This window comes from Tellurirhabdus rosea (assembly GCF_026278345.1).
Lineage (GTDB): Bacteria > Bacteroidota > Bacteroidia > Cytophagales > Spirosomataceae > Tellurirhabdus > Tellurirhabdus rosea.
Genome location: NZ_CP111085.1, coordinates 606028 through 663698, shown reverse-complemented (window position 1 = coordinate 663698; position 57671 = coordinate 606028). Strand labels below are relative to the sequence as shown.

The window sequence follows — 57671 nt, the reverse complement described above, 5'->3', positions numbered from 1 at the left end:
CGGCGTAGTTGGTCAGCCGGAGGTCGGCGCCCAGCAGGTTGGAGCGGTAGATAAACAGATCGACTTCGTTCTCGGGCAGCCCAGCCCCGGCGATTTCGAGGGCTTTGGCCTCGTCCCAGAGATAACTGACGTGGCGGAAGGTGAGGGTTTTATCCATAAGAGTGCAGTGAATTTCGGATTGACGGCCAGCGTTTCTGCCGGTTTATACACAAAGTAAAAAAAGGCAAAATATACCGTTATCCTGTACACTCCTGTGCAGAGCAGAAATTGGAAAAATTTAGGGAATCGGAACCCATATGCAATTAAAACTTGCTTTTGTCTTACTTTCAGGAGAGAACAGGAGAGTTATGCGACCGGTTCGTTGACATTTGTACCAAAAAAGTATCCATCATGGCAGTATTTTGGGGCGTCGTCCTGCACGCGCTGGGAGGGTTTGCCTCCGGCAGTTTTTATCTACCGTATAAGCAAGTAAAAGGCTGGGCCTGGGAAAGTTACTGGCTGGCCGGCGGGCTTTTTTCCTGGCTGGTGGCTCCGCTGGTACTGGGCGCTTTGACGGTCCCGGACCTGCTGGGCGTGCTGGCGTCCACGCCTTTTGAAACGGCGGCCTGGGTTTACTTCTGGGGCGTGCTGTGGGGCTTCGGCGGATTGACCTTCGGCCTGACGATGCGTTACCTGGGTCTTTCGCTGGGAATGGCCGTGGTCCTCGGCCTCTGCGCCGTTTTCGGAACGCTGGTGCCGCCCATCTGGGAAGGAAAGCTGGGGACGCTGGCGAGCACGACCTCCGGGCAGGTCATTCTGCTGGGTCTTGGGGTCTGCGTTTTGGGGATCGTTATCTGCGGTGTGGCCGGGATGATGAAGGAAAAAACGCTTTCGGAAGAAGCCAAAAAGGCGGTTATCACGGAGTTTGACCTTAAAAAGGGCGTTCTGGTCGCCATTTTCTCGGGTGTGATGAGCGCTTGTATGTCTTTTGGGCTGACGGCCGGACAGTCCATTGCGGAGGAGGCCGTGCGCCACGGAGCCGATCCGCTGTACATGAACAACGCCCCGCTGGTGTTTATCCTGCTCGGCGGCCTGACGACTAACGCCGTCTGGTCGATCTACCTGAACCTGAAAAACCGGACGTATACCGACTACACCAATTACTCGACGCCGATTCTGCGCAACATCATTTTCTGCGCCCTGGCCGGTGTGACCTGGTACCTGCAATTCTTCTTCTACGGCATGGGCGACAGCAAAATGGGCGAATACCGCTTCTCCGGCTGGACGCTGCACATGGCCTTTATCATTGCCTTCAGCTCGTTCTGGGGCTTGTATTTCCGCGAGTGGCAAGGAGCAGACCGTCCCACCATGCGCACCATCACCCTCGGCATCGCCACCGTGATCTTCTCCACCGTGATTGTCGGCGTTGGGAATTACCTGGCGGAATAAGTTTTATTGAGTGGTTGAGTGAATGAGTGAATAGCTCCGCAAATGTCATGTTTCTGCGGAGCTATTCACTCAATCACTCAATCACTCATTCACTCAACCACTCAATCATTTAAGAAGCTTCCGCAACCCAACCTTCCGCAAATCCCGGATGCCTTCCGTTACGGTTTCCGCGTTCAGGCGGGCGCCGGGGCCGTTGGTGTGGGTGTGGTCTTCAACGAAATAGGCTTTCTTGAGGGCGTCAAAATTGCCCACGGTATCATACTTGACGGCGACGCGCTCGTTGAGGTCGATGAACGGGGCGGCTTCCTGCCGTGCCACTTCTTCGGCCCATCCGGCGTAGGACTCTTTTCCGCGAACGATTTTCCCGTCTTTCCACTGGTTGCGCGGCACCAGCGACAGCACAATGGGCGTGGCTCCTTTGGCTTTGGCGTCGCGGATGTACTTGCGCATGTACCAGCCGTAGCTGTGCACGATTTCGTGCTTTTTGGTCAGCATATTGTCAATTTCTTCCGTCTCCTCGCCGATGCCCCGAATCGAGCCGCGGGCGCGGGTGGTGTCGTTGATGGCCCCGCCGTCGTTGTGCCCGAACTGCATCAGGACGTAATCGCCGGGCTTGAGCGTCGCCAGAATCCGGTCCCAGCGGCCTTCGGTCAGGAAAGTGCGGCTGCTGCGGCCGCCGATGGCGTGGTTTTCAATCCGGACGCGGGTCGTATCGAAATGGTCGGCCAGGAAACTGCCCCAGCCCCACATGCCGCCATCGCCCTTGCCGGAGCTGTTTTTGACGGTGGAATCGCCGATGAGGTACACCGTCGGACGGGGTTTCAGAGCGGCGGCAATCAGCACAAGGCAAAAGACCGGAAGCAGTAGTTTGGAGGAAAAGCGCATAAAATTAATAAATAATGAAGAATGAAAAATGAACTGCGGCGGACCGCCATGAACGGGTTGGGACGGGTTTACCTTCCGGTATTTACCGGTTGCAGCGGCCAGAAAGGCGAATCGGTTCGGGAGGTATTCAGCAGCTGCGTCAGCTTTTGGGTCACATCCGGAAACTGGGCCGCCACGTTTTTCTTCTCCGACAGATCGGCTTGAAGATCATACAGTTCAGTCGGTTGAAGCAGACCGTGCCGAATGGCTTTCCACCGGCCCAGGCGCAGGCTCTGCCGGACATCGCGCGGTTCGTTGTCGCCCTCCAGATGAAACTCCCAGTACAGTGGCCGCTCGCTTTGAGGCGCGGGCTTTCCCAGCAGCAGGGGCAGGAGCGAGATGCCGTCGGTCGCCAGTTTTGGCCGGTAACCCGTCAGGTCGGCAAAGGTGGGCATGAAGTCCCAGAAAGCGCAGGGCGTTTCCTGCTGGCTGCCTTTGGGGATTTTGTTCTTCCAGTAAACCAGCATCGGCACCCGGATGCCGCCCTCGTACGGGTCGCGTTTGATGCCCCGCAGCGGACCTGCCGAATGGAAATAGGCGGCATTCACGGCCGGACTTTCCGGGCCGTGCGCCGGAAGCGTCGCCGGGCCATTGTCGCTGGTAAAGATCAGCAGCGTGTTGTCTTCCAGTCCCAGCCGGGCCAGCAGCTGCCGGAGCTGCCCCACCTGCTCGTCCAGGTGCGTGATCATGGACGCGTAGATTTTCTGACCTTCCGGCCAGGGCTTGTCGCGGTACTCCGGGCGGACGGGCATCTGGTATTTGTCATGCGGCAGCGTCGTGGCGAAATAGACGAAGAACGGCTTCCGGGCGTTGGCCTCTACAAACGATTTCAGGCGGTTGAAGGTCCAGTCGGCCGAGAAAGTGGCTTTCTGGCCGTTGGCGTTTTCGGGCAGCCGGACTTCCGTTTCGTTCAGGTTCAGAAAGTCGGGGTAATAATCGTGGGCGTGGGCCTGGTCGAGGTAGCCCGCAAAGTCGTCGAAGCCCTGTTTGTTCGGCGTTCCGGCGGAGCCTTTGGCACCCAGTCCCCATTTCCCGAAAAGGCCGGTAGCGTAGCCCTGCGCCCTGAACAGCTCGGCCATCGTAAAGACGCTGTCCGGGAAGGAAACCCGCTTTTTATCCGGCCCGAAATTGCCCCGGATGTAGGTGTGGCCCGTATGCTTGCCGGTCATCAGGGCCGAACGGGAGGGCGCGCAGACGGGAGCCCCGGCATACGCCTGCGTGAAGCGCATGCCGTCGCGGGCCAGCCCGTCGAGATGGGGCGTTTTGGCAAACTGCTGCTGGTAACAGCCCAGATCTCCGTAACCGAGGTCGTCGGCGAGGATGAAAATGACGTTGGGCTTCTGCTGGGCCTGGACGGTAAGCGTCAGCAGGAGCAGGCAATTCATAAAAAAGATTCTCATGGTTGATGCGGTCTGGTTCTCGCAGAAAAATCTGCGAACTTCTGCGTAAAAAATCTGCGAAAATCTGCGAGAAAGAGAAAAAACTTAATTCTCATCCGGTTTCAACGCCGACATCATCGGACTCAGCGGCCAGTCCCAGCGGTCGATGGGGTCGGGGCTCGCCGGGTTGAAGGGCGGCAGGTCGTCGGTCAGGTGACGCGCCAGATCGGGCACGGCCGTCCGGATGCCTTCCACCACGCAGCGGGCCAGTTCAAAGGCTCCATACGTGCTGAAATGAGTGTTGTCTTTCAGCTCGGTCGTCTGGCCGGGAAAGGTATTGGCCGGGTGGTGCACAAACGCCTTCAGCGAAGCTTCCGGCCCCCAGGCTTCATACAGCACTTTGCTCATCGCGTTCAGATCAATCAGCGCAACGCCTTCGGCTTTGGCCGTTTGCCGCAGGGCTTCGGGATAATCCCCCAGCGTATTGACGATATGCCCCGTCGAGTCGAAATTCCGGCGGTGCATGGACGTCACCAGCACCGGAATGCCTCCCTTTTTGCGGGCTTCGGCGATGTAGAGGCGCACCATTTCCTGATACGTCGTGAACGGGTCCACGTGCGCCGTGCCGGGTTTCTGGTCGTTATGGGCAAATTCGATGAAGAGGTAATCGCCCGGCTTCATCAGGCTCAGAATTTTGTCGAGCCGCTTTTCACTGTAAAAACTTTTCAGCGCTTCCCCGGATTCGGCATGGTTGGCAACGACCACTTTTTCCGGCACAAAAAAGCGCGGAATCATCTGTCCCCAAGCCGCCCAGGGCTCCCGGTCCTGGTCGACGACGGTGGAATTGCCCGCCAGAAAAACGGTCGTGGCGCGGTCGTTCCGGCGGATTTCCATACTCGCGACCTTCGGAGCCGGGCCGTTGAACTCAAGCGTCAGCTGGTGGTCCCAGTTCAGGTAGTCCAGTTCGCGGGGTTTGAGCCGGACGCGTTCGGTAGCGCTGATTTCGGGATAACGCACGCTGACGGTGAACGTCCGGCTGACGACCTCGCCGGGTTTGGTCGCAATCGTGGGCAGCATCATCCGCCGGGATTCGGCCCGGACGTTCGTGGTCGAAGGGCCGTCCGCGTCGCCGAGCGTGACGGTCACGTCGTAATTGCCTTCCGGCACGTCCACGGTGAAGTAGAAAGGCCCGTCGGCGGTGCAGAAGTCCGTCTTCACGGCATCCCGCCCGCCGCGCTGCACGGCCGACCGATTGGCTTTCCCGACGAAGCCGTAGCCTTTTTTCGGACTGTACACGTCGCCGGGCTGAACGGCCGTCCAGCCGCGTTTGGTGTGCCCGGTGCCGAAATCGAACCGAAGCGGGGCGGTCTGGGCAGCTGCGGGACCGATCAGCGCCGGGAGGAGTAGGAGCGAGCAGAGATAGCGTTGCATAGAGTAGGTTCCCGGACCGGAAGGTTTCCCAGCCCGGGCAGGAATTATCGTTTCAGGGTCAACTGCAGCGAACTGTCGTTGATCTCGAACGATTTGTTTTTCAAAAGATTCAGCACTTCGGCCCCCGCCAGCAGCACCGGGCCGTAGCCGTGGGCGGCGAACGGATTGATGGGCCGGTGGTAGTAAAAAGCCGGGTCGAAGCCCATGCCCGTGCCGACGCAGGTGCCTTCGACCTGTCCGTTGGCGGCTACTTTCGTCGAAACGGCATTCCAGGCCAGCAGCGTCGCCGGGGCATAGGCCAGTCCGTCGATCCAGCCGCGGTTGATGGCGCGGGCCATCGAATAGGCATAAATGGCCGTAGCTGAGGTTTCCAGGTACGAGTCCGGGCGGTCGAGCAGCTGGTGCCAGAAACCGCTTCCCGACTGCACTGCCGCCAGACCCCGCACGTGGTCGCGCAGGAGCTGAATGAGGGCCGGGCGACCGGGATGGTTGTCCGGCAATACGTCCAGCAGTTCGACCTTGGTCATCAGCGCCCAGCCGTTGGCCCGCGCCCAGCGGAATTCCGGATGGACGCTCATGCCTTCGACCCAGCCGTGCATGTACAGCCCTTTTTCCTTGTTAAACATCCGTTTGGCGAACAGTTCGACCTGCCGGACAGCTTCGTCGAAGTACTTAGCCTCGCCGGTCAGCCTGCCCATCTGGGCCAGGGCCGGGACGCTCATGAACAGGTCGTCGAGCCAGAGCGTATTAGCCTGTGGTCGGTTGCGGGCCAGCGTGCCGTCCGATAACCGAAACTCTTTGGTCTGGATGTAATCGATGTAGCGGTTGATCAGCGGCCGTACTTCCGGCCCGACGCCGCCCGCCCGCTGGGCTTTGATCAGCGCCGCGCACATAGCCCCGGCATCGTCGAGGGCGTGCGGTGCCAGTACGGCCCGCAACGGGGTGTTGGCCGTGGGAGCGGCTTCGACCTGTTTCTGGAAATAAGGCACCAGCCCGGCGATGAACTTGAGCCGCTGGTTGGTGTAGGCCGCGTAGCGCGGGTCGCCGGTCGCTTCCGCCGCCAGGAGCATCCCGGCGTAGGTGACGCCCCATTCGTAGCTGATGAGACGAAAATCGCCCGGTTTCAGAATCGCCTCAGGGTCGAAGCGGGTGAAGTCGGTGATGGGCTGGCCGGTTTTCCGGTTCACGACCTGCATGGGCGTCACGGCATCCAGATAACGGTACACGCGGTCGAGTACGGCTTTGACGGCCTCCGGTTTGGGCTGGCCGTAAGGCACCGGGTAATCCGGCTGCAGCAGGTGCAGCGGGGTGGTCGAGTCGTTGGCTTTGGCAGGCGTCTGCGCCCGCAGCGGCTGGACCAGCACCGTGCCGACGGCCGCAGCCAGCAGAGCCTGTTGGAAAAGAGAAGGCATAGGAAGGGTTTACAGGTTTCCGGTAAAAATGGGCAGCCCCCCGGAGTTTTCCCTCATGCACTCTCCTGAAATTGATGAATGATTGAATGTTGAATGACTGAATGAGTGAGTGACTGAATGACTGATAGATTGAGCGGTTGAGTGAGTGGTTGAGTGAGTGAGCGATTGAGTGATTGGGACTGGCGTCTAATAGTTTGTCGTCAACTGGCTTAATCAGGAGCGAGTCCAACCAATCTTGGTTGTTTCCATTGTCCCGCCTAATCCCACCTGAACCAGTCATTTAATCACTCAACCGCTCAATTATTCAACCACTCAATCTATCAGTCATTCAACGATTAACCATTCAACCATTCAGTCATTTCTGTAACCTACTGTTACGCTTTGTTAAGTAGTGTTAACACCCGTTGCAAGCCCGGCGGTCGGCGGCTACCTTTGTTGAATATGAAAAACCGCATCCGCTCCATCTTTCTGCTGATGACCGTTTGTATCCTCGGAATCAATGTGTTCCAGGGCTACTGGCTGTACACGACCTACCAGATGCAGCTTCGGCAGTTTAGCCGGGCGGTGCGGGAGGCGCTGTACCAGACGGTCCAGAAACAGCAGCTTTCGGAGGCGCAGGTTCTCTTCGACCACCGGGGGCCGGGCGAACGGCCCAAACGGATCGTGATGCGCGGCTTCGAACGGTCGGAGGACGGGGAGGAGCCGCTGGAAACGATCTTGGACCATCCAGTCCGGGACCGCATTTTTGTTCGGCGGACGGATGACTCCATGACCACGCAGGTCCGCTACCCCGACGGGAAAACGGAGCGGTTCGTTATTTCGCGGAAAATGAGCCACCAGTTTCGGCGCGATACCGTCGTGTCGGACACGCTGGCGCGGCGGATTTCCCGGATGCTGCTCCTCAACTGGGCCGGGGACGGTAAGCTGAACCTGGCGCGGCTGGATTCGCTCTACCGGCTGGAATTGCAGGCGCGGGACATTGCGGTGGATTACGCGCTCGATACGCTCCGGTTCAAACCCCGCGCCGGTCGGGTGGTGATCGCCCATTTTCACGACGAGCCCAAAGAAGGCTACGCCGTCCTGACGCCGCCGGTGCCGGTCAACCCGGTGCAGGGGCAGTTTGTGCAGGCTTCGTTCAAACGGCCGACCTATTACCTGATGCGGAAAATGGGCTGGCTTTCGGCCGGTTCGGTGCTGCTGCTGATTCTGACCACGGGCTGCTTTCTGTACATGCTTTCGACCATTCTGAAACAGAAAAAGCTTTCCGAAATCAAGAACGATTTCATCAACAACATGACCCACGAGCTTAAAACGCCGATTGCGACGGTGTCGGCGGCCGTGGAAGCCATGCAGCATTTTGGAGCCCTCAACGACCCCAAACGCACCGAAGCGTACCTGAACATTTCCCGGGCCGAACTCCAGCGGCTGTCTGATCTGGTCGAGAAAGTGCTGAACATGGCCGTCGAGGAACGGCAGGAAATGACGCTGAACCCCGAATGGGTCCGGCCTTCGGAACTCATCAGCCAGCTTGTCGATAACCACCGGCTCAAGGCGGAGAAGGCCGTGCAGTTTGAGGTGGACCGGCCCGCGGACGACGAGCCGGTCTGGGTGGATCGTTTTCACCTCGTCAACGCGCTGAACAACCTCATCGACAATGCCATCAAGTATTCGAAGGAAGCGGTGACGATCCGGATTGCCAGCCGGAGCGAGGAAAACATCTGGCGGCTTTCGGTGCAGGACAACGGCATCGGCATTCCCAAAGCGTACCAGGAGGCCATTTTCGACCGCTTTTTCCGCGTCCCGACCGGCAATCTGCACCCGGTGAAAGGCTTTGGACTCGGCCTGTCGTACGTGCGGCAGGTCGTCGAGCGGCATGGCGGGCAGATCGAGGTCAGCAGCGAACCGGGCGTAGGCAGCGAGTTTGTCCTGCTGATTCCCGAAAAGGGCGACTCGGGGATGGTAGGCGTCCGGAAGTTTCGACTTTACAAATGATTGAGTGATTGAGCGAAGACGTTCCGCCGTACACCGTATAATACAGTCATTCAGTCATTCAACATTCAATCATTCAACATTCAATCGCCCCCATGGCTAACGTTCTGCTGATCGAAGACGAACCCGCGCTGGGAATGATCATGCGCGACAGCCTCGAAGTACGCGGCTTTTCGGTGCAATATGCCCTGGACGGGGAGGAAGGATTGCGCCTGTTCTACGAAAGCCCGCCGGATATTGTCGTGGCCGACATCATGATGCCCAAACTCGACGGGTTCACCCTCGCCGAGCGTATCCGGCAGGAAAACGCCCAGGTGCCGATCATCTTTCTGACGGCCCGTTCCCAGACCGCCGACGTGGTGCGCGGCTTCGAACTGGGCGGCAACGATTACCTGAAAAAGCCTTTCAGCATGGACGAACTCATCGTCCGGATGAAAGCCCTGCTGAACCGGAATACCGGGCCCATAGCCCCGTCCGCCGGGAAGCTGGCGATTGGCCGCTACCAGTTCGATTATCCAAAACAGAAGCTGGTCCTCAACGGGCAGGAAGTACTGCTCTCGTACCGCGAAGCCGAACTGCTGAACCGGCTGTACGAACAGCGCAACCGGGTGCTCGAACGTTCGGCCGTGCTGCTGGACCTCTGGGGCGACGACAGCTTCTTCAACGGCCGGAGCCTGGATGTGTTCATCACCAAACTCCGGCGGTATCTGAAAGACGACCCGCAGGTCCAGATCGTGAACGTGCGGGGCATCGGGTACAAGCTGATTGTGTGATTACTGCGCTTTCGGTGTATTCTGCGGCGGGTTGATCATGATGTGGGCGCGGTGCGTGCCGGGGTCCATGATCCAGGGCATGCCGGGGGCTTCGGGCTTCAGCGGGAGGCCGGTGCTTTCGGCGGTGGCGTAGGGGATGTACACCACGTAACGCAGGTAGCCGTCCTTCACCTCGCCCGTCGCGGCGTTGTAATTCTCGTCTTTGGCCGAATAGGCAAACAGCGTCGTCGGGGCTTTCGGCATTTTCAGCTTGCCGGCTTTAACCTCCTTTTCGCGCATTTCGGCGATTTCGTCGGCTTTCTTACCGGCTTTCTGCAATTCCCGGCCGCGCTTCATGAACGGTTCGAGGTCGCGGTGGTAGCAGGACACCGACAGGCCTTTTTTGTCGGGATCGTCGGCGAGGCAGACCATTTCGTTACTGCCTTTGCGCAGCACGACAAACTCTTTCTGGGCGTTGTAGCCGTAGACCATAGCGCCCTCGCGTTTATCGGCCGGGGCGGCCAGCACGGCGGTTTTGATCTGGGTTTCGGCCGAGGCGGCCGTTTGGGCGTGGACCGACAGGCAGCAGGCAGACAGGGCAAGGACGGAGGCGAACCGTTTCATAAGCGACTGGATTTAGGCGGATGGATGGTTTCTCCGCAACATTACTTAAAACTTCGCGAACTTTACGCCGCCGCCGGCTTCTTTGCGGTTAAAATAAGGCGAGTCTGTTTCCCATGCATCCCCAGCGCATCATTTCCCTCGTTCCGTCGCAGACCGAGCTCCTTTTCGATCTGGGCGTCGAAGACCGGCTGGTCGGCCTGACCAAATTCTGCATTCATCCCGCCGACAAAGTGAAGCTCAAAACGGTGGTCGGCGGCACCAAAACGCTCCATATGGACCGGATTCACGCCCTCAGGCCGGACCTGATTCTTGCCAATAAAGAAGAAAATACGCGTGAAGAAATTGAAGAACTACAGCGGCTTTACCCCGTTCACGTGACGGACATTACGACGCTGGAAGACGCGCTGGCGATGATTCGCACCGTCGGGGGGCTGGTCGGGGCGTCCGAAAAAGCGAACGGGCTGGCGGAGGTTCTGGCCGCCGATTTCCGGAAATTGTCGGTCGCCGCGGCCGAAACCGCCCCACGGGTCGCCTATTTCATCTGGCGAAAGCCGTGGATGGCGGCCGCCGCCGACACGTTTATCGACCACCTGCTGCGGGCGGCGGGCTTCCGGAATGCCTTCGCCGGGCAGAGCCGGTATCCCGAACTGACGGAGGCGGACATCCGGGCCGCCCGCCCGGACGCTGTTTTTCTGTCCTCCGAACCGTATCCGTTTGGCGAAAAACACCGGGCCGAGCTGCGCGCCCTTTGCCCGGAAGCGGAAATTCTGCTCGTGGACGGCGAACTCTTCAGCTGGTACGGGAGCCGACTGCGGCACTCGGTGGCCTATTTTCAGGAATTAAGGCACCGGCTGGGATTGCCTTAGCATCTGTCTGAAAAAGGGGCAGTTGCAGGATCCGGTCCGTGAATTTCTGAAAAACAATCGCGACCCCAACCGCTAGCAGGGCGATAATCAGCACGTCCAGCACCAGCAGCGCGCGGCCGTGCAGAAAATACCGGTACAGGTCGAACACCAGAATGTGCGTCAGGTAGAGGGAGTACGAAAACGACTCCACCCATCGGATAAACCGCTGAAACGGCGTCCAGACGCAACTCAGGCGGTAGAGCAGCACCAGCGCCGAGGCGTAGACCAGAAACATGAAATAGTCGTTGAAAAGCCCGCTCAGGGAACCGAAGTACCGCGCCAACAGAATCACGACCACCCCGGCCAGCGCGGCAAGGCCGACGTAGATGAACCACGGGCGGGCAATCCAGGCGGCCAGCCAGCTTTCGCGCGAAACCGCCATGCCCAGACCGTAGACCCACACGTACTGCAGAAAAAAGCTGAACCAGATTCGCTGCCAGTCAACACCCAGCCAGACAATCAGCGAACTGTAGGCGAGCGAGGTCAGGAACACGCCCAGGATGAACCGCCCCGGCCGCACCCGGGACTGCCACCGGAGCAGCAGCGGCAGGGCCAGATAAAACTGCACAATCGTCGAGACAAACCACAGGTGTTCGCCCAGATTGCGGGTGTACCAGAGGAAAAACATCTTGTACAGCAGAAAATGACTGAGGTATTCCGTCAGGCCATCGACCGAATAAATGGGAACGAACCGGATAACCGCAAAAATCAGGACCAGCGCCACGTAGTAGGGCACCAGCACTTTGATGAATCGTTTGCGCCAGAAAGTGAGCCAGTTGGAAGCCGAAGAACGCGCCAGCCCGTAGCCCGAAAAGAAAAAATATACGAAAATTCCGGAGCCGCCCAGTGAGACGGCCAGTCCCAGCACCGGCGGCAGCGACACTTTTTGCAGAAAGTGGAAGGCGACAATGGTTAAAATGGCAAACCCGCGGGCAAAGCTGACAAACGGTTGTCGTGGCGTTCCCGATTGAGCCGGGCGCGGTACGGCGGCAGTATTCATGCTTCAGCAGGCTGCAATTTTCAGGCCAGTCGGCCCGCCTGACCGGCCCTACTTTCCCCGGAATTGCGTACGTTTACGTGTCAATCCCGTCTAATTCTGTGAGCCAGCATACTCTTTCTGTATCGTCTTTCAACCTGATTCTGTACGGTGCCCGGCAGCGGGGAGCCGATCCCGCCGAGCTGTGCCGGAGAATCCCCGTGGACATGGCCCTGCTGGCCGACCCGGACGGACGGGTGCCGCTCTCCGCCGTGCAGGCGCTCTGGCGGGAGGCCGTCGCCGCCACGGGCGACCCCTACCTTTCCCTGCGCATGGGCGAACTCATCAACACGGTGGCCGTGGGCGTGCTGGCGTACGTGATGATGCACTGCCCCACGCTGCGGAAGTCGCTCGAAAAACTGTGCCAGTACCAGGATATCGTCTGCGAAGGCGTCCGGACGGAAGTGCGCGAAGAAGGGCAACTGGCCGAACTCATCCTGACCGTCACCAGCCCCGATATTATCTACCCCCAGCACGCCCTGAACTCCGAAGTGAGCATCTACCTCTCGGCCATTCGCGCCCTGACGGGCGAACCGGTGACCGTCGAGGCGATGCGCTTTGCTTTCCCGGCTCCGTCCGACACCGCCGAGTACGAGCGGGTTTTCGGCACGTCCCAAATTACCTTCGATGCCCCGCAGACGGTGATGGTCCTCCAGCGGCGCTGGCTCGATACGCCCATTCTGAATGCCAGTCCGGGCCTGTTTCAACTGTTCGAGCAGCATGCCAACGCCATTCTGGATAAACTCCGTACGCCGACGCTGCCCGTCCGGGTGAAGCAGGAGATGGTCAACCTGCTGAAAGGCGAGGAGCCGACCCTGGCCGCCATCGCCGACCGGCTCGCGATGGGCGTCCGCACGCTGCAACTGCACCTGAAAGAAGCGGGCGTGACTTACCAGCAACTGCTCGACGAAGTGCGCCGCGACATGGCCGTCAAGCACCTCCGCGACCCGCACCTGAGCACCACGGACATTGCCTACCTGCTGGGTTTTTCTGAGCCGAGCGTTTTCTACCGTTCGTTCAAAAAATGGACCGGGGCCACGCCGCGGGAATACCGCGTCCAGCAGGCCGCCGCGTAACCGGCGCCGGGTTCAGGAAGCAACGGCCGCGGTCTTCCCGCGGTTAGCGGCGGTCTGTCCCCCGGCGGCAAACCAGTCGAGGGTCTGCCGGATCGCCAGATGTAGCGGGGTCTCCCGAAAGTCAGGGAAAGCCTGCCGGACCTTCGTATCGTCCATCACCACGGCGTTTTCGTAGAGATAAAGCATTTCTTTCACTTCCCGCAGCACCGGGATGAACAGCCCCAGCAGACGGATGGCAAACCGACCCATGACCATCGTTTTGAGCGGCTTTCCGGCTTCCTGCGCCACCTGCCCGAAGAACCACCGCATCGAAGGAAACACTTGCCCGCCGTAGTTCCAGACTTCGTAGGCCGCGGCGGGCTGGGGCCGGAGCATCAGCCGGGCGATGATTTCGGCCGCATCGACGGTGTAAACGGCCTGGTGAGGCACCTCGATGGTCGCTAGCCAGGGCAGCGACTTGCCCCTAGGGGCGTTTTCAAAAACGGGCCGAACCCCGGCATTCATCACATTAGGGCCCCAGAAGTCGGGCAGGCGGACGGTCAGCACCCGGCAGCGCCCGGCCCGTGCCGCTTCTTCCAGCATTTTTTCCAGTTCGACCCGCAGACCTCCTTTCCGCGAACAGGGAGCCGGGCGGCTGTCTTCCCGAATCGGCTCCCGCATGAGTCCGAAATTGTAAATGTTGCCCGGAAAAATAAGGGTCGCCCGGCTGACGGCGGCGGCATCGATCACTTTTTGCGTCACCGTGTCCATGTTGCCGAACCATTTGTCGTAGGGATAATTGAGGCCGTGAAAAAGAAAAGCCTTGCCGGTCGCCAGCTTTTTGAGCAGTTCGCCGTCCTGCGCATCGCCTTCGACAATGGTCAGGGTAGGGGCGTTGGGAAACAGGTTTGCCGCCTTCGAACGGTTGCGGACGAGAATGGTCACGGGCAGGCCGCGGTCGAGCAGATTCTGCGTGAAGGCATAACCGATGCTGCCGGTAGCGCCGAGGATGAGGGTTTCAGGTTGGTTGTTCATGGTTTTTCAGAAGGAAAGGACGTTGTCTGCGGACGGGGTTTCGGTCCGGCCGTTCAGCTGGCCGAGGTGAGTGTGTTTGAAGTTGTCCGGATATTTCAGGCCGTAGCCCATCAGGCGGTCCATGCTCGCGTGGCCGTACAGAAGAATTCCGCTCAGCGTAAGCACCGGCTGGGCGGTCAGCAAACCGGCCATGCCGACCAGAACGGCGATTCCTTTGTGGTGCAACAGGTTGTAGGTCAGCGCACCGACGCGGGGATTGACCAGGTAGCCGAGCATGCCCACGTCCGGAAGCAGGATCAGGGCCGGATACCACCACCAGGCGAAAGGCAATTGATTAAACAAGAAAATAGATAGAATAAATTGGGTAAATTCTTCTAGCTTCAGCAGCGTTTTCATAGCGCGTTCTGGGGGTTGATGGATGGAACAAAGGTCGCGGTCAGCGCCCGAAGCGGGGATGACGCAGCACGAAATCGTATTGACCAATCACGAAAATCTCCCCTTCGTCAAAAGCTTTTCTTAAAAAAAAGGATGAGTTGTTAATTTCATGAATGTAGTTTTTACTTTTGTAATTAATAGTAATACTTTTAATTGCTAACCTGGTTTATACCACTTAACACCTTTTAAAATGGTCAGAAATCTATGGGTATTTGTGTGCCTGCTTTTTTCGGTGACGCTGGCGGTGGCCCAGGAACGGACGCTGAGCGGGCGCGTCACGACCGGACCGGAGAACGCGCCGCTTCCGGGGGCAAACGTGGTGGCGAAAGGATCGTCCCGCGGTACCACCACCGACGCCGACGGAGCCTTCCGGCTCACCGTTCCGGGCGATACGCGGCAGCTGGTCATTTCGTCGGTCGGACACAACACGCAGGAGGTGGAGATTGGCACGCAGACGGTTTTCAATGTCAAACTGCAAGAGGATTCCCGCCAGCTGAACGAGGTGGTGGTGACGGCCCTGGGCATCCGGCAGGAAAAGCGGGCACTGAACTACTCGCTGCAGGAAGTTAAGGCGGACGAAATCATCCGCGCCCGCGAGCCGAACGTGGTCAACGCCCTCAACGGAAAAGCCGCCGGGGTGCAGATCATCAGCCAGGGCGGTTCGCCGGGGGCGGCGGCTTCCATCAACATCCGGGGCAAATCGTCGTTTCAGGGCAACAGCCAGCCCTTGTTTGTCGTGGACGGCATTCCGGTCAACAACTCCTACCGCTCGACCGGGCTTTCGTCTTCGGTAGACAACTCGAACCGCGCCGTCGATATCAACCCGGATGATATCGAGTCGATTTCGGTGTTGAAAGGTCCGGCCGCCACGGCGCTGTACGGCATTCAGGCGGGCAGCGGCGTGGTGCTCATCACGACCAAAAAAGGCAGCCGCAGCGATACCCGCCGGACGACCGTGACTTTCAACAGCACGGCTTCCGTGGAGCAGGTGAACAAACTTTTCCCCCTGCAGGACGTGTACGCTCAGGGAACCAACGGCGCCTACAGCGACGCGCCGGGTCAGACGTTCATTTTCGGACCCCGCATCAGCGACCTCCGCTACAGCAGTTCCCTGACCGACCCGCGTTATCCGCAGGGCAAGATTGTGCCGGCGACGGACCCCACGGCCAACGCCAGCGCGCCGGTGCAGGTGTTCGACAACCAGCGGAATTTCTACCAGACCGGCCGGACCTTCAACAACCACCTCAGCATCAGCAGCGGCAACCGGAACGGCAACCTGTATTTCTCCATCGGTCGGCTGACGCAGGAAGGCGTTATTCCGCTCAATACCTTCGACCGGACCACGGCGAAGCTGTCCGGCGAGACCGAACTGAGTCCGAAACTGCGGCTGTCGTCCTCGCTGACCTACATCAATTCGGGCGGCCAGCGCGTGGGCCGGGGCGACAACTTTGTGGGCGTCACCCAGGGCATTTACCGGACGCCGCCGCATTTTGATATTTTCAACGGGCAGGACGATCCGACGAACCCCGTCGCTTTCCAGTTCCCGAACGGCTCGCAGCGACACTACCGCAACCAGAACCAGATCGACGGCATGAACCCCGCCGACGCCGGACTGGGGCCCGACAGCCCGCTTTGGACGATCAACAAAAACCCGTACCGCGACCGCGTGGACCGGCTTCAGGGCTACGTGCAGCTGAATTACCAGATTCTGCCGTGGCTGGGAGCCATGTTCCGGGCCGGGGCCGATGTGTTTGCCGACCGCCGGGTCCATGCCTTCGACATCGGTTCCTTCGGCGGCGACGGTCGTTTCGGGCGGATTTTTGAAGATACCTACATCAACAAGACCTTCAACACGGACTTCCTGCTGACGGCCGACAAGAAGTTCGGCGACATCGGCCTGACGGCGCTGGTGGGGCACAACTTCTTCAACAACGACGAAACCCGTTCGTACCTGGACGGCAACACCTTCAACCAGCCGGGGCTGTTCAACATCAGCAACGCGACGGTGATTGCCAACCCGCTGCAGTCGCGGTTCCGCCGGCGGACGTTTGCGGCCTTTGCGAGCGCCAAGCTGGATTACCAGGGCTGGGCTTTCCTGGAAGGAACGGTGCGCAACGAGTGGGCTTCGACGCTGCCCGAGCAGAACAACTCGTTCCTGTACCCATCCGTCAGCGGCGGTGTGATTCTGACCGATGCGCTGAAGCTGAACAGTTCGGTGCTGTCGTACCTGAAGATTCGCGGGTCGTACGCGCAGGTGGGCAACATTCCGGAGCCTTACCAGACCGAGACGTTCTACGTCCGGGCGTCGGCCTCCGATGGCTTCGGCAACGGCATTTCGTTCCCGATTCGGGGCAGCAACATCGGCGGCTCGACGCTGGGCAATCAGATCGGCAATCCGGACCTGCTGCCGGAGAACAACAGCACGCTGGAGTTCGGCGCCGATCTGGGTTTCTTCGAGAACCGGATTCGGCTGGATGCCACCTACTACCGTTCGCGCAACCGGAACCAGATCATCGCCGTGCCGATGGCCTCTTCGTCGGGCTTTACGTCCAAGCGCATCAACGCGGGCGAGCTGGAAAACAAAGGGATTGAAGCCATCCTGACGGTCATTCCGGTCAAAACATCATCATTCCAGTGGGAGGCTTCGTTCAACTTTACGCGCAACCGCAACCTGGTCGTTTCGACGGTCAACAACGAACCCATCCTGCTGCCGGGCTTCGGAACCATCTTCCAGCCGCGGCTGGTGCCGGGGCAGCAGTTCGGCGTCTTCTACGGGTCGGGCTGGCGGCGGAACGAGGCCGGACAAATCCTGATCGGCAACGACGGCTTCCCGATTCGTCAGGACAACCTGCTGATCGGCAACCCGAACCCGGACTTCCTGCTGGGCATCCGCAACTCGCTTTCGTTCAAAGGACTGACGCTTTCGTTCCTCTGGGACATCCGGCAGGGCGGCGACGTCTGGAACGGCACCGAAGCCGTGCTGACCAACATCGGCGCGACGATGCGGACGCTGGAACGGGGCCAGCAGCGCGTGTTTGAAGGTGTTCGTCAGGACGGCACGCCCAATACCCAGGCCGTGACGCTGACGCAGGCCAACTGGTTCCAGGCCAACGGCCGGGCCACGGGAGCCGCCGGGGTGCACGAGCAGTTCATCGAAGACGCTTCCTGGGTTCGACTGCGGGACGTGAACCTGAGCTACCGCCTGCCCGCCAAATGGTTCGGCAACGGGCTGGTGAAAGGCGTTGAACTGACCGCTTTCGGCCGTAACCTGCTGCTGTTCACGAAGTATTCCGGCGTGGACCCCGAAAACAGCCTCTACGGCCTGAGCCCGGCCCAGGGCCTCGATTACTTCGGCAACCCGAACACCCGCAGCGCAGGCCTTAGCCTGAATGCGACGTTTTAAAGGGCGTTGAAAGTTGAACGTTTAAGGTTGAAGGCAAAACGGGTTAGCCAGAACGGTAATCGCCTTCAACGATAAACTTCAACGTTAAACGTAAACGTTAAACGATACTTACACTCATGAAAAAATACATCAAACCCTTTATCGCGCTGGTCCTGACGGCTGTCGGGCTGAATAGCTGCGATTTCAAGGACATCAACGTCAACCCCAACTCCCCGACGGACGCGCCGATGAACGTGCTGCTGCCTGCCGCCCAGGCAAACCTGGCGTACGGCATTCACGGGGATATCGCCCAGTTTACGAGCATCTTTACCCAGCAGCTCGGCGGCGTGGAAAACATCTATCTGTCGGTGGGTCAGTACGACCTGAACGGCAACCTCGCCGCCCGGGTCTGGGACGGCAACCTGTATCCCGGCGCCATGAAGGACCTGGATGTGGTCATCCGGAAAGCGAACGAAACCCGTTCGCCGCACTACCGAGGGGTGGCCCGCATTCTGATGGCCGCGGCGCTGGGACAGGCCGTAGACCTCTGGAACAACGTGCCCTACAGCGAGGCGTTCCGGGGAGCGGACGGCACGGCGGTGACCCAGCCGCGGTACGACCGGGGCGAGGTCCTGTACGATACCATCCAGAACATGCTTTCGCAGGCGATTGTGGACCTGCAGGCAACGACCAGCACGTTTTCGCCCAGCCGCGACGACCTCGTCTACGGCGGCAACCGGACCCGCTGGCAGCAGGCCGCCCGGGCACTCAAAGCGCGGTATTTCAACCACCTGAGCAAGGTCGCGCCGGAGCAGTCGGCGCAGAACGCGCTGGCGGCCCTGCAGGGCGGCGGTTTGACGTCGAACGCCGAGGATGCCCGGATTGTGTTTGGAAATTCGCAGGATGCGGCGGGGCCGTGGTTCCGCTTTCTGGTGGGCAGTTTCGGCAATGGCGTGCGGATGGGCGAGTCGTTTGTCAACCTCCTGATCCAGCGGAACGACCCGCGTCTGCCGTTCTACGTCCGGGCCAATACCGGAGCCACGCCGTTTGTAGGCTCCCCGGCGGGCGTTTCCCGTCCGACGGCCTCGCAGGTGGGCGGCTACTTCAACCGGCCGGAATCGCCGGTAAATTTCATCTCGTTTGTCGAGCAGAAATTTATCGAAGCTGAGGCGCTGCTGCGGCTGAACCGCCGGGCCGAAGCGGCCACCGCCTTCAACGCCGCCGTGGCCGCTTCGCTGACCAAAGTGACCGCCCCGATTGCCTCCTTCAACCTGACGACCAACGCCACGGCCAACCAGGATTACATCCGGCGCTTCGGCAGCGAAACGCAGGAAACAATTTCGCTCGACAAGATTTTTACGGAAAAATACATCGCGCTGGCTCTCGAACCGGAAACCTGGAACGACTGGCGGCGGAGCATCACCCCGGCGACACCCAACGGCGTTCCGGCCCTGTCGCTGGCCGCTTCATCCCAGCAGTTTACTGCCGGTCGCTTCCCGCGCCGCTGGCCGTACCCGCTCTCCGAAGTGCAGCTCAACCGCGCCAACGTAGAGGCCCAGGGTCCCGCCACCATCACCGACCGGGTCTTCTGGGACCGGTAAGTGAGTTAGTAGTTAAAAGTTAAGAGTTAAAAGTAAGGCTCCGCTTAATCAAGTATTTTGATCAGGCGAAGCCTACTTTTAACTCTTAACTTTTAATTTTTAACTCTTAATCAAAGAAAGGTCTTCCCAGAATTTTGGGTAGGATTTGGCAACGACGCCGGGTTCTTCGATGATGATTTCGTGGCGGAGGGAGACGGGCGCAAAGGCCATCGCCATCCGGTGATCGTCGTAGGTGGCGATGCGGGGCACCGACTCGTCGGCCGTGCTCTGGGATTCGTCAGTCCTGACGACATACTCTTCGTCCGGCTTCACCTCGGCCAGTTCGGCGCCGATCTTCTTCAGTTCGTTCTGCAAAGCGGCAACGCGGTCGGTTTCCTTGATTTTGAGGCTTTCGATGCCCGTCAGCGTGAGCGGAATCTGCTTCATGGCGGCGCAGACGGCCACGGTCTGGGCCAGGTCCGGGCAGTGGGTGAAGTCCCACGCCAGCGACGTCTGCGCCGGGATTTTGGTCAGGCGCACGCCGCCGGGAAAGAACGTGCTCTCCACACCCAGCGGGCGCATGATGTCGGCAATGGCGCTGTCGCCCTGCAGCGACAGCTCTTTCAGCCCCAGCAGTTCGAGTTCCGAGCCTTCCTGAGCCAGCGCCGCGATGCTGTACCAGTAGCTCGCCCCCGACCAGTCGGATTCGACGGCATACTCGGTCGGCGTGTACGCCGCTGCCGGGACGGAGATGGTGTTGCTCGTCCAGTCGGCGGACGCTTTGACACCGAACGCTTCCATCTGTTTCAGCGTCATTTCAATGTAGGGCCGGGAGCCGACCTCGCCGGTCAGTTCCAGTTCGAGGCCATTGGGCAGCAGCGGGCCCACCATCAGCAGCGCCGAGATGTACTGGCTGCTCACGTCGCCCCGTACGGCCACGCGGTTCGTTTCCGTCTGGGCAAATCCCCGGGTGACCAGCGGCGGATAACCTTCGTTTTTCAGATACGCAATGTCGGCCCCGAGCACCCGGAGGGCGTCCACCAGAATTCCGATGGGGCGTTCGCACATGCGGGGCGTCCCGGTCAGGGTCTTGTGCTGGCCCGTCACGGCAAAGTAAGCGGTCAGAAAACGCATGGTCGTGCCCGCGTCGAGCACGTCGGCCACGGGGTCTTCGGATTGCAGCAGCCGGATCATGGTCTGCGTATCGCGGGCCGCAGAAACGTTATGCAGGGTTCCCCGAAAGCCCGTGAGCGCGTTGATGATCAACGCCCGATTGCTTTCACTTTTGGAGGAGGTCAGCTGGATGGTTGCCCGAACAGGGCCGGTCGGAGGAAAAAGGTGTACGGCGTCCAATGGAATCAATTTTCTGCAAAAAAAACAAAAATATCCCATTAGCCGGATGATAAGTTGGTGAATCGTCTGTAAAGCCCTTTTTATCAATCGGTTAACGGGGTATCAAATAAAAGCCACACCTTTAATAGACTTAATTTCACTAACTGGAAGACCATGTACCGGATTCCTGCATACGCTTTCTGGCTTCTGCTCTGCGTGAACGGATTGTGCTTCCATGTACCCGCTTTTGGACAGAAGAAAACGCCGCCCAAATCGCTGCTGGAAGATTGCGGGTCCTACGATGAGTACATCCGGAAGGGGAGACAAGCCCTGAACAATCCCGATGACAGTCACCTCAAGGACGCCATTCAGGCGTTTCGGGCCGCCCGGGAGTGCCAGCCGTCGCGGTTCCGGGAGGTAGACAAGTGGCTGGACCGGGTGTTTGAACGCATGGAAAAAAGCCGCCGGGAAGCCGTGGAGGCCCGGGTGAAGGCCGAGTTGCTGGCCGACAACCTGAAGCGGGCGAAGGCGGAAACCGATGCGCTGCTGACCAGTTCCGAAAGCGTCAGCCTCGCGCTGCGCGCCCGCGATTCGCTCAGGTACGACCCGACGCGGGCGCTGACCCGGGCCGTGGAGTCCATCAAATACGATACGACTTCCCTCAACATGAACGTCCTGATGGAGGCTTTCGGCCTGCTGCATTACGATGCCGATACCAACCTCGGACGGGTCGTTAAGGTGCTGGCGGCTTCGCCCGACCGCAACCGGCTGGCCATCGCCTGGGCGGGCAAACGGTACATTTCGCTGTATGATTCCCTGTACGGCCCCGAACGGCAGCTGCGCGGCCACCGCGACGAAGTGTCCCACCTTGCCTTTTCGCCTGACGGCAGTTACCTGCTGAGTGCCGGACGCGATCTCAGCATCAAGCTCTGGACCGCCGCCGGCCGTTTTATCCGGACCATCGGGCAGGCCGGGGCGGAAGTCCGGGGGCTGGCTTTCTCGTCAAAGAAAGAAATCATTGTGGCTTCCGACAACGGCCAGATCGAGTATTATGCCCTCGACGGAACCTGGCTGCGGACGAAAAGCGACACGCTGTTGCTAGGCATTGCCGCCTTTGCCGCTTCGCCGACCTCCACGGATCAGGTAGTGGCGGCCGGAACCGACGGAAAGCTGTTTATTTTTGGCGAAAACGGCCGTCCCCTGGTGCAGCAACTGGTGCGGGAGGCCGATATTCTGGCCATAAAGTTTTCGCCGGACGGCAATCAGCTGGCCGTCACCGACTCGCGCGAACGACTGTATCTCGTCGACAGCAGTGGAACGGTGCAGAACACCCTGGCTCTGCGAAGACCCTATCCGGTGCTCCACTTTCTGGACGTGGACAACCTCATTCTGGCGGGCCGCAACGGACAGGCGCTGCTGCTGAATCTGCCCACCAGTCGCCCGTTGGCCCTGGTGGGTCACAAGGCGGACATAAACGTGCTCCACCATCATCAGAATCACATCTTTACATACGGCGCCGACAGTACCTGGAAGCAGTGGGACTTTCGGTTCAAGCGTACGCCTTACGTTTTTTACGTCAGCCAGGGCGCTTCCGAAGAGGTTGTTCACCTGCACGAAAGCGGGGTCATCGACAACGACAGCAGGATTGAACTACGCAGCAGAAAGTACCAGCGGATGGTAAAACTGACGATTCAGACCGGGGAGGGATTCCAGTCCGCCGATTTTGTGAAGGAAGACTTCCGGAACCTGAACCAGACCATGCAGGACGGCAGGCTCCTGACGGCCACCTGTGAGTTCAACGGGATGAGAGCCACCATGAGGCCCGACGGAACGCTGATCCTGTGGGACCGGAACGGGGACGTGGTGAACACGATGGAGACAGGCATCGCCGGGGCAACCGGAATCCTTTTCTCGACCGAAGGAACGTATCTGATGGTCAGGGCCGAACCGGATGAGCAAAGCGGGGGGCGCTACCAGAACGCCGCCCGCCTTCTGGTGTACTGGCTGCCGGACGCCATTCTGCAGCACCCGGCAAAGCCGGTCATGGTAGGTCGGGTCAACCCCCGGCCGAACTAAGTCCTTAACCACAGCCGCAACATGAAGCCGTTGTACCTCGCAAAAATCATAGGACTGGGTCTGGTCGGGCTGCTGATGGGGCCAAAGGCCGCCCTGTATGCCCAGACCGACCCCGGACCGCTGAGCCGGTTGCTGGCCCGGAGCAGCTACGCAAACGCCGAAAAACAGCTCGGAGAACAGCTGCAAAAGGATTCCACGTCGGTTGCGGTGCGCTACCAGCTCGGGCGGCTCTACAGCCGGACCAACCGGCTCAATGAGGCCGAGCAGGAAGCCCGGTGGATGCTGGCCCGGAATCCCGACTCTGTGGAAGGAGCCGGGCTGCTGGCTGAGATTCTGGAAGCGTACGGGGAAGCCGACTCCGCCGCCGGGGTCTACAAAATGGTGCTGGCCGCCCGCCCGGCCTCGGCTGCTGCCCTGCACGGCCTGGCCTGGTTTTATATCCGGCAGAAAAAATACGGCAGCGCCGACTCGCTGCTTCAGGAAAGAGTCCGGCAAAACAAAGAGGACAGCGAAGCCTACCGGGCGCTGGCGGCCCTCTGGCGGGCTCGGCGGAATCGCGGGAAAGAGAAAGAATACGTTCAGGCCTGCGTTCGGGCGGATTCGTCGAATGTAGCCGAATTAGCCAGCTATTATTTTGAAGAACACTCAGCCGAAGGGTATCGGGAGGCGAGAAAATGGTACCGCAAAGCGCTGGAAAAAGACCCGGACGACCTGCGGGCCCTCCTGCGGCTGGGCATGATCGAGTGGTACAGCAATCAGGTCTGCGACGCTTTCCCGCTCTTCTGGCAGGTGTACCACCGCGACCCTAGCCAACTGGACGCCCTGTACTGGCTGGCCCGCTGCTACACCCGAAGCAACCTCCACACCGAAGCCGCCGCCTACTGGAAGCGGCTGCTGAAACAGGCCCCGACCGACCGCCGCTACATTCACGGCGCAGGCTACCCGGTGGCGCATCTCGCCGGGGAATACATCAGCCAGGGAAAGACCGCCGCGGCCGTTCGGGCGCTGGGCGAACTGGGGCAAATGGGCCACCGGCAGGCCGCCGAACTGGCCTACGCCCTGCGGGCCGAGCAGAGCCGGGATTACGAAACGGCGCAGTACTGGTACCGGAAAGCCGCCTTCTCGGTCCCTTTCCACAGCCTGGCCCAGCGCGGTCTGCTCCGCCTGTACGACGAGCAGCGCATCCGGATGGACTCCAGCGATTACCGCATCTGGAAAACCAACCTGACCCGCGAAATGCAGACCATGACGGTACCGGCCTACACCCGGCTGGGCACCCGGCCCGTGAGTGTGTACATCTTCCACCGGTATCCGGCAGGCATGAAACCGCTGGAGCCGGAAAAGGCGCGGCTGCTGCTGGAAGAGGACGAAGCCCGGATTCCGGATGATTTGGAACGCAATTTTGTCAGTATCTACCGCGACAACCGCTTCGAGTACAATGCCGGGGCGCGGACGTTTGCGGAAGATGCCCGGCTCATCAACGAACAGGCGAAACGAAAGCAGAAACTGGAAACGCAGCGGCTGGCCCTGAGCCAAGAGCTGTCGGCCAGATTCAGGGGCTCTTTGTCGGCCGACGAAAAGCGGGAGGCGAACGCGGATTACTACCAGAAAATGTACCGCCTGTACGACGATCACTGCCGGGAGGATCCTTATCCAAAGAGTGATTCTTACGGACAGGCCGTGGTGATGAGAGACGCTTTCAAACGCCGGGCGGTCGAAACGTACCTGAGCGCCGGAAAGGCCCGGCAGGAGGGGCAGAATCCGGATTTTGAAAAAGCCCTGCAAAATTTCCGGGCGGCACTGGCTGTAGACCCCGCCAGCGAAAAGGTCATCTCCGAACTGGCCAAAAGCTACCTGCTTGCCGGGCAGGGCGACTCGCTGCGGGCGCATTATGCCCGGTACCGCAAGGTGAAGCGCGGGACAGGCTGGTACGAGGACCTGTTCCAGGACGAACTGCGCAGGCTGGCGGAAGAAGGCAAACGGATACGATACGTGGACACCTTGCTCCGGGACCAGATTTTTAAGGAAATGAAAAGTTCGGTCTTCCAGCGCATCCGGCGGGGCGATACCCTGATTAGCGAACTGCTGCAGGAGCCCGATTCGGCCATCGTGAAACACGCCGCCCGGTATTACCAGGCCCGCAGAACCGGGGATGATGACCAGCATGGCCTGGAGCTTTACCGGGAACTACAGGTGCGTTACCCGAAAGATACGTCCCTGTTGATGAATGAACTGGCCCTGTTGCTGGACATGCAGGACCGGAAGGCGCTGGGCGTCGGGGACACCCTCCGCGCGGAACAGTTGTACGGACTGGTCAAACACACCCGGAATCCCCGGATTCTGACCGAGCTGCTGACTCTGGTGCGCAACCGTTTTTATTCGCTGAATGAAACGACCGACAGCCGGGATGTCAGCCGGCTGGAGGAAGTCAGAACGCTCCACAGCCGCCTCGTTCCGGAGGGTGGAGATCGGGAGCGGTACCAGGACCGGGTGGAGATGGCCTACAAGGCGCTGCTCAGACAGGACTTTGCAGAAGCCCAGCGGCTGGCCCGGGAAGCGGGCAAAAAAATTCCCGACGACGACCGGAAGGAGCACCTTTTTCTGCACGCCCTTGCCGGAGCGTACCTGGGCAACTGGCCCGCCGCCGAGACCGAAATCCGGAAAATAGTCGACCTGCCGACCGTAATCCGGTTCCAGCCGGATGCCGACCTGGTGAAAAAGCGGGAAGACCTGCCGGATTATGCCCCGGAAGAATACACGACATTCGGCGAACTGATGCTGTATGTATACGCCAATTTTAAGAAAAAAGAAGTGTCAATGCCGCAGGAAAAGCTCTTTACCGCAACCGTCACGACGATGGGCATCGAGGACCTGACCCTGCGTCATTACGACATCCTGACCGATAAGGATCTGGTGAACGCCAGCGACCCCTCCCGGCAGAAGCTCTGGCTCGACCTGCACCTCTACGAGTCGAAGACCCAGGCCGAGTTTGAGGCCAAGAAGGCGGCCTGGAACCGGATTGTGACGAATCTTTTTCAGGCCGAACAGTTGGAAGACCTTGTCCTGACGGCTTCGGCACTCCGGAAAAAGGCACCCAGAAGGAGTGACGGACGATTTATTGAGGATGATTACTTTTTTGCCACCGAAGCACTACGCCTGTTCGAACGGATCGCCGACAAAGTAGCGGGCCGGAAAACGCCGGGTGCGAATGACATTCGGGAAAGCATCGCCGAAGTCTGCGGCCGGTTCTCGTACCAGTTTCTGGTGGGCGGAAAATACGCCGAGGGCCTGGCGACCGCCGAACTGGCCTACCGCTGTAATCCGAAAGAAAATTTTGTGCGTACCAATCTCCCGCTGGCGCTTCTGCTCAATAACCAGTACGCCCGCGCCGAACCGTATTACCGCCGCTTTGCGGATGAAAGGTGGACCGCCGACCGGCGGTACGCAACCTACCGGGAGGCTTTTCTGGACGACTTCAACGATTTCAGGAGGCGGGAAAAAGACCACCCGGAATTCCGGCAGATCGAGCAGCTGCTGAAATCGCCCGTCCGCCCGCCGCTGGCCTCCAACTGACTTTTAACCCACGTCCATATGCTGACTTCTTTCGAATGGGAAACCCTGGTGGATAATCTGCAGCAGCAGAAATGCGCGCTGATTCTGGGGCCGGAACTGATTAATTACGGGGATAAAACCTTCTTCGACCTGCTGTGCGACGAGTTGAAGAAAGAGCCGGTGCCGCTGGTCCGGCATTTTTTTACGAACGACGAACTGGTGCAGTTCGACCGCAACGTAGTCGGCTACGAAATGCGGATGTACCAGTTTCTGGACCGCTTCTACCGCAAACGCACCGAATTCGACGCCGTGATGGAGAAGGTCGTGGCGCTGCCGTTTCCGGCCTTTATTTCGCTGCTGCCCGACTCCCGCCTGACCGACGCCTTTGAAAAGGCCGACATCGACCACCAGTCGGCCCGCTACCCCCGCGACCAGAACCCCGAACCGGTGGAACTGCCCACGCGCCAGTGCCCGCTGGTGTATCACCTGCTCGGGACGCTGAGAGGCTGCAACACGGTGCTGACCTTCGACGACCTGTTTGAATACCTCAAAGGCATTCTGGGAGCGCGGGAACTGCCCATCAACCTGCAGGTTTTTCTGCGCGACGTGAGCTGCTTTGTGTTCCTTGGCGTGCGGTTCGAGAAATGGTACATGCAGATTCTGCTGAAACTGCTGATGAACAACCGGTACAGTCTGCGGTACGCTTCCAGCAAAGTCCTCCGTGAAGACCAGCGCGAGGAAATCCGGACGTTTGTCAGCAGCCGCCTCGATCTGGTGTTTGTCGACGAAGAGCCCACCAGCTTTCTGGATGAACTCTACAACCAGTGCGCCGCCCGCAACCTGCTCCGGAAAAGCCCGCAGACCGTCGCGGAGGAGCCGCCTGTCCGGGTGTTCATTTCGTACAGCTACCGGGACGACGCCCAGGTGCTGCTGCTTCGGGACGCCCTGCAAAAGGCCGGGATGGAAGTGATTATCGGTCAGGAAGCCATCAGTTCGGGGCAGGACATCAACGACTTCATCCGGCAGAGCGTCCGTAACAGCGATTGCACCCTTTCCATCGTTTCCGAAAACAGCCTGCTGTCGGCCTGGGTGGCCCGCGAGTCGGCCGCCAGTTTGCAGGAAGCAGAGGGCGGCCGCCTGTTTATCCCGTGTTACCTCGAAAGCAGTTTTCTGGAGCGGGACGCCACCGACCGGGTGCTCAAAAAAATTGAAGAGGAGATCAGGGACATCGGGAACCGGATTCAGGAACGGACGATGCTGCGCCGGCCCATCAACGACCTGCTGAGCCTGTACAATCTGTACTACGACCACCAGCAGGAAATCGTGGATTATATCACGATGCTGCGCAACTCGGCCTGCGTGGACCTGACGACAGGCAAGTTCGACGCCGGAGTCCAGAAGCTCGTCAACGATATCAAAACCTTCGCCAGCCGCCGAACTCATGAACAAGCAGGAGCAACCCCAAAAGAACCGGTATCCGGGTATTAAACCCTTCAGCACGGAAGAACGGGACCTTTTCTTTGGCCGGGACCGCGACATTGCCGAGTTTTACCGCCTGATGCTGGTGCAGCAGCTGACGGTGCTCTACAGCAAAAGCGGCTTCGGCAAAAGTTCGATGCTGAACGCGGGCGTCATTCCGCTGCTGAAACAGCAGAACGTCAGCTACTTCACGGTGCGGTTTGGCAACTACAGCAATGCCGAACAGGCCAGTCCGCCCATCGACAGCCTCAAACGCATCCTGAGCGGCGAATCCGACCGCCATCCGGTGCCGACGGACGTGCTGGACGCCCTCATTCCGGACGAAAGATCGCTCTGGTATTACGTCAAGAGCCGCCAGTTTGTGAGCCGCAACCCGTTGTTCATCCTGATCTTCGACCAGTTTGAGGAGCTGTTTACCTACCCGGCCGAACAGATCCAGCAGTTTAAGGAGCAACTGGCCGAGCTGCTGTACACGCCCATTCCGCTGGCGTTCCGGCAGCGGGAAGAACAGATCATCAACGTGGACCACCCCGACCGGGAGGCCATCGTCAACACGTTTTACGAACGCCCGGACGTAAAGGTGGTTTTTTCGGTCCGGTCCGACCGGCTGGCGCTGCTCAACGGGCTGAAAGACAAGCACCCGACCATTCTGCGGCACTGCTACGAACTCGACGCCCTCGACGAGGCCGCGGCCCGGCAGGCCATTATCGAACCCGCCCGTCTGTCCGGCCCGTTTCGCTCCGAACCGTACCGGTACGAGCCGGAAGCCATCGACTGCATCCTGTCGGAAATCCGGAACAAGCAGGACGGCAAAATCGAGACGACCACGCTCCAGATCGTGTGCCGGTACGTGGACGATAACCTGGTCGGGGAGGGGCATGACGACCTGATCGAAAAACGGGAGCTGGGCAATATCTCGTCGATTTTTCAGACGTATTACGAAAGCATCATCGGCGCTCTGCCGGAAACAGAAAAAGCCCAGGCCCAGCGCCTGATCGAAAAGTTGCTGATTCAGAACGGGCGGCGGATTCCGTTCGAGGAAATGTACCTCGTCAACACCCACGGCATTTCCAAAGACCTGCTGGACAACCTGACGGGCACGGCCCTGATGCGCAAGGAACTCGATTCCCAGCAGCGGATGCTGTACGAGGTCGGGCACGATACGCTCATTGCCCCCATCGAGCGCATCGCCGTTGAACGCCGCCGCCGCGAAGAGGCCGAAGAAAATCAGCGGAAACTGGAACAGGAGCGCGAAGAAAAACTAAAAGCTAACCGGGAGGCCGAAGAATACAGACAACTGAAGGAAAAGGCGGAAGTAAACGCCCGGATTGCCAGACGCCGGAGCCGGTTTGCTTTTGGATTGGCTGTGCTGGCGCTGGTTTTACTGGCGACATCCCTAGTATTTTTTCTGGATGCGAAAAAAAATGAAGAAGCGGCCCTCAAAGGACAGGAGGTTATCCGGGAAACCCTGCTCCGGCTTAACGATCAGAAACTCAAAGCCGATAGCACGCTGTTGCTGGCCAACCGCCGTGAAGCCCGCTCACTCATGCTGCGCGGGGATAATTTCCACGGTTTGGGCGAATACCGAATGGCAAATCAGTACTACAGGGCCGCCGTTGATGTATCGGGAAATGATCCCAGTCTGAAAGACTCACTGCAAACCAAAATCCGGGAAGTGGCCTCCCGCCTGCGCTGAGGTCAGTAAACGACAAACGCCCGCAGCCGGTTGTTTTTGTTGACCGGAATCCGGAGGTTGGTCAACCGGTAGCAGATGCCGCCCAGAACGGCCAGCGTCCCGGCGGTAATCAGGGCTCCGTCGTTGACAAACCCCGAATTGACGACGTCGGCCAGCAGAAAAACACCGCCGGCCAGCGGCAGTAGATACGTGCCCTGCGAGACAAACGGAATCGGGCGGGGCGTGTAAATCCGTTCGACCCGGTCGAGGCGGAAGTGCCGGATTTCGTCGAGAAAATTATTCCGGTTTTCCACAATGAGCGCAAAGGACGTGTCGGTAATGGCGTGGATGCGGTCCTTGTAGCGGCGGCCGTCGCTGTACCGGAACGAAATGGTCTGGCCCGTGTAAAAACGGAACCGCTGAAAACCGCCGACGCTGTTCCGGTCGAGGGCCAGGTACCGGCTCCCGCGTCGGGAGAGGGCGGCCAGTTCGGGATCGCGCTGGCGCGGCAGCGAGTCCACGGCGGAGGAGTCGGTCGTTTGGGCGGAAGCCGCCAGCGAAAAGCAGAGAAAGCCGATCAGCAAAGAAAGTAATCGCATACAAAATCAGGATAGGGCACACAACAGGAAAACCGGCCAACCATCCGCGACGGGGCCGGTTTCGTTTTGCAAGTAACGAATCAATTGCGTCTCCCGTTTATAATTTCCGTTAATTTGGCCGTTTCATTTTACGGAATCTGCCCATCATGGTTAACGTCAATACCCTCACTCAATTCACCAAATCCATCTTTTTAAGCATTGGTTTTCCGGAATCCGATGCCGAACTGGCCGCCACCATCCTCGTCAATGCGGACCTCCGGGGCGTTGATTCCCACGGCGTTGCCCGTCTGCCGGGGTACGTGCGCCTGTACGACCACGGCCGGCTGAACCCGACGCCCGCCGTGCGGATTGTCCACGAAACCCCTTCCACGGCCGTGCTGGACGGCGACCGGGGCGTGGGGCTGGTGGTGGGTCCGCAGGCCATGCAGGTCGCCATCGAGAAAGCCCGCGTGGCCGGTACGGGCTGGGTGGCCGTCCGGAACTCGAACCATTTCGGCATTGCGGGGCACCACGCCATGCTCGCCCTGGAGCACGACATGATCGGCATCGCCATGACCAACGCCGCGCCGCTGGTAGCCCCTACGTTTTCGCTCGATAAACTGCTGGGCACAAACCCCATCGCCGTGGCCGTTCCCGCCCGGAACGAGCCGCCGTTTGTGGCCGACTTCGCAACGACGGCCGTGGCGTACGGAAAACTGGAGATCGCCCAGCGGAAAAATCAGCCCGTTCCGACGGGCTGGGCGCAGGATGCGGACGGCCAGCCGACCACCGATGCCCATGCCGTCAAGAACGGCGGCGGGCTGCTGCCGCTGGGTTCCGACCGGGAGCACGGCAGTCATAAGGGCTACGCGCTCGGAGCGATCGTTGATATTTTTACGGGCGTGCTGTCGGGAGCCAACTACGGTCCCTGGGTGCCTCCGTTCGCGACGGCCGGGTTCATGAGCGCCCAGGCCGGAGTCGGCGAAGGAACGGGGCACTTCTTCGGAGCCATGCGGGTCGATGCGTTTCGTCCGGCCGACGACTTCAAACAGCACATGGACCAGTGGATCGGCGCGTTCCGGAATGCCCGGGCGGTGGAAGGCAAAAAAGTGCTGATTCCGGGCGATCCCGAGCGGGAGATGGAGGCGGTTCGGCGCTCAGAGGGTATTCCGCTGATTCCGCCTGTGGTTCAAAGCCTTCAGGAACTGGGTGCCCGTTTTGGGGTAACGTATAACCATTGAATCATTCTATTTAGCAAAAACATAATGCAATTGTAAGGGCTAAAGCAAAAAAAAGTTACCTTTCAGCGACCTGTTCCCACACGTAATCTATTGTTTCAAACAGATCGTATGAAGATTGTCGGAATATCCGCTTTTTATCACGACTCAGCAGCTGCCCTTATTATTGACGGAAAAATCGCGGCGGCGGCTCAGGAAGAGCGCTTTACCCGCCGGAAGCACGACCCTGGCTTTCCGGTGAATGCCCTGAAATTCTGCCTTCATTACGGGGGTGTGGCCCTGAAGGATGTTGATGCCGTTGTGTTCTATGACAAGCCGCTGCTCAAGTTTGAGCGGTTGCTGGAAACCTACTATCACTTCGCGCCCAAAGGCGTTCGCTCGTTCATCACCGCGATCCCCGTCTGGATCAAGGAGAAGATGTTTCTAAAAAGGCTCATCCGCGAAGAACTGACGCGGGCCTGCGGCGACGAGGCGAAGAACGTGAAGCTGCTGTTTCCGGAGCATCACCTCTCGCACGCGGCAAGTGCGTTTTATCCCTCGCCCTACGAACGGGCGGCCATTCTGACGGTCGATGGGGTAGGCGAGTGGGCCACGGCGTCGATCTGCCTGGGCGAGGGCAAGGACATCAGCATTCTGAAAGAACTGCGCTTCCCGCACTCGCTCGGGCTGCTGTACTCGGCTTTCACGTATTTTCTGGGTTTCAGGGTCAATTCCGGCGAATACAAGCTGATGGGGCTGGCCCCCTATGGCAACCCGGCCTCGCCGGACGTGGCCCGCTACATCGATATCATCAAACAGCATATCGTTTCCATCAAGGAGGACGGCTCCGTCTGGCTGAACCAGGATTATTTTGATTACGCCACGGGCCTGCGGATGGTGAACGAGCACAAATGGGAAGCCCTGTTTGGGTTCCGCCGCCGGAATCCGGACGATGAACTGCTGGAACACCACTGTAACCTCGGTCTGGCGATCCAGCAAATCACCGAGGAGGTAGTCATCCGGATGGCCGAGGAGGCCCGCCGGCTGACCGGAGCCGAGTACCTCTGCATGGCGGGTGGGGTGGCGCTCAACTGCGTAGCCAACGGAAAATTACAGGCGGCGGGCATTTTTCGGGATATTTTTATCCAGCCGGCCGCGGGTGATGCGGGCGGTGCGCTCGGTGCGGCGCTGGCGGCCTACCACATTTTCTACGAAAAAAGCCGGACGCCCGCCCAAACCCTCGACAGCATGGACGGCTCGTACCTGGGGCCCACCTTCAGCGATCTGGAGGTCGAACTGATGGCCCGGAAGTATGGCGGCGTGTACACCCGGTTCGACGACTTCCGCCAGCTTGCGGCCGAAACGGCCCGGATTCTGGCGGAGGGCAACGTGGTGGGCTGGGTGCAGGGCCGGATGGAATTCGGTCCGCGGGCCCTGGGCGGCCGGAGCATCCTCGGCGACCCGCGCAACGCGGAAATGCAGAAAAAGCTGAACCTGAAAATCAAATACCGCGAATCGTTCCGCCCGTTTGCGCCCTCCGTGCTGGCGGAGGACTGCTGCACTTATTTTGACTACAAAGGCATTTCGCCCTACATGCTGCTGGTGCATCCGGTGGCCGAAACGCGCCGCAAACCGCTGCCGGCCGACTACCACCGACTGAACCTGCGGGACAAGCTCTACTTCCTGCGGTCGGACCTGCCTTCCATTACGCATATCGATTTTTCGGCGCGTATCCAGACCGTTCACCGGGAAACAAACCCGCGTTACCACCAGCTCATCAGCGCCTTCAAGCAGCTGACGGGCTACGGGGTGATTGTCAACACCAGCTTCAACGTGCGGGGCGAACCCATCGTCTGTACGCCGGAAGACGCCTTCCGCTGTTTCATGCGGACAGAAATGGATTACCTGGTCGTCGGCAACTACCTCTTTGCCAAGCAGGAACAACCCGCCTGGCAGGAGAAAGACAACTGGAAGGAAGAGTTTGTGCTGGACTGAAAAAGTTTACGGTTTAGAGTTAGTTCCGTTTGCCACAACTTTAAACCATAAACTCTAAACCATTAACCTTAAACCTTTTAACAAGTATGGATTTCGTAACTGATCTGTTCAAGTTTCTGAAGGAACGCAAAAAATGGTGGCTGGCCCCGATGATTCTGATTCTGCTGCTGCTGGGAATCATCCTGGTGATCGGCGGCGGCTCGGCGATTGCTCCGTTCATTTATACCCTTTTCTGAGCGTATGAAGCATTTGAAAGAAACGGACGTGCTGAAGGCGAATCTGGCCATCGCGACCGGGTTTCTGGCTATTTATCTCTTTACGGGCCAGCGACACAACTGGCTGCTGTACGTGTCGGTGGCCGTCGGGGCGTTTGCGCTGCTGCTGCCGGTCGTGAGCCGCTGGGTTGCCTTCGGCTGGTTCAAGCTGGCGGAAGGGCTGGGCTGGGTGAACTCCCGCATCATCCTGTCGGCCGTGTTCTTCGTCATGCTGCTGCCCTTTGCGCTGCTTTTCCGCCTCTTCAACAAAACCGGCCTCTGGTTTCGCAGCGGCAAAACCGCCAAAAGCATCTACATCGAACGCAACCACCAGTATTCGGCTAAGGATTTGGAGAATATATGGTAATGACTGAATGACTGAATGACTGATAGGCTTCGTCAATTTTGCCTTGCAGAGCCTAATCAGTCATTCAGTCATTCAATCATTCAGTCATTACAAAAAGATTTGAAGTCCGAACTGCACCGAGATGGTCTTCGCTTCGGGTGTGGTGAAGCTGCCGAGGGTGGCGCCGGGAACGGCGAACGTGGGGTTGTCGCCTCCGTTGTACACGCCCGTGACGTCAAAGCTGACGTTGCGGTTGAAGAAATAGGCCAGACCAACGCCGGCATTGTAGGCGAAATAATCAGAGTTTAGTTCCTCGTTCAGGCCGGGCAGCGTCCCGGTGGATTTGTACCGGAACCAGTTCTGGCCCGCTGAGGCCGTCAGGTAAGGCCGCAGCCGGGTCGGTGTCACGTAGTAGCGCGCAAACGGGGCAATGCCGATCTGCGTCGTCCGGAATTCCGCCGTGACGGCGGTGAAGCCTTTGGTATTGGCCTCGGTATGGAACACCGGCACCCCCAGACCGATCAGCAGCCCGCGCGTCAGCAGAAAACCAACCTGCGGCGTTCCCGAAATCGTGACCGTCCGGACGTTGCTGTTTTTGTCGGCCGAAAAATTAATCGTCCCGATAGATGCCCCGACCAGAATGCTGCCGGGCTCGGGCAACTGGGCAAATGCCCTAAGACTGAAGGCCGTTAATAGGGAAAGAAACGAAAAGAAGCGTACTTTTTTCATCGTGCAGAATAGAATGGTTATTGTTCAAACGTACTAACCCGGCAACGGGTGGAATATTGTTTCCTTTCGGGTTTTTTATTGGAAAAAGGGAAAAGCGTATCTTTGTTCTTCCAATAGCCTGCCTGTATGTCTACGAAGCTGAAAAGTGCGCTGCTGATTATTTTTGCCGTCCTCCTGACTACGTTCTCGTTTTATTTCTGGCAAATTTTCCGGACTCCCAACCTGCAGGTCGGCGAGAACGACGGGGAGTTTGCCCTCCTGATTCCGCGCGGAGCCACCTACGAAACCGTGCTGGATTCGCTCAAAAAACACGAAGTGATCAACGACCAGATGTCGTTCCGGTTTGTGGCGAAAATGATGAAATACCCCGAACTGGTGAAATACGGCCGGTACGTCATTACCCCGGAAATGACCAACTACGAGGCCATCCGCAAACTGCGGGCGGGCGCGCAGGACCCGGTCAAAGTGACGTTTAACAACATCCGGCTGAAGGACGATCTGGTGACCCGCCTCGGCAGTAAGTTTGCGTTCGGTCCCGGGCCGCTGGGCCGTCTGCTCAATGACCCTTCCGTTACGGAAAAATATGGCTTCGATACCACGACGGTGATGTGCATGTTTCTGCCGAACACCTACGAGTTTTTCTGGACCATCACGCCCGAAGCGTTCCTGGACCGCATGGGCCGGGAGTACAAGAAATTCTGGACCGACGAGCGCAAAGCCAGGGCCAAAGCCATGAACCTCAGCCAGACGCAGGTGCAGGTGCTGGCCTCGATCGTGGAAGCCGAAACGAAGAAAAACGACGAAAAACCGCGGGTAGCGGGCGTGTACTACAACCGTCTGCAGAAAGGAATGCTGCTGGAAGCCGACCCGACGCTGGTGTTTGCCCACCGGGATTTCTCGATTCGCCGGGTGCTGAACCGCCACAAGCAGATCGACTCCCCGTACAACACCTACCGTTTCAAAGGGTTGCCGCCCGGACCGATCAACCTGCCCACGCTCAGCTCCATCGACGCCGTGCTGAACCACGAAACCCACGAATACCTGTACTTTGTGGCCCGGGCCGATTTCTCCGGCTACCACACCTTCGCCAAAACCTACGCCGAACACCTCGCCAACGCCCGCATCTACCAGCAGGCGCTGACGCAGCGGGGGATTATGCAATGAAAAATTAAAAGTTAAGAGTTAAAAGTAAGGCTCCGCTTTGCCAGATTATAGCCATTGGCGGAGCCTTCTTTTAACTCTTAACTTTTAATTTTTAATTCTTAACTGTTTATGTTCACATTCGACGTTCCTCCCATTCGTGTCCGGTATGCCGATACCGACCAGATGGGGTATGTTTATTACGGAAATTATGCCCGGTTTTACGAAATTGGCCGGGTGGAGGCGCTGCGGAGTCTGGGTTTTCACTATAAGGAAATGGAGGATTCAGGCGTGATGATGCCCGTTTACGAAAACCGTTCGCGGTACCTGAAGCCCGCGCGGTACGACGACCTGCTGACCATCCGGGTGCGGATTCCGGACCTGCCTACCGTGCGGGTTGTGTTTCAGTACGACATTTTTAATCAGGAAGAAGAACATCTGAATACCGGTGAAACGACGCTCGTTTTTCAGAATAGGGCCACAGGAAAGCTCTGCAAGGCGCCGACTGAGCTTATGGATAAACTCAAACCTTTTTTCTCAGCCGCGGTTTAACCAACCGAACAAGCTGCCTGAGAAGACGATGTTTGAGCAATTGATGAGTTTGAGTTTCATGCAACGGGCCCGCCTGTTTTTACAGAATCGCCGTGCCTTTGACTCAAAAATGAACTGGTACGATTTCCTGAACAAGTTTGTCAACAAGTTCATGGACAATGATACCAACGAGCGGTCTACCTCGGTGGCGTACAGCCTCATTCTGGCCGTTTTTCCGTTTATCATCTTTCTGTTTACGCTGGTGCCCTACATTCCGGTCCCCAACCTGGAACAGCAGGTGATGGACTTTATGGGCCGTGCCCTGCCCGCCACCACGTTCGATTCTGTCAAAAGCACGATTCTCGACATCATCAGCCGTCCGCGGGGCGGAGTGCTGTCGGTGGGTTTTCTGCTGGCTGGGTACGCCGCCACGAGCGGGGTGGTGTCGCTGATGAACGCCTTCAACTCGTCCCACCAGACCGGGGAGGGACGCAGTTTTCTCAAAACCCGCCTCATCGCGGTGGGCCTGACGCTGACGCTGACCTTTTCCCTGTTTCTGGCGATTGCCGTTCTGGTGGTCGGGGGCGTCGTTTCTGATTATCTGCGGCACTTTCAGATTTTTGATAATCCCGTTTTCTACACCCTGATCGACATCGGCCGTTACCTGCTGGTGCTGGTGGTGTTTATGCTGGCGGTGGCCATTATCTACCGCTTCGGGCCGGATGTGGACATGAAATGGAAGTTTATCACGCCGGGGTCGCTGTTTGCGTCTGTGGTGATCGTGATAACGACCTTGGGCTTTTCGTACTACGTGTCCAATTTTGGTTCCTACAACAAACTCTACGGGTCCATCGGGACGCTGATCGTGCTGATGGTCTGGGTCAATCTGGTCGCCCTGCTGCTGATTATGGGGTTCGAAATGAACGTGTCCCTGTACAATCTGGAAGGTGACAAAAATCCGCAGGTGGCCGACAAGAAACTCCAGTAAACAATAAATGCTTCCCGAAAATCGGAGAAGCATTTACAACCCTAACCCATATAATAGTGAGCCATTCACTGGCACTACTAATTGACCCATTGTCCAGAAAAAACCATGCCACACCGCCCGGGCATGGTTATATTATTTTAAGTCGGTATGAAAAGTAGGACTTTGTCCGGCGCTGACCGTTCAGAAAAACCCTTATCCGTTTGCTCAAAAGCTCCGCGGTTTGTGCCTGATATTTCCATAATTAGGGCTAGAGTACACTGAGACAACAAAGCGACCCAATGTAGATTGGCTGCAAGGGCCTTTCCGACCATGCATACTGCCTCCGAAAATCCAAAGGAACTGTTAACCGAATACCTGTCTTCGAGGCAGCCGTTAGTTTCTGTTATCTGCACAAGCTTCAACCACGAACCTTACATCCGGCATTCGCTGCAATCGGTTATCGACCAGACCTATCCGGCGGTCGAACTCATCGTCGTCGACAACAACAGCACCGACCGCACCGTGCCGGTCGTGGAGGCATTTCGGGAAAAACATTCGGGGCTTCACCTCATCAAAAATTCGCGGAACATTGGCCTTGCCCGGGCCTTCAATCAGGGCCTGAAAGTGGCCAACGGCCGGTTTGTGATCGATCTCTCGGCGGACGATGTGCTGCATCCGAAACGGATCGAACGGCAGGTCAGCGCGTTCGGGCGGCTGCCCGCGGATTATGCCGTCGTGTTCAGCAATGCCGCGCTGATCGACGAAAAAGACCAGGTTATCGGACATCACTTCAACCTCAACGAGCGGGGCGAAGCGGCCAGAGCGGTTCCTTCGGGCTCTATCTTCAAGGAAATTCTGGAGTCGTTTGTGGTCTGTTCGCCGACCATGATGATGCGCCGTGAGGTCCTCGACAGCCTGGGCGGGTATGACGAGACGCTGGCCTACGAAGATTTCGACTTCTGGGTCCGCTCGACCAAAGACTACCGCTATCATTATCTGGACGAGGTGTTAACCAACAAACGGGTGCTCCGCCAGTCGCTGTCTACCGAATTCTCGAAGCCCCGGAATCTGCTGCTGCCTTCTACGCTGAAAGTGTGTTACAAAGCCTTCGACCAGTGCCAGACGCCGGACGAATACAGGGCGCTGGCCGTCCGGCTCAAATGGAGCATCCGCCAGTGCTTCTACGCCCAGCATTACCAACTGGCGTTCGAGTTTGAAAAACTGCTGGCTTACATGGAGGAGCCGGACTGGAAAACGAAGCTTTTCCTGAACTTCTGCCGGTTGCGGCTTCCGGTCAACGGGCTGTACCGGCAATACCTGAACTGGCAGCGCAAGCCCTACCGAATATCTTCCTACATGATAAGTTAATCAACCATGTGCCGGCGAACCCAGTTACCTTTGTGGCAAACCTGACCCATGCATTATGCCCGCTGAATTTCTACGAATACACCCCCAGACGCCCGAGGAACGCAAAATTCTTCATGTGGTGGAGGTCCTGCGCAATGGCGGTGTCATTATTTACCCGACCGATACGGTTTACGGGCTCGGCTGCGACATCCACAACACCCGGGCCGTCGAGCGCGTGGCCCGCATCAAAGGCATCAAACCGCAGAAGAACGACTTCTCCTTTATCTGCTACGATCTGAGCCACATCGCGGATTACGCCCGGGTCGGCAACCAGACCTTCAAGCTCATGAAACGGGTGCTGCCGGGGCCGTTTACGTTTATTCTGGAAGCCAGCGGGAAAGTCCCCCGCATCCTGAACGCCACCAAAAAAACGGTCGGCATCCGCGTTCCCGACCACCCGATTCCCCGCAGCATCGTCCGGGAGTTGGGCAATCCGATCATCACGACGTCCATCAAAGCGGACGACGACATTCTGGAATACCCCACCGACCCCGAAGAAATTTTTGAACAGTTTCAGCACCAGGTCGACCTCGTGATCGACGGCGGTTACGGCGGCAACGTGCCGTCCACCATCGTCAGCACAGCCGGGGATGATTTTGAAATCGTCCGGCAGGGCCTCGGCGAGCTGGTCATGTAAGGCCCGTCAAAAATATTATTAAAGTTATCCGGGGAATCCGGTGAATTGGCGCAATTTTGCCATCTTACATATCGGTTATAGTGGAAAAGTATTTTATGAATCAATTTCTTACTCAACAAAGGTTTCTACAAGTACTTGGCCTGACTGGCTGGATGCTTGCCGCCGGGCTGGCCGGCTGTTCAACCAGCGGAAAAGAGGAAAGCGGACAAACCGCCGGTGCCGACTCCACCGCCAGCCGCGCCGTCCCGACCAGCGCCGTTTCGGGAGACTCGGCCGCTGCCGCTCCCAAATCAGACTCGGTTGCGATGGTGATTCCGGGCGCCGACACGCTGCAGTTCAAAGGAACCCTGCCGGATACCCTTCTGCCGAACCGCCGCATCATTGCCTACTACGGCAACCCGCACTCCAAGAAAATGGGTGCGCTGGGCGAGTATCCCAAAGATGAAATGCTGCGTCGCCTCGACCAGCAGGCGGCCGAGTGGGCCAAAGCCGACCCGTCCCGACCTATCCAGAAAGCCCTGCACCTGGTGGCTATCTCCGCCCAGGGCGCACCGGGCAAAGACGGGAATTACCGGCTGCGGATGACGGACCGCACCATCCGAAAAGTCATCAAGTGGGGCGCCGACCACGGAGCCATCGTATTTCTGGACATTCAGGTCGGGCTGGCGAATCTGCCGGGGGAACTGGAGTATCTGCGTCCTTATCTCAAACTGCCCTACGTGCATCTGGGCATCGACCCCGAGTTTTCGATGAAAACCGGCGCCCGCCCCGGCACCCGCATCGGCACCTACGACGCCGCGGACGTAAACAAGGCCGTCAGTTTCCTGGCGGATATTGCGGAAGAGAACAACCTGCCGCCGAAAATTCTGGTGGTGCACCGGTTCACGCAGCGGATGGTTACCAATTATCAGAACATCAAGAAAAATCCGAAAGTACAGATTGTGATGCACATGGACGGCTGGGGCCCCCCGTCGCTGAAGATCGACTCGTACCGGGATTACATCGTCAAGGAACCCGTGCAGTTCACCGGCTTCAAGCTGTTTTACAAAAATGACCTCAAAAAAGTCGACAACCGTTCCCGCCACAAATCGCCCCACCTGATGGAGCCGGAAGAGGTACTCGCCCTGGAACCGAAGCCGGTCTACATTCAGTATCAGTAATAGCGAATTAGTGAATTAGCGAATAGCGAATAGGCTCCGCCGGTCCAGCATCCTGACTCAGCGGAGCCTATTCGCTATTCGCTAATTCAGTATTCACTATTCATTGTTCGCTATTCATTATTCACTTCCGACTAATCTTCCCCATCAGCTTCTCGTACTTTTCTTTCTGGTGTTTCCATCTTTTGTGGGACCACAGCCAATCCGAAGGGGCCTTCCGGATCGTATATTCCAGTACATCGCGGTAGCGGTCGATCAGGCCGCCTTCGGGCAGGTCCGTGTATGGCGGTTCGGCGAGCTGGTGAAACGTCAGTTCGTAGTGGCTTCGGCGGGTGCGCTGCATTTCGATGAAGAAAACAGGCAGGTTGTAGCGGCGGGCCAGTCGTTCGCTGCCGGTGTAAAAAGGTGTTTCCTGGTGGAGAAACGACGTCCAGTAGGCCAGTTCGGGAACATCGGGCATCTGGTCGGCCACGAGCGCAATCAGCCGGGGTTCGTTGCGCCGGGTAACCACATCGCGGAGCAGGTGCTGCATCGGTACGGGCTTGGCCCCGAACGTGGCGCGGATCTGGCGGACGACGTTTTCGAAAAAGGGGTTTTCCAATGTTTTGTAAACGGCGTCGGCCGGAAAGCCGTTGAGAACCGCCGCCGAGGGCGCCCACTCCCAGTTGCACTGGTGGGAGGCCATGATCAGGACCGGCTTTCCGGCGCTCAGGTAGGGACGCACGGCTTCGGGATTGGTGAACAGGGTCCGGCTTCGGAGGTCGTCGGCGGTGAGGTCTGGAAGCTTGAGCGTTTCGACGATCAGGTCGGCGAAGTTCCGGTAAAAGCCGGAGAGGATCGCCTGCCGTTCGGCCGGGGTTTTCTCCGGAAAAGCCTGAGCCAGATTGGTTTGGATTACCCGACGGCGGTAGCGGATTCCGTAGGCCAACAAAAAGTACAAGATGTCGCTTAAACCGTGCAGAACAGGGAATGGAAGCCGGGAAAGAAGCCGAAAAAGCAATAAACCCATTTATATAGAGCCAGTAGCCGATTGACTGGGAAATTAAAAGGAAATAAAATTTTACTAAAACAATTGACAGTTCAGGCTTTTTCTCGTTACTTGGATTTCAAGTAACCAATCGTTTTATTGGAAAAGTACCAAGATGGGGGGGCAGACAGTGAGGTTCTGATTGAATTACACTACCTGCCGTGCCTGGCCTATTTCACTGCCATCCAGCCTTTTGATACCATTTGGCTGGAAGCCGCCGAAAACTACCAGAAGCAAAGTTACAGAAATCGCTGTTATGTACTGACGGCAAACGGAACGGAGCGGCTCACCATACCTGTGCTGGAGGGCACCCACAGACAACCCGTTCGGGACGTTGGCATCGACAACCGGCAGCCCTGGGGCGAACGGCAGTGGCGGACCATCGAAACGGCGTACCGAAAAGCTCCTTTTTTTGAATACTATGCACCGGACCTGGAGGCCGTTCTTCAAAAAGACCACCGCCGCCTGTTCGATCTGAATCAGGAAATGCTGACAATCTGTCTGAAATGGCTGGGTTGGAAGAAAAAGATAAAGTTTACAGAAGTATTTGAGAAAGAGGCGAATGAAGGAGTGACGGACCTGCGCGGGTGGATTTCGCCGCGAGGGGCTGACAAAAGTGGTAGTGTTTATCAGCCATTTTTGTACATGCAGAACTTTGGAACTGAATTTGTACCAAACCTCAGCATAATCGACCTTTTTTTCTGCCAGGGACCGCTTGCAAAAGAGATTTTAGAAGCCTCTTTCAGAAAGTGAACAATCCCGAAAATTATTTCGTTAGAGAAGAAGACGCAATCGTTTTATACACCCCAAGCGAATGGAAGCTAAATTTTCAAACCGAGTAAAAGAAGTCATCTCCCTCAGTCGGGAGGAGGCCCTGCGCCTGGGTCATGACTACATAGGCACAGAGCACCTGCTGCTGGGAATGATTCGGGAAGGTGAAGGGGTAGCCGTTGGGCTTTTGAAGAAATTGGGCATTTCATTAGATGAGCTGCGACTGACCATCGAACAGGCGACTAAAGGAACCGCAACCAACAACGTCAAGAATCTGGCTAACATCCCGCTGACCCGTCAGTCGGAAAAAGTGCTGAAGATAACGTATCTGGAAGCTAAGATTTTCAAGAGTCCGCTGATTGGGACAGAGCACCTGCTCCTGTCGATCCTGCGCGATGAAGATAACGTAGCCACGCAGATTCTCAACAAGTACAATGTGAACTACGAAGTCATTAAGGAGATGCTGGAATATCAATCGTCTGGAACCCGCCCGCACATGGGCCCCGAAACCGACGATGACGACGACCGCGGCAGCATGTTCGGCGGCGGAAGCTCATCGTCCGGAAAAGACCCGAAAGGCTCGGAGAAATCGCGTACCCCGGTACTCGACAACTTCGGCCGTGACCTGACCAAATTAGCCGAGCTGGGGAAACTGGACCCCATCGTCGGCCGTGAGAAAGAAATCGAGCGTGTGGCCCAGATCCTGAGCCGCCGTAAGAAGAATAACCCGATCCTGATCGGTGAGCCGGGCGTCGGTAAGACGGCCATCGCCGAGGGTCTGGCCCTGCGCATCGTTCAGAAGAAAGTATCGCGTGTGCTGTTCGGCAAGCGCGTCGTAACGCTGGACCTCGCTTCTCTGGTCGCCGGTACCAAATACCGCGGTCAGTTTGAAGAGCGTATGAAGGCCGTGATGAACGAGCTCGAAAAATCACCGGAAGTCATCCTGTTCATTGACGAGCTGCATACGATCGTCGGAGCCGGTGGCGCATCCGGATCACTCGACGCCTCAAACATGTTCAAGCCGGCCCTTGCCCGCGGCGACATTCAATGCATCGGGGCTACGACGCTGGACGAATACCGTCAGTACATCGAGAAGGACGGAGCACTTGCCCGCCGCTTCCAGGTGGTGATGGTCGACGCTACGTCTGTCGAGGAAACCATCGAAATCCTGAACAACATCAAAGATAAGTACGAGGATCACCACCACGTCAACTACACGCCGGAAGCCGTTGAGGCCGCCGTGAAACTGTCGGAGCGTTACATCTCTGACCGCTTCCTGCCCGACAAGGCTATCGACGTACTCGACGAAGTGGGTGCCCGCGTGCACATCTCCAACATCTCGGTTCCGGAAGATATTCTGAAGCTCGAAGAAAGCATCGAGAATATCAAGAAAGAAAAGAACCAGGTTGTCAAGAGCCAGAAATACGAAGAAGCCGCTCAGTTGCGCGACAAGGAAAAACGCCTGATCGACCAGCTCGAACGCGCCAAGCAGGCGTGGGAAGAAGAGACCAAGAAGAAGCGCTACACGGTTAACGAAGAAAACGTGGCCGAAGTCGTAGCGATGATGACAGGTATCCCGACCAATCGCGTGGCCACCAACGAAGGAGCCAAGCTCCTGAACATGGGCGAAGAGCTGAAAGGCCGGGTAATCGGACAGGACAAAGCCGTGGAGAAACTGGTGAAAGCCATCCAGCGGACCCGCGTCGGTCTGAAAGATCCGAAAAAGCCGATTGGTTCGTTCATCTTCCTCGGACCTACGGGCGTCGGGAAAACAGAGCTTGCCAAAGTACTGGCCACCTACCTCTTCGATAAGGAAGACGCGCTCGTGCGGATCGACATGTCGGAGTACATGGAGAAATTCAGCGTCAGCCGTCTGGTCGGCGCGCCTCCGGGCTATGTCGGTTACGAAGAAGGCGGTCAGCTGACGGAGAAAATCCGCCGCAAGCCGTACTCGGTCGTGCTGCTGGACGAAATCGAGAAAGCGCACCCGGATGTGTTCAACATCCTGCTGCAGGTCCTCGACGACGGTATCCTGACCGACGGTCTGGGTCGCCGCGTAGACTTCCGGAACACCATCATCATCATGACCTCCAACATCGGGGTGCGTGACCTGAAGGATTTCGGAACGGGCATTGGTTTCGCGACCAAAGCCAAGTCAGAGAACCAGGACGACATCATGAAGAGCACGATTCAGAATGCCCTGCGGAAAGCGTTCTCGCCGGAATTCCTGAACCGTCTGGACGATGTGATCGTGTTCAACTCGCTGCTGCGCGAAGACATCCACAAGATCATCGACCTCATGCTCGGCAAACTGCTGGCCCGCGTGACGAGCCTCGGCTACAATGTCGAACTGACGGAGAAGGCGAAAGACTTCCTGTCAGAGAAAGGCTACGACCCGCAGTACGGTGCCCGCCCGCTCAGCCGCGCCATCCAGAAATACCTCGAAGACCCCGTCGCCGAGGAAATCCTGAAAGGCGACCTGAAGGAAGGCGACGTGATCATGGCTGACTATGACGACAACGGTGAAAACCTGACGATTTCGGTGAGAAAACCGGAGCCGGTGACGGAATAATCGAACATACATTTAGTGCTGAACAGGCCGGGCGAAAGTCCGGCCTGTTTTGTTTTTACCGTTTACGAAAAGGCAGGCGGCGCATAAAAAAATACCTATTAAAGGATAGGTTGTTCATGTATTATTGGGGATCGTTAAACTATCCCTATTAAAAAGCTAATTGTATCCACCTTAGTAACGGCCCTTGCCGGACCGGCCTTAGCTCAAACCGAACAGGGCACCGTTTACTGGACCGGCACCGCGACCGGTTACCGGAACAGCCTGCGCGTTGAAACGACAACGCCTACTGGTCAGCCAGCAGGGCGATCTAACATTGTCACCACCTCAATGGAATTGCAAATTACCCGACAACAATTCTTTCGCGGCAATTGGGCCTGGGGCATTGGGGCGGGGCTGACGCGGAGTCAGGTTAGTTTCCCCAACCAATTGGGACCGCAAGGGCAGCAGGAGGCGCAGGTGGATGGACTGGTAAGGCGTTATCTGGGCAGCGAGCGATACCGGTTCTTTCTGGGAGGCGGCTTGTCGGCAGGGTACGGGTTAAGACGACAAATTAACGGTACTACCCTGGCCGACGGTCAGCAAAGCATCACCCGCACCCGGGAAGAAACGCTGTTTCTGCGGCCTTTTTCAGAAATCGGGCTTGCCTATTTTGTCACTAACCGCGTTGGGTTTGAGCTGCGCAGCCGGGCCGATGTGTTTCCGTTTCAATTTAGCAGCCTGTCGGCGGGGCTGTTCTTCCTGACCGGTCGTCCGACTGCCGCCCACCCGGTTGAATCATTGACTGACGCGCGGCAGACGCGGCGCGGCTCGTGGGTGTTGTCAGGAACAGTCAGCTTGCAGAATGAAAAAAACTCCAGTCGTTTACTGGATCAGGGTACTTCTCTTTCCAGCGAGAGGAACATGAGAGTGTACCTGGCTCCCGGTATCGGTCGCTTTGTGGCAGACAATACGCTTGTGGGCCTGTCGATTGGCTTAAGCTCGCTGGATAGTCGCAACTCCCTGGAGCCGATTCAGAGCCAGTTTCCGTCAAGCGACATATTCAGGTACACGCGCCTCGAACTGCGGCCGTTTGTTCGCCGCTATCTGTCACAACGTCGCCTGCGGCCGTTTGTGGGTGGCTCGGCGGCTCTGGGCTTGCTGTGGAATCGGCAGGAAGCGGCGCTCCAGTCGGGACCAGGTTTTATCCGGACGAAGAAGCAGGATTATTCTCTGGACGTTTCAGGTGGGCTAGCGTATCTGGTCGGGCAGCATCTGTTGCTGGAGGCCACACTGGCAAACCTGGCTGTGCTTAAAGACGAGGATATCAGCGACGCGTGGACCGTGCAGGGTGGCGTAACTCTAAAACCGGCGATTACGGTTAATTACGTATTTGGAAAATAAAAAGGCTTGTTTCTCGCAGATTAGCGCAGATTTTTAGACGCAGATTAGCGCGGATTTTTCTGCCTAATCTGCGCCTAGAAATCCGCGCCAATCTGCGAGGAACTTTTCACCGCACCACCTCCGCGCACTCCTTCACCTTGTCGGTATTGATGAAATCGACGCCCAGTTTGGCCAGTTGCTTCCAGGCGTTGGGCGTGTCGGGCGTGGCCCAGAAACGGATGGGCTTCCCGTAAGCGTGGACCCGTTTGATAATTCGTTTCAGCGTTTCCTTGTCCCGGTCGGGCAACTCGCCTTCGCCGTTCCAGCGCGAATAATTGCGGAACGTATCGCTGATGAGGGCCACGTGTTTGAGGGTTTCGGCATCATACACTTCGTTGGGCCGTCCGTCGAATTGCAGATGCGGCGGGTAATCGATCCAGGCCGCGACGGGCGGGCGGTTGCCGCTGATGATGAGCTGCACGGCCATCGGGTTGATGCCCCGGTCGAAACGGGTCCGCATCGGGGCAATGACCTCCTCCAGTTTTTTCAGGGTAGGCACGGCCTCATCTTTCACATCAACCAATAATTGCAATGAGTATTTTCGGTCCGGACTGACTTTATCCTTATGCTGGTCAAACAGCCGGGTGAGCGGCCGGAGGTACAGCGAATCGAGGGTGCGGCCGGGCCTTATTTCGTTGCGGGCGTGGGCCACCATCAATTTTCCATCGACCAGAAACACGTCTGCTTCCACGGAAGTGGCCCGGGCTTCCAAGGCGGCCGTCAGCGGGGCAGGTTTTTCATAGTCGTTATGGGAGTGCACCTGCTGGGCAGCGCAAAGGAACGGCAGGAACGGCAAAAGCAGGCAAAGGTTTCGCATAAGGGTCAGCGGCAAGGGACGAACTCGTCTGGTGAGGCCGCGCTAAATATACACGGTTTTTGTCATCCCCGCGCAAACGGTTAATTTTGGGCCTTTGTGAAACCATCAATTTATTCGTAACATACACTCATGAGTTTACTGCAAGGTAAAGTGGCGTTGATAACCGGAGCCTCGCGGGGCATTGGACGGGCCATTGCTACGCGTTTTGCGCAGGAAGGCGCCGACGTCGCTTTTACGTACCTGTCGAGCGTTGAAAAAGGTCAGGCCCTTGAGGCTGAACTGCAGGCTTTCGGAATTCGGGCCAAAGGCTACCGTTCCGATGCCTCGGATTTCGCCGCCGCCGAAGATTTAGCGGCCCAGGTTGTAGCCGATTTTGGTAAAATTGACGTTTTAATTAATAATGCCGGAATCACCCGCGACGGCCTGCTGATGCGCATGTCCGAACAGCAGTGGGACGAGGTCATTACGGTCAACCTGAAGTCGGTTTTCAACCTGACCAAGGCGGTTATCAAACCCATGATGAAAGCCAAAGCCGGTTCGATCGTGAACCTGACGTCGATTGTGGGCATCCGGGGCAATGCCGGGCAGTCCAACTACGCGGCGTCCAAATCGGGCATCATCGGCTTTACCAAATCAGTCGCGCTGGAACTTGGATCGCGGAACATTCGGTCGAATGCCATCGCGCCGGGCTTTATTGAGACGGAAATGACCGGCGAACTAGCCGAAAAAGCCGTTGAAGAATGGAAGCAGACCATCCCGCTCAAACGGGGCGGCCAACCGGAAGAAGTTGCCGACGCGGCCATCTTCCTCGCTTCCGACCTCTCCCGCTACATCACCGGCCAGGTGTTGCAGGTCGACGGGGGGATGTTAACGTAAAACAGTCGTAAGTCGTAAGTCCTTAAGTCGTAGGCGGCTTTGCTGAGTAAGAGCCAGTGAAGGCTCAACGACTTACGACTTACGACTTACGACTTATGATTTTTTCTATGCGCTCTGAACTCTTTTTCCAATCTTCACCCTGGTGGATTTTAGTTTGTCTGGTGGCCGGCGCGGCGTATGCGTTTGCTTTGTACCAACGTCGGCCCGACTGGAACAAACGGCTGAACTACGGACTGGCAGCCCTGCGCTTCGTGGCCGTGAGTCTGATCTGCTTTCTGCTGGTTAACCCGCTGGTCCGCAGCATCACCACCTCCACCGAGAAGCCAAAGGTCGTGCTGGCCATCGACAACTCCGAATCGATGCAGGTGGCCGGGCGCGACCGCCTGACCGGGGCGCTGAGCGCGTTGGAACAGGTGCGGAGTGAACTGAGCGCGGAGGGCATCGAAGTGGCCGTACAGACGCTGGGCGACAGCGCGGTTTCGGAAAATCTGAGCGCAATCACCTTTAATTCCCGCAGTACCAATCTGTCGGAACTGCTCAATACCATCCGGTCCAATTACGAAGGCCGCAACCTGACGGACGTGGTGCTCGTCTCCGACGGGATTGTCAACCAGGGCGTTTCGCCGACCTTCGGCCGGTATAATTTTGCGATTCACTCCGTCGGGCTGGGGGACACCATTCCCAAGCGCGACGTATTGCTGAAAGATGCCATTTCCAACAAGATTGCCTACCTCGGCAACCAGTTTCCGGTGCAGGCCGACGTATCCAGCTACGGCTTCCAGGGCAAAACGGCAACCGTGGTGCTGCGGCAGAACGGTCGGGAAGTGGGTCGCCAGAACGTGAGCTTCACCCGGCCGGAAACCTTCCAGTCTGTCACCTTCCAGGCGGCGGCCTCCCAGAAAGGCGTTCAGCATCTGGTGGTCGAGGTCATTCCGCAGGCGGGCGAATACTCCCCCCGGAACAACCGCCGGGACGTGTATATCGACGTCATCGACGGCAAGGAAAAAATTCTGCTGCTGGCCCTGAGTCCCCATCCGGATATCAAGGCGATTCGAAGCATCATTGAAAAAAACGAGAACTACGAACTCGACATCCGCATTCTGAACGCGGGCGTGGCCGAAATTCCCGACAAACCCTACGACCTGATTATCCTGCACCAGTTGCCCGATGTCGGCAATGCGGGGTCGGGAGTCGTCCAGCGGGTGCTGGCCAAAAATACGCCGGTGCTGTTTGTGGTGGGCAACCAGTCCGGGTTGCAGAACCTGAACAGCCTGAACCCGGTCATGCAGATTTCGGCCTCGGGTGGTCAGCTCGACAAGGTCGCCGGGCGTTTTAACGCCGATTTTCAGCAAATCAATCTCGACGCCAGCAAACTGGCCATTCTGGAGCGCATGCCGCCCGTTTCGGTGCCGTTCGGCGATTATCAGCTCAAACCGGCCAGTCAGGTGGTGCTGTGGCAGCAGGTGGGCACCGTCCGGACCACCAAGCCGCTGCTCGCCCTGAACACGACTGGCCAGCGCAAAGCGGCGGTTCTGGCCGGAGAAGGCATCTGGGAATGGCGGCTTGAAGAGTTTGCGCAAACCGATAAACAGGAAGTGGTGGACGAGATGCTGCAAAAAGTGATGCAGCTGATTTCGGTCAAGGAAGACCGCCGCAAATTGCGCGTGTACCCGACTCGGAATGAATTCGTAACGGGCGAGAAGGTGGCGTTCGAAACGGAGATGTACAACGATATCTACGAACGCCTCTACAACCGCCCCGTCCGCCTGGAAATCACGAACGAAAAGGCCGTAACGCGGGTCTTTACCTACACCCCGACCGAATCCAACGGCCGTTTTGAGGTGAGTACGCTGCCGGAAGGAGTTTACCGCTTCCGCGCCACGGCTTCGCTCAACGGCAAGACGGAAACGGCTACCGGTGAGTTTTTTGTGCGCGAACTACAGCTCGAAGCGCTCAACACCACGGCCGACCACCTGCTTCTGCGCCAGCTTTCGCAGCAGACCGGCGGCCGCTTCTACAACGCCTCCAGCCTCGCCAGTCTCAGGCAGGATTTGCAGAAACAGAAACCCGTTTCCCGGCTGAGCAGCAGCGAACAACTGAACGAACTCATCAACCTCCGCTGGCTGTTTTTCCTGATCGTTACCCTGGCCGCTCTGGAATGGGGATTCAGAAAATACCTGGGCGGATACTAACAACACCCCGGCCGGTCCCTCCGCTCCGGAAACTCCTGATGGGTTCCGGAGCGGAGGGCCGTGGTCTTTTGGGCCTGATAACGGCAACTCCTTCGCGCTTTTCCGGCCGTTGTACTTCACAAGCTTCGCGTGGTCGGGCGGAAAAACCGAGCCGTAGGGGCGGGCCGGAAAGGTTTTCTGACCGATCCGCCTGTAACCGGAACGGCTTCTTTTCGTTTATTAATGGATTGCTTATAAGTTTACATCATGAATATTGGAGATAAAGTACGCATGCTGCGTGGCCGGGAAGAAGGCGTTATTACTCGGTTTCTGCCGGGCAACCAGGTCGAGATGGAAATTGAGGACGGCTTCCGGATTCCGGTGATGCGGTCGGAGCTGGTAGTGGTTTCCCCGCTGGAAGCCGCGCGGTTCAGCAGCGGATCAACCCTCGAACCCCCGAAGCCGTCGTCGCGGCCCGATATCGTTGCCAACAAGGGTTTTTATCTGGCTTTTATGCCGCAGAACGACCGGGATATGGCCGTGCATCTGGTCAACAATACCGACTGGGAACTGCCTTTTACGGTCGGCGAGGAGCAGGGCACCCGGTTTACGGGCCTGCAAAGCGGTATTCTGAAACCCCGGACGCACCTGAAGCTGAACCAGCTTTACATGAACGAAAAGTTTGAGCAGTGGCCCACGTTCGTCGTGCAGGCGGTCTGGTTCCGGTCGGGGCAGGCAAGCCTTCGCGCGCCGCTGCTGAAACGGCTCAAACCCCGGGCGCAGTCTTTTTACAAGCACAAAAAGCTGGTGCCGGTGCTCAACCAGAACGGACATTTATTCCAGCTGGACGAAGAGAACGACCGCCCCGTGCAGGCCGACGAGCTTCGCCAGCAGATGCTGGAGCCCAAAGCCGAGCCCGAAAAGCCCGTGGTCGTTGAGCGCCCGTCGGCCGTGGTGGACCTCCACATCGAAAAACTCCTGCCGCAGGGACCCGGCAAGCGGCCAACCGCCGAACTGCTGGAAATCCAGTTGAAGGCATTTGAAACGTCGCTGGAAAGCGCCATCGCCAGCGGCATGGACGAGATCACGTTTATTCACGGCGTGGGCAACGGCGTGCTGCGCAACGAACTGCACAAGCGCCTGGGCCGCCACCCGAACGTTGCCTTTTTTCAGGATGCTCAGAAAGAGCGGTTTGGTTATGGAGCCACGAAAGTTAAACTTAAGTAAAGTGCGGATTCGGCCCGTAAAGCAGCGTTTGGGAGAAGCCAGCGGCGCGATGCTTTCCCGGTTCAGCGTTACTTTCTTCCGCCTGACGCTGCAATACGGCCTTTTTTTACTCACCGCCTGTACCTCAAAAACTGCCTCGACGACCAACCCGAAGGCCCCGAAAGAAGTTACTACCGTAACGAAAATGGATATACAAAGCGAAAAATTTTTGTCCACGGTCCACGTACCGGTGTCCATCGGCCTGGCCGACCTCGAACGGCAGATAAACCAGCAGGTCAACGGGTTGATTTACGAGGATAACAGCCTGACGGATAACGACAACGACCAGTTCATGACCAAAGTCTGGAAGCGGGAACCCATCCTGCTTTCGGTTCCGAACGAGAACGGGCCGGACAGTCTGTTTCACTTCCGGGTGCCCCTGCGCATCTGGGCGAAGGCCGGGGTGAAGGTGCTGGGCTTCATGCAGTACCAGGAGACGGAGTTTGCCCTCGATCTGAACTTTGTGACCCGTTTTGCCCTCGGCACCGACTGGCGGGTGAGCACCACCACCACCGCCGAAGGGTACAATTGGATCAACAAGCCGAAGCTGAAAATCGCGGGCTTTGAAATTCCGGTCACGAGCCTGGTGGCCCGGCAGATTGACAAGAACCTGGGGACGATCACCCGGAAACTCGACGAGCAGGTTCGGGATAAAATTGACCTGAAAACGCCGGTGCTGAACGCCTGGAACGTGGTGCGCCAGCCTTACCTGCTTTCGGAGAAATACCGGACGTGGCTGCTGGTGGTCCCGAGGCGCATCCTGATGAAACCGTTTGAGGTGCGCAACCGGACGATCTACTCCACAATCGGGCTGGAAGGGTACACACTCACCCAAACGGGGCCGAAGCCCGACGTAAAGCCCGCCACCAGCCTGCCCGACCTTTCGCTGGCGACCACCGTTCCCAACGATTTCCGCATCCAGCTGCTGAGTGAGGTGCCGTATACCGAAGCCACCCGGCTGGCCTCCGAGCAGTTTGTGGGCAAATCCTACGACTTCCGGGACGGGGCTTACCAGATTACCATTACGGACATTGATCTGTATCCGAACAACAACAACCTCATCATTAAAGCCGGGCTGACGGGCAGCATCAAGGGCGACATCTACCTCCGCGGGGTGCCGTATTACGACCCGCAGACGCGGACCATCTCCCTCCGCGACCTGACCTACGACCTCGACACCCGCAACGTCCTGTACCGGACGGCCAGCTGGCTGCTTCAGGGAAGTTTTGCCCGCATGATGGAAAAACAGCTGACGATTCCCGTTGGCGACCAGCTCGACGAGGCCACCAAAGCGCTTCAGGCCCGACTGACGAACAATCCAATCGTGAAGGGGGTTATACTCAACGGAAAAATCGACCATGTAACGCCCGAGCAGGTGTACCTGACGGCCCAGTCGCTGCTGGCCGTGGTCAACGCCGGTGGGAAGGTGAACGTGGAGGTCAACGGGCTCTGATGACCCGAGGCAAAGCGACGGGATGGGGTCAGGAAATAGCAAAGTTTTAAAATTTGGCACTTTTTGGAAGGCAAATTTTTAAAGAAGACAAGTATTCATAGATTTGCGTCACATGCGCTGAGGCAGCCGGACGTGGGGTAAGTTGGCTTATCGCTTCCCGAACGGGAGGAGGAAAGTCCGGACAGCATAGAGCACCATACTTCCTAACGGGAAGGCGTTTGTTTGGCGACGAACAAACGACAGCCAGTGCCACAGAGAAGATACCGCTGGAAAAGTCGCAAGTCTGTAAGTCGTAAGCGGTCCGCCGCTGCGGTCGTAAGTGGCAATGCCGGAGTTGAAGCCGCGCTACTTGCGACTTACCGACTTACAACTTTCGACTGATTCAGTAAGGGTGAAAAGGTGGGGTAAGAGCCCACCGCCCGGCTGGTGACAGACGGGGCAGGGTAAACCTTATGGGCTGAAAGACCAAATAGGCACCGGACGGGGGCTGCTCGTCCTTGTAGCGCAGACTTCGGTCTGGGTGATGCCGGTGCGGGTAGGTCGATGGAGCCAGTCGGTGACGGCTGGTCGAGATAAATGATAGGCCGGTCCGGGAAACCGGGCCGACAGAATCCGGCTTATAAATTTGTCCCGCCGAAGGCTGCCTGAGCGCAAAATAAGTTATTCATTCAAAATTGTAGTTTACTAGTTATTGTACCACACCAGTACTGTAAGCTATTGGTTCAAACAAAAAGGCCTCCGTAACCGGGCCACACACGGTTATTTGTTTTAGGCTGTTGAATTAAACCTGAGTTTTCCATGAAGAAAATTTCCCTTCTTGCATCCCTGTCGCTCTCCGCACTTACGCTGGCCCCGGGACACGCCCAGAACCGGTCGTATGAAGGAGAGTACAAGATGAACACCTGGTCTGTGACCGTAACCCCCATGCTGACCCGATTTGTGGGCGACCTGAGCCAGGGCGTCTACCGGGCCGTGCCGGAACTGGGGCCGGGCGGAAAACAGACTGCCGCCATTGGACTTTCGGTTAACAAACAACTGACCCACCTGTTCGGCGCCTCGGTCAACCTCTCGACCGGCCAGCTGCGCGACGGGAAACGCCAGATTTATAACGCGAATTTCCGCTCCGACTTCTTTCAGGGCTCCCTGACCGCCCAAATGAACCTGAAGTCACTCCTGTTTGGCACGCGGAAGCTCAAGCGCTGGAAATGGGACGTATACACCGGAATCGGCCAGATGTGGTTCGATACGCGGGTCTACGACCTGACGACGGGCAACCTCATCCGCTTCAGCAACAACCGGTTTGACTACAGCTCCCTGACAGCCGGCCGCTGGGAAGGCGACGGTTCCCGCTTTACCCGCGAAATCGTGGTGCCGCTCGGAACGGCGCTGCACTACGAACTGACGCCCCGCCTCGACCTCGGACTCGACTTTACCCTCAACAACGTCAATACCGAAAAGCTGGACATGACCGTTGGCTCGACGGACCCCAACTACAACAGCAACCCGGCCAACGTTTTCCTGTTCCGGCGCGGCGATTCCAAACTGGACAAATACGCGTCGCTGGGGCTGGCGCTGACGTATAAACTCGGCCGCAACGCGGTGCGGGTGGGCAAAGACGGCAACTACGACTTTACCAAAGGCCGGTACCACCTCCGCTGGACCGACCCGAAAGACCTCATCAAGCCGCCCTACAACCCGACGATGAACGATGCCGACTCGATTGCCAAGGCCAACATGCCGAAGCCGGTCGATCCGCGTCTGTACACCGATACGGACAACGACGGCGTGGCCGACCTGTTCGACAAGGAACCGTCTACCCCGGCGGGCAGCGTCGTTTCCGGAGCCGGTGTCGCCATGAACCTCGACAGCATCATCAGCTCGCTGCTGCGTTCGAAACTGACGCCGGAATGCGAGGCGCTGTTCAGCAATATCGAATTTGATACCGACAAGGCGACCATCCGCCCGGCTTCGCAGGAAACGCTGCGGAAAGTGATTGAACTGCTGAACGTGAAAACGAACTGCGGTATCATCCTCGTTGGTCACGCCGACTACCGCGCTTCGTACGGTTACAACGTCCAGTTGTCGAAGCGCCGGGTCGAAGCGGCCAAGCGCTTCCTGACCCGCGCCGGTCTGACCGACGCCAGCCGCGTGCTGGTAGAATATTACGGCGAATACCGCCCGGTAGCTCCCAATACGTCGGGGGATAACCTGCAGCGCAACCGCCGCGTGGAAATTCGGATCGTTCCGCAGAACATGCTGCGTTCGCCGCGCTACCAGTCGGGCTTCCGGACGGACCCGGCCGAGCCGAGATAAGCCAACTCGCTCATTCTTCGTCAGTCCCCGGTCTTCAGTCCCTTCGCCGAATTTTCCTGCGGCCGAAGAACCGAAGGCCGGGGACTGACGACTTTTTTGGCCCTATTTTCTGAGAAAAGAAAATAAAGCCGTACCTTTGCACCCGTGTTTATCCGCTACGGCGGTCCACCCGAAGGACGTGATCCTTCATGAAATGTAACTAACACAATGGCAGTTAAAATCCGTTTATCGCGTCGCGGACGCAAAAAACTGGCTATGTACGACATCGTTATAGCCGATGCCAGAGCACCACGGGATGGTCGCTTTATTGAAAAAGTGGGTTCGTACAACCCGAACACTGACCCCGCAACGGTAGTCCTGAAGGCTGACCGTGCCGTTGACTGGCTGCTGAAAGGTGCCCAGCCCACGGACACGACCCGTTCGATCCTGTCGCACGAAGGTGTCATGCTGAAAAAACACCTGCAGGTAGGTGTTCTCAAAGGAGCTATCTCGCAGGAGCAGGCAGACGCCAAATTCGACGCGTGGAAGCAGGAAAAAGAAAACCGCAAAACCGGTGTTGCTGATACGAAAGCCCAGAAGGCTGCCTCTGACAAGCAGGCTCGCCTGGAAGCTGAGCAGAAAGTAAGTGCTGCCCGTGCTGAAGCCATCGCGAAGAAAAACGCTGTCCCGGAAGAAGCTCCGGCAACAGAAGCCGCCGCTGAAGAGGCACCGGCTGCTGAAGGCGAAACGGCCGCTGAATAAAATATTCCGGCTCGTCCGTACAAAATCGCTGACGGGGTCTGTTCCGGTTTTCGGAATGGCATCCCGTCAGTTTTTTTATAATGCTGAATGATTGAATGACTGAATGACTGATTGGCTACCTTGGGTGAAATGCTGAAAACCTACCCAGTCATTCAGTCATTCAGTCATTCAGTCATTCAAAATTCAACCACAGCTGTGACAAAAGACAACTGTTACCAACTCGGTAAGATAACCAAGACGCATGGCGTGCAGGGGGAACTGGTGTTTTTCCTGGATGTCGATGCGCCGCGCGAATATGAAGAACTGGAATCGGTGCTGATCGAGGTGCGGGGCGAACTGGTGCCGTATTTCATCGAGTCGATTTCCATTAACCGCGACCGGGCGATTGTCGCTCTGGAGGACGTGGAAACAATTGAGGCCGCCCAGAAGCTGGTCAACTGCGACCTGTATCTGCCGCTCGAAAATCTGGACCCGCTCGATGAATCGGCTTTTTATTTTCACGAAATCATCGGCTTCCGGGTGCGCGACGAACAGGCGGGCGAGCTGGGTACGGTCAAGGCCGTGTACGCGATGGCGGTGCAGGACCTGATCGCGATGGAATATCAGGGCCGCGAAGTGCTCATTCCGTCCAACAGCAGCATCGTCAAGACGGTCGACCGGACCGAAAAGGTGCTGAACGTGGCCCTGCCGGAAGGTCTGCTGGATGTGTACATGGACGAAGACGCCGATAAACCCGACCAGCCCCACGGCGACGAAGAGGACGCGGACGAGTCGGACGAAACCCGTTTTCCCGATGAGGATTGATATCATTACCTGCCTGCCCAAACTGCTCGAAAGCTTCTTTGCGCATTCCATCGTGCAGCGGGCGCAGCAGAGCGGGCAGGTGGAAGTGGTCGTCCACGACCTGCGCGACTACACGACCGATAAGCACCGGCGGGTAGACGATTACATGTTTGGCGGCGGAGCAGGTATGGTGATGCAGGTGGAGCCGATTGCCCGCTGCATCCGTGCGCTACAGGCCGAGCGGCCCTACGACGAAATCATCTACATGACGCCCGACGGCGAACGCTTCGAGCAGCGGACCGCCAACCGCCTGTCGATGGCGCAAAACCTGCTGATTCTCTGCGGGCATTACAAAGGCGTGGATGAGCGTGTTCGCGAACTGTTCATCACCAAAGAAATCAGCATCGGCGACTTCGTTCTGACGGGCGGCGAACTGCCCGCGGCCGTGGTGGCCGACGCCGTCATCCGGCTTATTCCGGGTGTCATTTCCGACGAAACCTCGGCCCTGACGGACTCGTTTCAGGACGGACTGCTCTCGCCGCCGGTCTACACGCGCCCGGCCGATTTTGAAGGACACAAAATCCCCGATATCCTGCTTTCGGGACACGAAGCAAAAATCAGCGAATGGCGCTTCGAGCAGGCACTGGAACGGACCAGAGCCAGGCGGCCGGACCTGCTGGAGGGGAATGACTGAGTGATTGAATGACTGAATGACTGAATGACTGATTGGGCTTCGCAAATGCCAAAACTGCGAAGCCCAATCAGTCATTCAGTCATTCAATCACTCAGTCATTCAGTTATTCGTTTGAATCGCCTTTTCCGCTTCGCTAAGTTCAGCAAGCATCGTTGCTTTTTCCGCCGCGTCCGTCCAGTGTGTTGTGACGAGGTTTTCGTAGTACTGAATGCCGGAAAGCAGGTTTTCGGAAAACTCCCGCAGGTAGTTCGCCCGCTTTGCGTCGTTCGGGTCGAGTTCGGCCCGTTGCTCGGCCAGGTAGCGGACGTATTGCCAGAGTTCGTTGATGA

The 57671-nt window shown here is 57.9% G+C and carries 47 protein-coding genes and 1 other RNA gene (2 of these 48 only partly in view); 33 read left to right on the top strand and 15 right to left on the bottom strand.

Going from position 1 to position 57671, the window contains the following annotated elements; all coding sequences use genetic code 11:
- On the bottom strand, window positions 1-157 hold the 5' end (the start) of the coding sequence (locus ORG26_RS02695; protein ID WP_266366980.1) for a bifunctional aldolase/short-chain dehydrogenase. 1976 nt of this gene lie to the left of the window's left edge; 157 of the gene's 2133 nt are visible here — the first part of the coding sequence; it begins with the start codon at window positions 155-157; the stop codon falls past the left edge of the window.
- Between the two features lie 233 nt (window positions 158-390).
- On the opposite strand from ORG26_RS02695, the gene rhaT reads away from it, so the two are divergent.
- On the top strand, window positions 391-1428 hold the full coding sequence (rhaT, locus tag ORG26_RS02690; RefSeq protein ID WP_266366979.1) for an L-rhamnose/proton symporter RhaT: 1038 nt from the start codon (window positions 391-393) through the stop codon (window positions 1426-1428).
- A gap of 105 nt (window positions 1429-1533) precedes the next feature.
- On the opposite strand, the gene ORG26_RS02685 is transcribed toward rhaT, so the two are convergent.
- From ORG26_RS02685 to ORG26_RS02670, 4 genes are all read right to left on the bottom strand, one after another.
- Window positions 1534-2313, bottom strand: a complete 780-nt coding sequence (locus ORG26_RS02685) for a rhamnogalacturonan acetylesterase (RefSeq protein ID WP_266366978.1) — start codon at window positions 2311-2313, stop codon at window positions 1534-1536.
- Between the two features lie 68 nt (window positions 2314-2381).
- Window positions 2382-3737: an arylsulfatase gene (locus ORG26_RS02680; protein ID WP_266366977.1), complete on the bottom strand. Its 1356-nt coding sequence runs from the start codon at window positions 3735-3737 to the stop codon at window positions 2382-2384.
- Between the two features lie 99 nt (window positions 3738-3836).
- Window positions 3837-5162 carry a rhamnogalacturonan acetylesterase gene (locus ORG26_RS02675; protein WP_266366976.1) on the bottom strand — a complete coding sequence of 442 codons (1326 nt, stop codon included), beginning with the start codon at window positions 5160-5162 and terminating at the stop codon, window positions 3837-3839.
- A 44-nt stretch (window positions 5163-5206) separates the two neighbouring features.
- Window positions 5207-6574, bottom strand: a complete 1368-nt coding sequence (locus tag ORG26_RS02670) for a glycoside hydrolase family 88/105 protein (RefSeq protein ID WP_266366975.1) — start codon at window positions 6572-6574, stop codon at window positions 5207-5209.
- Window positions 6575-7015: 441 nt separating this feature from the next.
- On the opposite strand from ORG26_RS02670, the gene ORG26_RS02665 reads away from it, so the two are divergent.
- Both ORG26_RS02665 and ORG26_RS02660 read left to right on the top strand, forming a co-directional pair.
- Window positions 7016-8566, top strand: coding sequence for a sensor histidine kinase (locus ORG26_RS02665; RefSeq protein ID WP_266366974.1), 1551 nt, complete (start codon window positions 7016-7018; stop codon window positions 8564-8566).
- 92 nt (window positions 8567-8658) lie between these two features.
- Complete coding sequence (locus ORG26_RS02660; RefSeq protein WP_266366973.1) at window positions 8659-9336, top strand: response regulator transcription factor; 678 nt, start codon at window positions 8659-8661, stop codon at window positions 9334-9336.
- On the opposite strand, the gene ORG26_RS02655 is transcribed toward ORG26_RS02660, so the two are convergent.
- Window positions 9337-9939 (bottom strand): hypothetical protein, encoded by a 603-nt coding sequence (locus ORG26_RS02655; protein ID WP_266366972.1) that lies wholly within the window; start codon window positions 9937-9939, stop codon window positions 9337-9339.
- Between the two features lie 113 nt (window positions 9940-10052).
- Here ORG26_RS02655 and ORG26_RS02650 point away from each other — a divergent pair, with 113 nt between their 5' ends.
- Entirely contained in the window at window positions 10053-10805 is a 753-nt protein-coding gene (locus tag ORG26_RS02650; protein ID WP_266366971.1) for a helical backbone metal receptor, read from the top strand.
- On the opposite strand, the gene ORG26_RS02645 is transcribed toward ORG26_RS02650, so the two are convergent.
- Window positions 10729-11844, bottom strand: a complete 1116-nt coding sequence (locus ORG26_RS02645) for an acyltransferase (RefSeq protein WP_266366970.1) — start codon at window positions 11842-11844, stop codon at window positions 10729-10731. The genes ORG26_RS02650 and ORG26_RS02645 overlap by 77 nt on opposite strands.
- Window positions 11845-11942: 98 nt before the next feature.
- Between ORG26_RS02645 and ORG26_RS02640 the strand changes: the two genes are divergently transcribed.
- On the top strand, window positions 11943-12956 hold the full coding sequence (locus tag ORG26_RS02640; RefSeq protein WP_266366969.1) for an AraC family transcriptional regulator: 1014 nt from the start codon (window positions 11943-11945) through the stop codon (window positions 12954-12956).
- Between the two features lie 12 nt (window positions 12957-12968).
- On the opposite strand, the gene ORG26_RS02635 is transcribed toward ORG26_RS02640, so the two are convergent.
- Window positions 12969-13970, bottom strand: coding sequence for an NAD(P)H-binding protein (locus ORG26_RS02635; protein ID WP_266366968.1), 1002 nt, complete (start codon window positions 13968-13970; stop codon window positions 12969-12971).
- A 6-nt stretch (window positions 13971-13976) separates the two neighbouring features.
- A complete protein-coding gene (locus ORG26_RS02630; protein ID WP_266366967.1) occupies window positions 13977-14366 on the bottom strand; it encodes a DUF4260 domain-containing protein in 390 nt (129 codons plus the stop codon).
- A 229-nt stretch (window positions 14367-14595) separates the two neighbouring features.
- Between ORG26_RS02630 and ORG26_RS02625 the strand changes: the two genes are divergently transcribed.
- Together ORG26_RS02625 and ORG26_RS02620 are read left to right on the top strand one after the other, a co-directional pair.
- A complete protein-coding gene (locus tag ORG26_RS02625) occupies window positions 14596-17808 on the top strand; it encodes a SusC/RagA family TonB-linked outer membrane protein (protein ID WP_266366966.1) in 3213 nt (1070 codons plus the stop codon).
- Window positions 17809-17924: 116 nt separating this feature from the next.
- Window positions 17925-19388, top strand: a complete 1464-nt coding sequence (locus ORG26_RS02620) for a SusD/RagB family nutrient-binding outer membrane lipoprotein (protein ID WP_266366965.1) — start codon at window positions 17925-17927, stop codon at window positions 19386-19388.
- Window positions 19389-19487: 99 nt separating this feature from the next.
- On the opposite strand, the gene ORG26_RS02615 is transcribed toward ORG26_RS02620, so the two are convergent.
- Entirely contained in the window at window positions 19488-20720 is a 1233-nt protein-coding gene (locus tag ORG26_RS02615; RefSeq protein ID WP_266369305.1) for a 3-phosphoshikimate 1-carboxyvinyltransferase, read from the bottom strand.
- Between the two features lie 153 nt (window positions 20721-20873).
- On the opposite strand from ORG26_RS02615, the gene ORG26_RS02610 reads away from it, so the two are divergent.
- From ORG26_RS02610 to ORG26_RS02595, 4 genes are read left to right on the top strand one after another with little or no spacing between them, the layout of a single operon-like run.
- On the top strand, window positions 20874-22775 hold the full coding sequence (locus tag ORG26_RS02610) for a WD40 repeat domain-containing protein (RefSeq protein WP_266366964.1): 1902 nt from the start codon (window positions 20874-20876) through the stop codon (window positions 22773-22775).
- Between the two features lie 21 nt (window positions 22776-22796).
- On the top strand, window positions 22797-26348 hold the full coding sequence (locus ORG26_RS02605; protein WP_266366963.1) for a tetratricopeptide repeat protein: 3552 nt from the start codon (window positions 22797-22799) through the stop codon (window positions 26346-26348).
- Between the two features lie 18 nt (window positions 26349-26366).
- A complete protein-coding gene (locus ORG26_RS02600; protein ID WP_266366962.1) occupies window positions 26367-27815 on the top strand; it encodes a toll/interleukin-1 receptor domain-containing protein in 1449 nt (482 codons plus the stop codon).
- Window positions 27769-29502: an nSTAND1 domain-containing NTPase gene (locus tag ORG26_RS02595; RefSeq protein WP_266366961.1), complete on the top strand. Its 1734-nt coding sequence runs from the start codon at window positions 27769-27771 to the stop codon at window positions 29500-29502. The genes ORG26_RS02600 and ORG26_RS02595 overlap by 47 nt, the downstream gene beginning before the upstream one ends.
- A gap of 2 nt (window positions 29503-29504) precedes the next feature.
- On the opposite strand, the gene ORG26_RS02590 is transcribed toward ORG26_RS02595, so the two are convergent.
- Window positions 29505-30080, bottom strand: coding sequence for a hypothetical protein (locus ORG26_RS02590; protein WP_266366960.1), 576 nt, complete (start codon window positions 30078-30080; stop codon window positions 29505-29507).
- A 146-nt stretch (window positions 30081-30226) separates the two neighbouring features.
- Here ORG26_RS02590 and ORG26_RS02585 point away from each other — a divergent pair, with 146 nt between their 5' ends.
- The 4 genes from ORG26_RS02585 (at window position 30227) to ORG26_RS02570 (ending at window position 33892) form a co-directional block, all read left to right on the top strand.
- Entirely contained in the window at window positions 30227-31300 is a 1074-nt protein-coding gene (locus ORG26_RS02585) for an Ldh family oxidoreductase (RefSeq protein ID WP_266366959.1), read from the top strand.
- 108 nt (window positions 31301-31408) lie between these two features.
- A complete protein-coding gene (locus ORG26_RS02580; RefSeq protein ID WP_266366958.1) occupies window positions 31409-33271 on the top strand; it encodes a carbamoyltransferase family protein in 1863 nt (620 codons plus the stop codon).
- An 86-nt stretch (window positions 33272-33357) separates the two neighbouring features.
- Window positions 33358-33507, top strand: coding sequence for a DUF5989 family protein (locus tag ORG26_RS02575; protein ID WP_266366957.1), 150 nt, complete (start codon window positions 33358-33360; stop codon window positions 33505-33507).
- 4 nt (window positions 33508-33511) lie between these two features.
- Complete coding sequence (locus tag ORG26_RS02570; RefSeq protein ID WP_266366956.1) at window positions 33512-33892, top strand: SxtJ family membrane protein; 381 nt, start codon at window positions 33512-33514, stop codon at window positions 33890-33892.
- Window positions 33893-33979: 87 nt separating this feature from the next.
- Here the strand turns inward: ORG26_RS02570 and ORG26_RS02565 are convergent, their stop codons facing one another.
- Window positions 33980-34600: an outer membrane beta-barrel protein gene (locus ORG26_RS02565; protein ID WP_266366955.1), complete on the bottom strand. Its 621-nt coding sequence runs from the start codon at window positions 34598-34600 to the stop codon at window positions 33980-33982.
- A 126-nt stretch (window positions 34601-34726) separates the two neighbouring features.
- On the opposite strand from ORG26_RS02565, the gene mltG reads away from it, so the two are divergent.
- From mltG to ORG26_RS02535, 6 genes are all read left to right on the top strand, one after another.
- Entirely contained in the window at window positions 34727-35764 is a 1038-nt protein-coding gene (mltG, locus tag ORG26_RS02560) for an endolytic transglycosylase MltG (RefSeq protein ID WP_266366954.1), read from the top strand.
- Between the two features lie 108 nt (window positions 35765-35872).
- Entirely contained in the window at window positions 35873-36292 is a 420-nt protein-coding gene (locus ORG26_RS02555) for an acyl-CoA thioesterase (RefSeq protein WP_266366953.1), read from the top strand.
- Window positions 36293-36401: 109 nt separating this feature from the next.
- Complete coding sequence (locus ORG26_RS02550; protein ID WP_323134343.1) at window positions 36402-37259, top strand: YihY/virulence factor BrkB family protein; 858 nt, start codon at window positions 36402-36404, stop codon at window positions 37257-37259.
- A 309-nt stretch (window positions 37260-37568) separates the two neighbouring features.
- A complete protein-coding gene (locus tag ORG26_RS02545) occupies window positions 37569-38606 on the top strand; it encodes a glycosyltransferase family 2 protein (RefSeq protein ID WP_266366951.1) in 1038 nt (345 codons plus the stop codon).
- Between the two features lie 55 nt (window positions 38607-38661).
- A complete protein-coding gene (locus tag ORG26_RS02540; protein ID WP_266366950.1) occupies window positions 38662-39282 on the top strand; it encodes an L-threonylcarbamoyladenylate synthase in 621 nt (206 codons plus the stop codon).
- Between the two features lie 95 nt (window positions 39283-39377).
- Window positions 39378-40442, top strand: coding sequence for a hypothetical protein (locus ORG26_RS02535; protein ID WP_323134342.1), 1065 nt, complete (start codon window positions 39378-39380; stop codon window positions 40440-40442).
- Window positions 40443-40563: 121 nt separating this feature from the next.
- On the opposite strand, the gene ORG26_RS02530 is transcribed toward ORG26_RS02535, so the two are convergent.
- Window positions 40564-41448: a lysophospholipid acyltransferase family protein gene (locus tag ORG26_RS02530; protein WP_266366949.1), complete on the bottom strand. Its 885-nt coding sequence runs from the start codon at window positions 41446-41448 to the stop codon at window positions 40564-40566.
- A 117-nt stretch (window positions 41449-41565) separates the two neighbouring features.
- Between ORG26_RS02530 and ORG26_RS02525 the strand changes: the two genes are divergently transcribed.
- The 3 genes from ORG26_RS02525 (at window position 41566) to ORG26_RS02515 (ending at window position 46189) form a co-directional block, all read left to right on the top strand.
- Window positions 41566-42219, top strand: a complete 654-nt coding sequence (locus tag ORG26_RS02525) for a WbqC family protein (RefSeq protein WP_266366948.1) — start codon at window positions 41566-41568, stop codon at window positions 42217-42219.
- Between the two features lie 61 nt (window positions 42220-42280).
- Entirely contained in the window at window positions 42281-44809 is a 2529-nt protein-coding gene (locus ORG26_RS02520) for an ATP-dependent Clp protease ATP-binding subunit (protein WP_266366947.1), read from the top strand.
- A 327-nt stretch (window positions 44810-45136) separates the two neighbouring features.
- On the top strand, window positions 45137-46189 hold the full coding sequence (locus ORG26_RS02515) for a hypothetical protein (RefSeq protein ID WP_266366946.1): 1053 nt from the start codon (window positions 45137-45139) through the stop codon (window positions 46187-46189).
- A gap of 106 nt (window positions 46190-46295) precedes the next feature.
- On the opposite strand, the gene ORG26_RS02510 is transcribed toward ORG26_RS02515, so the two are convergent.
- Complete coding sequence (locus tag ORG26_RS02510; RefSeq protein WP_266366945.1) at window positions 46296-47045, bottom strand: phosphatidylinositol-specific phospholipase C/glycerophosphodiester phosphodiesterase family protein; 750 nt, start codon at window positions 47043-47045, stop codon at window positions 46296-46298.
- Between the two features lie 129 nt (window positions 47046-47174).
- On the opposite strand from ORG26_RS02510, the gene fabG reads away from it, so the two are divergent.
- The 9 genes from fabG to trmD all read left to right on the top strand — a co-directional run bounded on the left by fabG (window position 47175) and on the right by trmD (window position 57342).
- Window positions 47175-47921 (top strand): 3-oxoacyl-[acyl-carrier-protein] reductase, encoded by a 747-nt coding sequence (fabG, locus tag ORG26_RS02505; RefSeq protein WP_266366944.1) that lies wholly within the window; start codon window positions 47175-47177, stop codon window positions 47919-47921.
- 107 nt (window positions 47922-48028) lie between these two features.
- Window positions 48029-50113 carry a VWA domain-containing protein gene (locus ORG26_RS02500; protein WP_266366943.1) on the top strand — a complete coding sequence of 695 codons (2085 nt, stop codon included), beginning with the start codon at window positions 48029-48031 and terminating at the stop codon, window positions 50111-50113.
- Window positions 50114-50359: 246 nt separating this feature from the next.
- Window positions 50360-51319: a DUF2027 domain-containing protein gene (locus ORG26_RS02495; protein WP_266366942.1), complete on the top strand. Its 960-nt coding sequence runs from the start codon at window positions 50360-50362 to the stop codon at window positions 51317-51319.
- Window position 51320: 1 nt separating this feature from the next.
- Entirely contained in the window at window positions 51321-52811 is a 1491-nt protein-coding gene (locus tag ORG26_RS02490) for a DUF4403 family protein (protein ID WP_323134341.1), read from the top strand.
- 134 nt (window positions 52812-52945) lie between these two features.
- Window positions 52946-53447, top strand: an RNA gene (rnpB, locus tag ORG26_RS02485) — RNase P RNA component class A.
- A gap of 162 nt (window positions 53448-53609) precedes the next feature.
- Window positions 53610-55124, top strand: coding sequence for an OmpA family protein (locus ORG26_RS02480; protein ID WP_266366941.1), 1515 nt, complete (start codon window positions 53610-53612; stop codon window positions 55122-55124).
- A 207-nt stretch (window positions 55125-55331) separates the two neighbouring features.
- Entirely contained in the window at window positions 55332-55865 is a 534-nt protein-coding gene (locus tag ORG26_RS02475) for a 30S ribosomal protein S16 (protein ID WP_266366940.1), read from the top strand.
- 195 nt (window positions 55866-56060) lie between these two features.
- Window positions 56061-56669 carry a ribosome maturation factor RimM gene (gene rimM, locus ORG26_RS02470; protein WP_266366939.1) on the top strand — a complete coding sequence of 203 codons (609 nt, stop codon included), beginning with the start codon at window positions 56061-56063 and terminating at the stop codon, window positions 56667-56669.
- Window positions 56659-57342, top strand: coding sequence for a tRNA (guanosine(37)-N1)-methyltransferase TrmD (trmD, locus tag ORG26_RS02465; RefSeq protein WP_266366938.1), 684 nt, complete (start codon window positions 56659-56661; stop codon window positions 57340-57342). The genes rimM and trmD overlap by 11 nt, the downstream gene beginning before the upstream one ends.
- 99 nt (window positions 57343-57441) lie before the next feature.
- On the opposite strand, the gene ORG26_RS02460 is transcribed toward trmD, so the two are convergent.
- On the bottom strand, window positions 57442-57671 hold the final stretch of the coding sequence (locus ORG26_RS02460; RefSeq protein ID WP_266366937.1) for a hypothetical protein. Its footprint extends 1555 nt past the window's final position; 230 of the gene's 1785 nt are visible here — the last part of the coding sequence; the start codon falls outside the window, past its right edge; its stop codon occupies window positions 57442-57444.

Bases quoted from the DNA above. Each gene is read 5' to 3' on its own strand.
- ORG26_RS02645 (WP_266366970.1), bottom strand. From the start codon at position 11,844: ATGAATACTGCCGCCGTACCGCGCCCGGCTCAATCGGGAACGCCACGA.
- ORG26_RS02585 (WP_266366959.1), top strand. From the start codon at position 30,227: ATGGTTAACGTCAATACCCTCACTCAATTCACCAAATCCATCTTTTTA.
- ORG26_RS02600 (WP_266366962.1), top strand. From the start codon at position 26,367: ATGCTGACTTCTTTCGAATGGGAAACCCTGGTGGATAATCTGCAGCAG.
- ORG26_RS02515 (WP_266366946.1), top strand. From the start codon at position 45,137: ATGGAATTGCAAATTACCCGACAACAATTCTTTCGCGGCAATTGGGCC.
- ORG26_RS02535 (WP_323134342.1), top strand. From the start codon at position 39,378: ATGAATCAATTTCTTACTCAACAAAGGTTTCTACAAGTACTTGGCCTG.
- ORG26_RS02590 (WP_266366960.1), bottom strand. From the start codon at position 30,080: ATGCGATTACTTTCTTTGCTGATCGGCTTTCTCTGCTTTTCGCTGGCG.
- ORG26_RS02605 (WP_266366963.1), top strand. From the start codon at position 22,797: ATGAAGCCGTTGTACCTCGCAAAAATCATAGGACTGGGTCTGGTCGGG.
- trmD (WP_266366938.1), top strand. From the start codon at position 56,659: ATGAGGATTGATATCATTACCTGCCTGCCCAAACTGCTCGAAAGCTTC.
- ORG26_RS02580 (WP_266366958.1), top strand. From the start codon at position 31,409: ATGAAGATTGTCGGAATATCCGCTTTTTATCACGACTCAGCAGCTGCC.
- ORG26_RS02500 (WP_266366943.1), top strand. From the start codon at position 48,029: ATGCGCTCTGAACTCTTTTTCCAATCTTCACCCTGGTGGATTTTAGTT.
- ORG26_RS02610 (WP_266366964.1), top strand. From the start codon at position 20,874: ATGTACCGGATTCCTGCATACGCTTTCTGGCTTCTGCTCTGCGTGAAC.
- ORG26_RS02685 (WP_266366978.1), bottom strand. From the start codon at position 2,313: ATGCGCTTTTCCTCCAAACTACTGCTTCCGGTCTTTTGCCTTGTGCTG.
- ORG26_RS02565 (WP_266366955.1), bottom strand. From the start codon at position 34,600: ATGAAAAAAGTACGCTTCTTTTCGTTTCTTTCCCTATTAACGGCCTTC.
- ORG26_RS02480 (WP_266366941.1), top strand. From the start codon at position 53,610: ATGAAGAAAATTTCCCTTCTTGCATCCCTGTCGCTCTCCGCACTTACG.
- ORG26_RS02625 (WP_266366966.1), top strand. From the start codon at position 14,596: ATGGTCAGAAATCTATGGGTATTTGTGTGCCTGCTTTTTTCGGTGACG.
- ORG26_RS02540 (WP_266366950.1), top strand. From the start codon at position 38,662: ATGCCCGCTGAATTTCTACGAATACACCCCCAGACGCCCGAGGAACGC.
- ORG26_RS02655 (WP_266366972.1), bottom strand. From the start codon at position 9,939: ATGAAACGGTTCGCCTCCGTCCTTGCCCTGTCTGCCTGCTGCCTGTCG.
- ORG26_RS02575 (WP_266366957.1), top strand. From the start codon at position 33,358: ATGGATTTCGTAACTGATCTGTTCAAGTTTCTGAAGGAACGCAAAAAA.
- ORG26_RS02520 (WP_266366947.1), top strand. From the start codon at position 42,281: ATGGAAGCTAAATTTTCAAACCGAGTAAAAGAAGTCATCTCCCTCAGT.
- ORG26_RS02670 (WP_266366975.1), bottom strand. From the start codon at position 6,574: ATGCCTTCTCTTTTCCAACAGGCTCTGCTGGCTGCGGCCGTCGGCACG.
- ORG26_RS02555 (WP_266366953.1), top strand. From the start codon at position 35,873: ATGTTCACATTCGACGTTCCTCCCATTCGTGTCCGGTATGCCGATACC.
- fabG (WP_266366944.1), top strand. From the start codon at position 47,175: ATGAGTTTACTGCAAGGTAAAGTGGCGTTGATAACCGGAGCCTCGCGG.
- ORG26_RS02495 (WP_266366942.1), top strand. From the start codon at position 50,360: ATGAATATTGGAGATAAAGTACGCATGCTGCGTGGCCGGGAAGAAGGC.
- ORG26_RS02510 (WP_266366945.1), bottom strand. From the start codon at position 47,045: ATGCGAAACCTTTGCCTGCTTTTGCCGTTCCTGCCGTTCCTTTGCGCT.
- ORG26_RS02650 (WP_266366971.1), top strand. From the start codon at position 10,053: ATGCATCCCCAGCGCATCATTTCCCTCGTTCCGTCGCAGACCGAGCTC.
- ORG26_RS02595 (WP_266366961.1), top strand. From the start codon at position 27,769: ATGAACAAGCAGGAGCAACCCCAAAAGAACCGGTATCCGGGTATTAAA.
- ORG26_RS02660 (WP_266366973.1), top strand. From the start codon at position 8,659: ATGGCTAACGTTCTGCTGATCGAAGACGAACCCGCGCTGGGAATGATC.
- ORG26_RS02665 (WP_266366974.1), top strand. From the start codon at position 7,016: ATGAAAAACCGCATCCGCTCCATCTTTCTGCTGATGACCGTTTGTATC.
- mltG (WP_266366954.1), top strand. From the start codon at position 34,727: ATGTCTACGAAGCTGAAAAGTGCGCTGCTGATTATTTTTGCCGTCCTC.
- ORG26_RS02475 (WP_266366940.1), top strand. From the start codon at position 55,332: ATGGCAGTTAAAATCCGTTTATCGCGTCGCGGACGCAAAAAACTGGCT.
- ORG26_RS02620 (WP_266366965.1), top strand. From the start codon at position 17,925: ATGAAAAAATACATCAAACCCTTTATCGCGCTGGTCCTGACGGCTGTC.
- rhaT (WP_266366979.1), top strand. From the start codon at position 391: ATGGCAGTATTTTGGGGCGTCGTCCTGCACGCGCTGGGAGGGTTTGCC.
- ORG26_RS02570 (WP_266366956.1), top strand. From the start codon at position 33,512: ATGAAGCATTTGAAAGAAACGGACGTGCTGAAGGCGAATCTGGCCATC.
- ORG26_RS02675 (WP_266366976.1), bottom strand. From the start codon at position 5,162: ATGCAACGCTATCTCTGCTCGCTCCTACTCCTCCCGGCGCTGATCGGT.
- ORG26_RS02550 (WP_323134343.1), top strand. From the start codon at position 36,402: ATGAACTGGTACGATTTCCTGAACAAGTTTGTCAACAAGTTCATGGAC.
- ORG26_RS02635 (WP_266366968.1), bottom strand. From the start codon at position 13,970: ATGAACAACCAACCTGAAACCCTCATCCTCGGCGCTACCGGCAGCATC.
- ORG26_RS02530 (WP_266366949.1), bottom strand. From the start codon at position 41,448: ATGGGTTTATTGCTTTTTCGGCTTCTTTCCCGGCTTCCATTCCCTGTT.
- ORG26_RS02545 (WP_266366951.1), top strand. From the start codon at position 37,569: ATGCATACTGCCTCCGAAAATCCAAAGGAACTGTTAACCGAATACCTG.
- ORG26_RS02630 (WP_266366967.1), bottom strand. From the start codon at position 14,366: ATGAAAACGCTGCTGAAGCTAGAAGAATTTACCCAATTTATTCTATCT.
- ORG26_RS02680 (WP_266366977.1), bottom strand. From the start codon at position 3,737: ATGAATTGCCTGCTCCTGCTGACGCTTACCGTCCAGGCCCAGCAGAAG.